The sequence below is a fragment of the candidate division WOR-3 bacterium genome (genome assembly GCA_016867815.1).
GTDB lineage: Bacteria > Hydrothermota > Tepidihabitantia > Tepidihabitantales > Tepidihabitantaceae > UBA2258.
Genome location: VGIR01000014.1, coordinates 1 through 45548 on the forward strand (window position 1 = coordinate 1; position 45548 = coordinate 45548).

Here is a 45548-nt window from a genome sequence, read left to right on the forward strand (position 1 = left end):
GAAGCGCTGGCGCCCTGGCGAGATGCGCTGGCGCTGGTGTGTAGCTGGGCTGCTACATGCCGAGCAGCACTTCCGGTGCGTAGATGGCTACCGGCACATCCCCGCATTGCTGAGTGCACTGGAACGGCCCGCGTCACCGAAAGAAATTGACGCAACAGAGAGAGTTGCCTAAAGTGATGTGGGAGCCGCTAGGAATTTCAACTAACCGAGGGACATGCTCCTAGCCTACCTTGGCTCGACCATTACTCTTCTCACCATATATACACGGGTGCAGTCTCTACGGTTCGGGCCTCGGGCAGCAAGCGGGACCTACCGTGCTCTTTCGCTTTGGAGGAGTGTAACCTATTGGGCCGCCGACTTGCGGGCGTTCTGGCGCTTCGAGGCCCGAGAACCACCCGTCGTCTTCGCATACGCCTCACAGGCCATGCTGGTTATCACGGGCGTGTCTGTTTTCGTGTTCTTCGTACCGCTGGTGCAGATGGATGCAACCCTCGGCGGCTTGGGTCTAGGCACAAGAGGCGTCGGGTGGCTGGCGGCTATCGGTTCGGTAGGCTTGGTCCTGTCGTCAATGGGCTATGGGTTCTTCGGTCATCGCATTCGCAAGCACCTGGTGGTCCTGGCATCCTTCCTGGTCTTGGGGTTGACAGTGATGGTCCTGGCAAGCGTCAGGTCCTTCGCGTTTGCCGTGCCACTGGCGGTGCTGGCTGGCGCCGCGATCGCACCACTGTACATCGGCATTGACACACTGCTCCACGAATCGGTAACTGAGGCCGTACGCGGCCGTGTCTTCTCAAACCGAGAGTGGACATTGAACGCCTTCGCCATCGTCGTCGCGGCTGTCGCCAGTCTGCTCTCATCTGCGTTTCCGGCCCGCCATATGCTGCCCGTTGCTGGCCTGCTTGTGTCCGCCGTCAGTATGGCCGGCTTCGTATTATGTCGGGGCCGTCGTATTGGATGACATTCGCGTGCAGCTTCAGTCGAACTGTGTGTCCAGCTTTCTAGGTGTGCCGGGGCGTCGTTGCGGTTGGGGAACTGCGGTCCAAACGGAGCACTATTCCCGCCTGCCCTTATGGCAGTCGGCATCGAGACCTTGTCTGGTGAGATACGTGCCTGTGTTGCAGCGGTTGTTAGTTGTACGACTTGACGGACATGCTCCGCAACACGAAGGCCACATCGGTCCTAGCCTCCCATAGCGAAGTGGATATCTTTGGTATCAGCGTCAGCCCGTGGGAGTACTGGATGAGCGTGGTCACGGTCATTCTAGCTGTGGAGGGTCTGGCCGCGTCCCTTTGGCAGGTGTTTGTGAATCCGGGGGGTAGCCCTTCGACCGCCGGCTATCGCGGAGTCCAGGTCTGGAACGTGCCCTTTGCAAGAAATCGGAACTTCACAGGCCGGCTGGCCCTGCTAAGACGACTCCGAGAGGAACTTATGTCGCCCCAAGCCATCGCGCTTGCTCCGACCGTTGCTTTGCACGGGCTCGGCGGTGTCGGCAAGACGATGCTGGCCGTGGAGTACTGCTACCGGCACAGCACAGACTACCAAGTCATCTGGTGGTTGCGGGCAGAGGACACAGCAACGCTGTGCTCTGACTACGCGCTCTTGTCGTCCCAACTTAAACTCAGACAAGCACAGAGCCAGGACGACGCTATCTGCGAAGTTCGGAACTGGCTTGATACGCATTCAGGGTGGCTTCTTGTACTTGACGACGCGCCCAAGCCGAGCTTGATAACTTGGCTACTCCCGCAGCTCGGCAAGGGGCACATTATCATAACCTCCAGGTACTCAGACTGGGCCGGATGCGCCCGCGCAATGCTGGTTGACGTCATGGAACTACCTGACGCCGCCGAGTTCCTGTTAACAGGCACCAAGGACAAGGATAGGTCTACGGTGGAGGCTCTAGCGCAAACGCTGGGATGTCTTCCCCTAGCGCTAGCACAGGCAAGGGCGTACATAAGCGCCACCGGAATGTCGTTCCGTGACTACCAGCAGCTCTTCATTGAGCGCCAACCAGAGATGATGGGATTAGGCAAGCCCGAGGATTACCGCTCGACCATTGCCGCAACCTGGAACATCTCGATTGTACAAGCTGCTCGGGATGCGCCCGCGGCCGAGAAGATATTGAGTGTCTGCTCGTTCCTGGGAGCAGAACCGATCCCATACGCCGTAATCGACGCTGTGCAGCCGGACCGCGTCGCCCGCAATAGCGGCATTGCGGCGTTGCGCAAGTACTCGCTCGTTGACGTGACTGACTCCGCCTTGGTGGTGCACCGCTTGGTGCAGGCTGCCGCAAGAAGCAAACTGTCTGGCGAGGACGCGTTCGCAACAGGCGAATCCGCACTCGCCGCCGTTGACTCGGCCCTGCCCACGCCGACCGAGCCATCGGAATGGGCGGAATTCGCACAGTTCCTACCCCACGTGAAGGCGGTCCTCGCTATCGCTGCGCGGAGTGTGGACGCGCGTCTGGCACGGGCACGCGCACTCAACGAGACGGGGTTGTACCTGCGGGCGATGGCTCAGCAGCGAGAGGCGCTGCCCCTGTTGGAGTCGGCAGTAGCTGAGTACACATCGGTCCTCGGTGACGAGCATCCCAGCGTGGCTACTGCTATCAACAACCTAGCGCTAGTAACTGGGGACCTAGGAATGATCGAAACCGCGACGTCGCTTCATCAGCGAGCGTTGGCAATAAGGCGCCGAGCCCTCCCGCCCGACCAGCCCGACATCGCGCAGTCTCTGAACAACCTCGCCCTACTGAGCGTCTCCAAAGGGCAGGATAAGGGTGTCGAAGAATCGGCGTGCCAGGCGCTGCAGATGGCTGAGAAGGCGCTTGGACCTGACCACCCGGCCGTCGCCATTTACCTCAACAACCTTGCCTCATACTACCAGGATGTAGGAAGACTGCGTGATGCGGAGCCACTCTACGAGCGTGCCCTGGCCATCGGGGAGAAGACTCTAGGCAAGGACCACCCTGCCGTTGCGACCCGGCTCAACAACCTCGCAGACCTCTACATGATGATGGGAAGGAAGCGCGACGCTATGTCATTGTGCAGCCGTGCTCTCGCCATAATGGAGTCCAAGCTGGGTGGGAACCACCCACGAACAATCGCCATCAGGAACAACCTCGCGAAGCTCCGGGCCTAGCCACTGCCTGAGCGAGGGGAGATTACCAGGGCGCAGTACAAGGCGGGCTTGAAGGCGCTGGAGCGGGTGAAGGAGAGCGTGGAGTTCGACCACCCTCCATCAACGATGAACGATGAACGAGGAACGATGAACGACGCGGGAGGGCGGAGAGGGCTTCGGCGAATACGATTGGTGGATGTTTAGTAAGATAGACGAGTCGCTGGACGAGGTGCGCATTCCATACTACAACCCGGAGGAGAACCGGATCGCATGGTTCCTGCCCGATTTCGTCTTCTGGCTCGCGAAGGGCAGGCAGTACCACATCGTCTTCGTGGACCCCAAGGGCATGGCCCACACCAGGACCTACCAGAAGCTGGATGGCTACCGACACCTGTTCGAGGTGAAGGACCAGCCCCGGCGCATCGCGCATGAGGGCGTTACGGCGACCGTGCAGGCGTTCTGCTACAATCGCGACGCCGCGCAGTCGGACGAACTCCACCGGCGGTTCTGGGTCGGCAGCGTCCCCGAGCTGCTGCAGAAGGTCTGCACCTAGTCCGCAGAATCCGACAGGAACAGCCGTTCCATCTGACGGCGACGGCAAGGCGCGACGGAACCGGTCGGGTGCTGACTGCTGTGAACGCGGCCCTAGGTCTACGCCCCGGCGGATTTGCCGAGTTGGATGAGGATGATGGCGACGATGGCGAGGGCGATGCCGAGCCAACTGCGGACACCGACTTTTTCTTTCCACAAGACCACGCCTGCCACGGCCAGCAGGCCGACTTCACCAGCGGCTATCACCGGGTAGACAACCAGCCCGGGCAGGGCGGTGAGCGCCAGTACCAGGAAAAGGTAGTTGCCGAAGTTCGCTGCACCGAGCAGAGCACCCCACTTGAGGGTCTCGGTTTCAAATCGGGACCGGCGCACGTAGTAGAGCAGCGTGGTGACGAAGAAGGCGGCAACGAAGATGACGGTCTGGAACGGCACGGTCTCGTTTGACGGCAGTTCTTTGCGGAAGACCAACGCCGGGATCATTACGAGGCCGTCGGTGAGAAAGAGGAGGATGAGCCAACGGAGGGAAGAGGGAGGCGGGACTCGGGAGTCGGGAGTGGAGGTCGAAGGGATCGAGTGTTCAAACCCATCGTTGTCATCCGGGCTTGGGACACGATCCGAAATCGCCGAGCCGATTTCGGTCATGTCCCCGCCCGTGGGGCGAGACTCCTGCGTCGGGGGTGCGCAACGCACCGTAGGAACGAGCGGGGTAGCGCTGCGCGTCACGTCGTACAGCACGAGCGCGAGGGCGAGGAGGGCCACGAAGCTGCCTGCTATCTCGAGCATAGACGGGTTCTCGTGCCAGATGAGCACGGATGCGAAGATCGGGATGACGACCGCGGTGCGCATCGCTACGACCGAGAGGGCGAGGCCGGCCGTCTGTATCGCGCGGGCCCAGATGAGGAGCCCGGCAACGAAGAGGACGCCGGTGCCTGCGGCGAGGAGCATGGAGGGTGTGGAGATGTGGGTCTGGCCGAGCGCGACCGAGGCGAAGAAGCCGATGATTGCCGCGACCGCGTAGTTGGTACGGACTAGAGGCAGCCGCTCGAGCGAGCGGGCGTCGGCGTGCTTGAGGACGAGGCCCAGACCTACCGCGGACGTGACTTTGAGCAGGAGGTAGAGCACGGCCAAGTATCCGCGCCGGGGCGGACGCGTCAAGCGCGGGACGTCTGGCCAGAACTGGAGGCGGAGATCTACCACCAAGACACAAAGACACCAAGACGTACGGACTTCGGACATCTGTGTAATCTGCGGAACTGCGGATGAAGTCGGCTGACATTGGCGTCCCTGGTGGCCGGATTCCGGGCGGCTTGCATGCCAGCCGGGTTAGGGTATATTGGGCGCGTGATTTCGGACAACGTGCTCAAGCAGGCGACGCGTTTTCATGGCCATCTCGGGCCGTGGCTGGTCCTGGGGCTGAAGGCCGGAACGTACGCGCGGCGAAAACTGGCCGCCTCGCCGTTCGAGCTGAGGGCGCGGGTCTTCTGCCCGGCGGGCACACCCTACACTTGTTTCGTAGACGGAATCCAGTTCAGTTCGGGCTGCACCATGGGCAAGGGGAACATCAGCCATCATCGTGCCGCCGGGTGCCGGGTCGAGTTCACGCGGGCCGAAGACGGACTCCACCACAAAGACACAAAGTCACAGGGAGGGTCGGAGCGCACGCTGCGACTGGCAGTGCGTCCCGAGGTCTGGGAGGAACTCCATTCTCGGCCGTGCAAGGGGATGGCAGGCGCGGCGCGGCTGGGGCGCGAGTTCGCCCGCCGTCGACTGGCGGAGCTTCTCACCGAGTGAGTCGCGATCCTCTGCCAACGGCCACTTCGCCCTCTCCGTCTAACTAGCCGTATGCGCTGGTTGAAGAACCTGGTCCGGGAGTGGGCTCCGGTCATACTCGCCGTGTTGCTCATCCGTTCGTTCGTGGTCGAGGCTTTCATGGTGCCGACCGGCTCGATGCTCAACACAATTTTCATCGGCGACATGATGCTCGTGAACAAGTTCGTCTATGGCGCGAAGCTGCCTTTCACCGACAAGACCGTCATCCCGGTCTCGAGCCCGAAGCGCGGCGAGATCGTGATCTTCCGCTTTCCGCTGGACCCGGACGTTCCCGAGGGCGCCAGTCGAATCTTCCCCGCCAAGCTCCCGCTCCTCCCCTTGTTCTGGAGCAAGACCAAGGGCTTCTTCCAGTGGTACACCCCGCTGGCGCTGATCAAGCGCTGCGTGGCCGTGGCCGGGGATACGGTTGAGTACCGGGACAAGCAACTCTATGTGAACGGCAGGTTGCAGGTCGAGCCGTACGTGATCCACAGCGACGGACGGATGCTGCCCGGATTCGAACCGGCGCCGAGCCAGGCCGAGTTCCAGAAGGCCTGGGAAGAGAAGCGGTTCTTTCGCACCGGGTACTCACCGTACGTGCGCGACCGGTTTGGCCCGATTGTGGTGCCGCCGGGGACGATCTTCGTGATGGGTGACAACCGCGACAACTCTGAGGACGCGCGGTTCTTCGGGCTGCTGGAGCTGCGCCACGTCCGCGGCAAGCCGCTGGTCACCTACATGTCAACGTCCGCGGCCGGGTATCCCATCAACATCCCGAAGATGGTGCTCTCGCCCTGGGCGATCCGGTTCAATCGCATCGGCCACTTGGTCCGCTAGTCCCGGTTCCGGACTCAGATCGGGATTCACCGCCTGGACGTAGGCGAGGAAGAGATGAAATCGGATGGACTGAAACCGGAAAGCCCAGACCAGGAAATCGGAGCCGGAACTCACCCGCTACGTGGTGTGCTTTGTGCCTTCACACCTTTGTGGAAGGTGTCTGCTCCCATCCCCGGCCGCCTCGTTTGACCTGCGACTCTGCCCCTCGTATACTCACCTCCTGTGCTGACAATTGACAAAGGTGCGCGCCTGTGAAGGGCGGCTGGGGCTGGCTGCGCAACGTGGGACGCGAATGGGCGCCGGTCATCATCGCCGTCCTGCTCATCCGTTCGTTCGTGGTCGAGGCCTTCATGGTGCCGACGGGCTCGATGCTCAAGACCATACTCATCGGCGACTTCATGCTCGTGAACAAGTTCGTCTACGGAGTAAAGCTGCCGTTCACCGACAGGACCGTCATACCGGTTTCGAACCCGAAGCGCGGTGACATCATTGTGTTCCGGTTCCCGGTCGACACCGAAGACCCGCAACCGGCGGCACGCTACACGAGGCTCTTTCCCCGCTGGCTGCCGCTGCTGCCGGTTTTCTGGGACAATCAGTCGCGTTTCTTCGCGTGGTACGTCCCACGCAACTTCATCAAGCGCTGCATCGCCGTTGCCGGCGACACGGTTGAGTACCGGGAGAAACAGCTCTATGTCAACGGCCGGCAGCAGAACGAGCCCTACGTGATGCACGCGGATTCGCGGATGCTGCCCGGGTTTGAGCCGGCTCCCGAGCGAGCCGAATTCCAGAAGGCCTGGGAGGGACGGCGGTTCTACCAGTCCGAATACTCGCCGTACGTGCGCGACCAGTTTGGTCCGGTAGTGGTCCCGGCCGGACACGTCTTCGCGATGGGCGACAACCGCGACAACTCCGAGGATGGCCGGTTCTGGGGACCGCTCGCCATCCGCAATCTGCGCGGGAAGCCGCTGGTGCTCTATTTCTCGTCCGACGCGGCACCGAACATTGCCCGGATCATCATCTCTCCCTGGGCCGTCCGTTTCAGCCGGATCGGCCGCATCGTCAGGTAGCAACCCCCGACCGGGGTCTCGTCGCCGGTTGACACTCCGGCGGTTCTGGGCTAGATTCGGTCAAATGAGCGCGAATCTCAAGCGGACTTCTTTCGTGCTTGTCGCGGCGTTGTTGCTGTCCGGCTGCAGCCAACGCCCGGGCAAGCTGGAGCCCTGGGTCTGGCCCGGCGCGAACCGCTGCAACACGCGTTCCTTCGATCAGGACGTGACCGAGCCCGTGCCAAAGTGGCGATACGTCGAGGCGTGGGAGGCGGAGTGGTTCGATGTGCCCGCGACCGAGCCGATTCCTGTCAGCGCTCACGCCGAGCATCGCCCGCTGGTGTTTGACCTCGACCGCGACGGCCGCCTGGAGATCGTGACCTCCCCGCTTTCCCACCCGCCCGCCGCCCTGCTTAACTGGGAGGGAGCGCCGTTCTCCGGTCGGACCCGTGGCGGATTGGACTGGGACCAGGTACAATCAGACGCGGCGCGAATCCTCGCCGACGACAGCGCCGGCTGGGTGCTTCTGCCGGAGTCAAGCCTCTCCCGACCCGGCTCCAGTCCGATGGCGCTGCGGCTCAATCAGCGGACGGTCACATTGGAGGTTGTGCTCGAGCCGAGGCGGCCCTATCCCAGCCGCATGCTGGAATGCCGCGACGCAACCGACGGCCGGCTCGTGTGGCGGTATGAGTTCGGGGCTCGTCCGGATCTGATGGCAGTCGCGGACCTGGATGCGGACGGCAGGGAGGAGCTGCTGGTCACTACCTACGGTGATGGGAACGGCGCGGCCGCGAACGGGACCCGCGACTCCGATTCGTGCTACTGCGTCGCCCTGCGTGACAACGGCACGCTGCTCTGGCAGCGGGGGTTCGGAGCGCATCCGTTCATCGGCTGCCTGGCCGGCATTGCGGATCTGGATGGAGATGGGAAGCAGGACGTCTTCGTCAACATCTACTCGTGGCAGAACGACTTCGGAGGGCTGGCGGTCCTGGACGGCGCAACCGGGTGGATCAAGTCGGAGTCGCCGAGCCCGGATTCGTCTCGTTTGTCACACGTTTCCGCCGGCTGCGCTGACGTCGACGGCGACGGTCAGCAGGAACTGGCGGTTGCGATCAGCGGCAGGAAAGCGGAGGCGCGGCTCTACCGGCTGACCCAGGGCAGGCTCGAGCTGACAGCGCGCGTTGCCCTCGGTGAAGCCCGCGATACGGACGAGGTCAGTGAGTGCCGGCTGCATGCCATCTGCGACCTGGACGGCGATGGAAAGAGGGAGTTGGTCTTGTCCCGGTGCCGTAAGCGGATGATATGCCGGGACCCGAAGTTCTATCCCTCGACCTTTGATTCGTGCGGCCTGCTCGTGTTGGACTCCGACCTGCGTACAAGACAGGAGATCGGGTTGCCGGTGCGCTGCCAGGACGTGACGCTCGGGGACGTGATTCCGGGCGGGAACATCGAGATGCTGGTGGTTACCGACCGGCTGCTTCTCTACTCGGCCGCAGCCGACTAGCAGCGAGAGCCGTTCGCTAGGGCGTAACTTGCGAGCGGTGGGTCACCGGTAGGGTGATCGAGCTGCCTCGGTTCCGGCTCACGCCGCTCAGGAGCTTCCTGGGGCCGGAAGTGGAGGCTGCAGTCCCTTCCTGTGCCTCCCGCGGCCAGCTGTTAAGGGGCCAGCTTGATGAGAACGCGTCCCGTGCGGACCAGGAACTCGAGGCCGTCTGCCATTTCCCGCAACGCGGCAGCGTCAGCTCGAGCAAGGACCGGGTCAGTGCCGAGTTCGCCGCGTGCTTCCCTGACGCGGAAAACCATCGGCTGGCCAAAATCGGGACGAGCCGCGACCTGGCCGAGCGCACCGACGTACTGCACGGTGTGGGCTCCGGTCGCGCCGGCGTACGCCAGTTCGCGCGGGTCGAGGAGGATGGCGCCTCGGTCGTCGCAGAGTTTCGGAAACAGCGCCGGCTTGAGTCCCGTGTCACCGCCGTCGATCACGAGGCAGGCATAATGGCGGAGTGATTGCTGCGCTGCCGGGGAGAGGCCGGCGGCGGCCGCGTTCTCCGGCTGCGGGCCGACAACGGGTTGCGGGGCCAGGGCACTTTCTATGCCCCCTTCGCCGTAGAGGTCGCACTCCATCTCGATTTCCACCGTCCCGCCGAGCGAGTCGTACCGGGCCGGGCCGCGCTGCCGCGCACCCTTGACCACGGCCTCGACCCGCAGGCGCACGGAGTCGTGTCCGGCCACCAGTTCCTGGACCCGGGTGTCTGAGTCGACCCGCACACCCTTGACGATTTCAAGCAGGTTGCGCTGGGCGACGACGGTAGCCGCCCGCAGGGCCATCTGCCAAGCCAGGTCGCGGCTGGAATTGCCCGGGTCGACCACGCCGGCGCCGCGCGCCCACACCGTCTTGCCCGACCAGTCAATAGCGCCGCCGGGAACGAGTTCCTGGACCTGCCCCGGGGCGACAACCGGGCCAAGCGGCGACGGCGGCACGAACGGGGTTTCGGCGGCGGGAGGAGCTGCCGGCGGCGTCACGCTGACCGGGATCACGGTTGTGCTCGTGGCGCAGCCGAACAGCACCGTCAAGGCGAGACAGATGCCCAGCGTTCTCAGGTCAGAGTGGTCGGCTGGCTGGTTCATGCTGCGGCTGCGCTATTCCCTTGCCTTCCTGATGAGAGGGTCCAGCGCCATGGTGAGTGCGCCGGACAATGCCTCGTCGGCGCCCGAGAAGCTCGATCCGCTTCCCTCGGCGTAGTACAGCGCTGCGCCGGTATCAGTCGAGATGATCTTGACGAAGAGCCGCGCGTCGCGCTGCTCCGGGCTGGCTTTGAAGAAGTCGTCATGTCTTATCTCGACCACCCTGACGGTCATGACCGCCTCGGCGTTCATATGCCGGCCGAGCTTCCAGGCCGAGTGCGAGTCTATGAAACGGGGGCCGCCGGACCACTGCTCGTGCAGAATCCGTGCGACCTCGGAGCGGTCGATGAGCGAGAAGTTGCCCGGCTTCATCAGCAGGAGCCCGGCGCGGTCGTACAGGGATGGGAACTCGGCGTCACGGAACCACGGGGGCAGAATGGCGATCCGCCATTTGCGGTCAAGCTCGAAATCCGGCGAAATGCTGTAGGGTTGGTTCGCTTCCTGCATCTGCTGCAGCGTCCCGGAATTGAAACAGCCCGCGGCCGCTGCGGCCATTAGGAACAGAGCGCCCGGTGCCAGGAACCTGACTATCATCAGACTTGCTCCCTTCGTTGTGGTCAATGTGAGATTATCGAGGCATGGACTCCAGTGTCAAACCGCGACGTGGTGGGGGCGCGCAAGAGAGCCGTTGCAGAGAGAGTCTCTCTACTCCCTTCTCTTCCTGCGGCCGGACCGGAGCTGGATCCCGATGCCGACCAGGCCGAGTATCAGCCAGCAGGCCATCATCACGCCGTAGTTGGCCGGCGGATTGCGGGAACCGGTGTTGACAAGATGCCAGCCGAGCAGCCGGAATGCGCCGAGCACGATTCCCCAGGCACCGGCAAGCGCCGAGAGGATGGAAATCAGTGATCTTTCAAGGACCAGAGTCAGAACGCCGCCGGCGACAGCGGCGAGTACGCGGGCGATCATCGGATAGTGCCAGCCGGTGGCGGCGACTACCACGCCCGCGATCAGCGCCCCGGCACCTACACCCAGCAGGAACACGCCGAACTTGTACAGCACCGCCGCGAGGATCGCGCCGAGGATGCCCAGGACGATGCCTAGGATGATTGTCAGAGCCTGGCTCGCGCCGGGTATGAGCCCCGCGATCAGCAAGCCGAGCGCGAGTCCGACTCCGAAGCCGGCCAACCCGAGCGTGAAGCGCAGCAGCCGGTAGCCGAAGAAGCAGACCAAGAACCCCGCAGTCAGCAGCAGTATTGGCGGGACGGATGAGAGTAGGTTCACTTGCACCCCATCTTCTGTGTTAAGCTTCCGTTCTAACCCGTCGCCGCCGCGCCAGCCAACCGGACACCAGCGCGGCAAGAAACGCAAAGACCAACGGGTCAGTGACGAATCGGAACCGGTTGTTCTCACCGACTTCGAAGGCGTTGGCGAGGAGCGTCACCCACGCGACATTGAACCAGAGCAGGAACAGGGATGGAGGTTGAGGGAGGAAGGGGGAAGGGCGGAGGAGCAGAGCCAGGCCGGCCGCGAGCACCAGGGCATAGGCGAGGATGAGGAACCAGCCGGTGTTGAGGAATCCCTGCAGGTAGTACTGCGCGGGCCGGGTCAGGCGGAGGCTGCGGTCCGTGTGGTAGAAGAAGCGGCCGTCGAGGATACTGGCGAGACGGGCAAGCCCTTTGATACGGGTTGCGTTGTTGTCGAGGAAGAGATATGCGTTTGCAGGCAGGTAATAGATAAGATACGACTCGGCCAGCCCACGGAGGTAGGCGACCGGCTGCACGGTGAGGATCCGACGAGCATCGCGGCCGTATTGCCGCGAGACGGCGACGAAAAGAGCGTTGTTGAAGTTCGCGACGCCGGACGGCTTCATCTCCTGGTCGAGTACCGGCACTCCGGTCCTCCCCGGCTTTGGGAGCGCGCCGTAGTACTTGTCCGGTTCGCTGAACGGCGGGAGCAGCGAAACCGCAGAGATCGTGCCGTTGTCGTACAGCGTTCTGCGTTCAGGTATGGTGAGCATGCTGTTGGTCATCTTCGAGAAGTTGATGCCGAACCAGGTGCTGCCGGTGAACTCGCCGACCTGGACGAGGTTCTTGCCGTACCAGAGCACAACTAGCAACAGGGGCACTGCGGCTGCGAGCACCACCTTGCGCCAGTCCTTGCGGCGGAAGAGCACAAGCGTCAGCACAAGCCCAAGCAACCAGACGAGATGGAAGAGACTCCAGGTCATGGCCAGCAACCCGGCGGCGGCGAACAGCAGCACGGCGTCGAGAGACCTGCCACGGCGGACGAACCGCTGCCAGAAGAGCGCAGTCAGCAGCAGCAGGACGGTAGCGGGATAGGTGGAGAAGAGCCAGTTCTCGTAGAGCACGCAGGCCGGGCTGACAACGTAGATGCCGGTCAGGATGGCGCTCGGCGTATCCGGCACGCCGAGTCCCCTGAGCAGGAGGAACATAGCTGCCGTGAAGATCAGGCCGGCAAGCAGGTAGCCGAAGGTGAAGGCAACGGTCTCGTGTCCGGCAAAGAGGTTGAGAACAGCGCCAAGAAAGGCGTTGAAGGCCGGCGGCTGGCTGTGAAGATACCAGAGGCTCTGGGCCAGGTTCGACCGGAGCAGAGCCGGGTCAACGAACTGCCAGAACCAGGGCAAGGAAGACGCGTCAAACCGCACTCCGGCGAGGTGGTACCCGAGACGCGAGACCAGCACAAGACCGATGACTGCCAGGAGTGGCTTCGGGAATGACCGCCTGCCGTCCGGCGGCGCGGGCATAGGGTGCGGTCGGCAGCTCTTCACCGCGCTGAGCTTATCTGTACTGATGAGCCAAGTCAAGTCAGTATCAGTTCGCAGCTGAAACGCGCGCGCAGTCTCCGCGTCTAATCGCTGTAAAGGTACTATTTCAGGAGGTACTTATATGGCGAGAAATGTTATAGCCTGGGATCCTTTCCGAGAAGTCAGTACGATGCGCGAGGATATGGAACGGATTTTCGACTCGATGCTTAACCGCTACCCGCGCGAACGCGTACAGGCGGTGTGGGCGCCGTTTGTTGATGTTGAGGAAACCAACGATGCGATGATCATCCGCGCCGAACTGCCCGGCATGAAGCGGGAGGAGATCAAAGTCACCGTGGCAGAAGACACGGTCACCATCAGCGGCGAACGGAAGTACGAAAGCGAGCAGAAGGACCGGACCTTCCATCGCGTGGAGCGTGCCTACGGGTCTTTCCAGAGGACGATAGCGCTGCCGGTGAGCGTGCAGGGCGACCGGGCCGAGGCCAGCTACAAGGCCGGCGTGCTCGAGTTGATGCTGCCCAAGGCAGAGAGGGTGAAGGCACGCGAGATTACTGTCGAGAGTAAGGACTAGGCTGACTTCTTCTACGCACCGATGGCCCGCTCTCCGCGGGCCATCGGTCTCTTTGTGGCTTGACCGAGTCCCTGATTGCTGCTTAAATGGTGTCCAAGCAGGAATCCCAGCATGATGTGCCCAGCTTGCGGTTCGCGCAATCCCCGCACAGTGCGGGTCTGTGGCACTTGCGGGACGGTGATGTCGGAAGTGCCAAGGACCCGCTTCAGGTACGAGCAGGAAGCTCTGGACAAGAGACAGACCACTGCCTACGGCAGAACCAGGGCCCTGAGCATTCTGGTCCTGATACTCGGCTTGATGTCACTCACGCCGACGACTTTCGTTACCGGCATACCGGCAATAATCCTGGCCACTGTCGCGCTGAAGAAGCGCCGGCCCGGACGGGGGATGGCCTACACCGGACTGGTTGCCGGCGCCTTCGGTACACTGGTGTTGACGTTCGTCATGCTGCTGCCGATGATAGCCTGGCAGCGCGAGCGGCACCGGGTCGCGTTGGTGAAGCAGAACATGCTGGCCTACCAGGACGCGATGAGGAGTTTTGCGGCTGAGAATTATGGGCGCTACCCGAAATCGGCTCTGTCGTGGGAGAAGGAAGACGAAGAGGGTATGGTGCTGCACTTCAAGAACGACATCGGGTACCTCTCCAGCATTCCGTTCAATCCCTACACGCGCGAGCAGTATCGTAAGGGCAAGGACTTCTTCTACCTGCCTGAGGAACTGGCCGAGACCGAGCTGAATTCAATAGCCGACCGGAGGGAGGCGCGGTGTCCGTACGTGGGGCTCTCCGCACCGGGCGGAGTGCGGGGCACCATCATCATCACGGGTTGGTCTCCACCCGAGTCCGAGGGATCGCCGGTTGAGTATGCCATCGTCGGCTTCGGTCGGAACACCGCTGAACCGCTGCGTCGGGGTCGCGACTTCTTTGTCCTGCACAACTGAAGCCCAGTAAGGCCAACACCGCGGCCGCTGCGGATTGACAATCCGACTCAACCACCTATTCTTTGCAGCTACTCGAAAGGAGCAGATTCCGTGAGAACCCTGACACTAGTCGCGATCTTCGTGGTCCTCGCCGGGGCCTTCTGCGCGGGCAACAGTGACCAGCGAACGTCCCCGATGACATCCACCAAGTGGCCCAAGGAGGCGTTGAGTCCGCTGAGCGAGGATGAGTTGGTGCAATTCGTCAAAGCTCTCCCGGCGCTCAGCGGCGCTTTGAAGGCCGGAAAGTGGGAAACCAAGCCTCAGAGAGAAGGCACAAGCCCACTGTCAACTCTGACTGACCTTGTCGAAGGTATGAAGGTGGCCGGCATCAACGAGTCGCTCAAGCCGTTCGGCGGTTGGGCAAGGATCAGGCCGACCTTGTACAAGGTGTTTGCCGCAACAGCTGCACTGGTCATTGACCGAGCGTCTCCGGAGTTTGTTGAGGGAATGAAGCAGGATACCACCGCGGGCGGCAGAAGGAGTCTGCAGGACTTCGAGTTCTTCAAGTCCGCCTGCACGCAGGTGCCGGAAGCGAACAAGCAACTCGTCACCAGATTCCAGGAGCAACTGCAGCCGCTTGGATCACTCGGAAACTGAACGCCCAGCTCACAATTGTAGCAAGGTGGCCGTTCCCTGCTCGAGTTTGTCTCTCCCGCGTCGCGGACGGATCTGCGCAGGGTGTTGTGAATGGTGTCTTATAATTTATAGATATCGCGTCGGCGACTTCCTGCTGCAACCTAGTTGGTTGGCCTGAAGTCTATCTAGTTGCTGAAGTAAGCCGAAAGGAACCCGAGTAGATGGAAGAACTGAAAGACGACATAAAGAGAGTACACGAGGAGATCGAGCGAGAGAGCCTATTCGTCCAGGCAATAACCGGGGAGGTTGGGAAGGTCATAGTCGGTCAGAAGTACCTGGTTGATCGGCTGATGGTCGGACTGCTGGCCAACGGGCACATTCTCATCGAGGGTGTGCCGGGTCTGGCCAAAACCTACGCCGTGAAGACTCTGGCGCGCGCGATTGCTACAACATTCCACCGGATTCAGTTCACGCCCGATCTGCTTCCGGCCGACATCGTCGGGACCCAGATCTACAACCAGCGCACTGGTGAGTTTGCCGCCCGCAAGGGACCGGTCTTCGCCGACCTTGTCCTGGCCGACGAAATCAACCGCGCCCCGCCCAAGGTGCAGAGCGCTCTGCTGGAGGCGATGCAGGAACGGCAGGTAACCATCGGCGACGACACGTTCAAGATGTCCGACCTGTTCCTGGTGCTGGCAACTCAGAACCCGATTGAGCTGGAAGGCACCTACCCGCTGCCCGAGGCCCAGACCGACCGGTTCCTGCTCAAACTGCGGGTCGGCTATCCGAGCAAGGAGGAGGAGAAGCAGATCGTCGACCGGATGACCACGGGCGTCGAGCCGAACGCGTCACCGGTGGTCGAACCGGCCGCGATCATCCGCGCGCGGGCGCTCTGTACGCGCATCTACGTGGACGAGAAGCTGAAGGACTACATCCTGAACATCGTCTTCGCGTCCCGGCAGCCCAAGGAACACAACCTGGCTGACCTGGCGCCGCTGCTACGGTACGGCGCTTCGCCCCGTGCCTCCATCTACCTGTTGACCGCGGCGCGGGCGATGGCTTTCCTGCGCCGGCGCGGGTTCGTGATACCGGAAGACATCAAGGAACTGGCGCCGGACGTTCTCCGGCATCGTCTGATACTGAGCTACGAAGCCGAGGCCGAGGAACTGACCACTGACGACGTCGTGAGGCGCGTGCTCGAAGGCGTCGAAGTTCCGTGAGTCCGGGCCCGAAGAAAACACCAAGCCCTACCGGTCGAACGACGAAGCGACCGGATAGTGCTGGTCGTTCGCGCATTCGGCAGATAGAGATCCGCACGCGACGGCTGGTCAACACCCTGTTCTCGGGCGACTACAAGTCATCGTTCAAGGGCCGGGGCATCGAATTCCTCGACGTGCGCGAGTACCTGCCCGGCGATGACGTGCGCACGATTGACTGGAAGGTGACGGCGAGGTTCGGGCGACCTTACGTGAAGAAGTATGCTGAGGAGCGCGAGCTGGTCGTTATCCTGTTGGTGGACGCATCCGGCTCGGATCGGTTCGGCACCAAGCGGCTGTTCAAGCTCGAGCAGGCGGCGCAGGTCGCGGCCACGCTCGCATTCTCCGCCATCCGCAACAACGACAAGGTCGGGCTGGTATTCTTCACCGACCACATCGAAAAGTACGTGCCGCCGAAAAAGGGCCGGGTCCACGTGCTCCGGCTGATTCGCGATATCCTCTACTTCGAACCGGAGCACCGCGGCACGGACGCGGGGCAGGCGCTCGAGTTCCTGATGCACGTCCTGAAACGCCGGGCGATTATCTTTCTCATCTCCGACCTCATGGGCGACTCATACCGACCGGAGGTGATTCGTCAGCCGCTGGGTATCGTTGCGCGCAAGCACGACCTTGTCGTAGTCTCCGTGAGCGACCCGGCGGAGAAGGAGCTGCCTCGACTGGGCCTCGTCGAGATGGAGGACGCCGAGACCGGGGAACTCGCGACCGTGGACACTTCCGATCCGGTCCTGCGGAAGCGTTTTGCGGCATCCCAGTCCGCGCGGCAGGAGGCAACGGAGAGGCTGCTACGGCAAATCGGTGTCGACCACATCCCGGTTTCCACCGCGGAGGACTTCTCCAAGAAGCTCCACCAGTTCTTCCAGAAGCGCGCACGGAGATACAGGTAGAAGAAATCAGAATGCGTAGACGGAATCGGAGTTCCACCACCGATACACACAGGCACAGAGTCCAGGCCGGGTTCTGGGCTCTCGGTGTCCTGGTGTCTTTGTGGGCAATTCCTGGGACGATTATTGCGCAGCCCGCCCCTGACTCAGGGGTAGCGTCGGACACGATCGTACGCGACACCGGGCCTGCGTACCGTATCGTCTCCGGCGGGCCGGTGTCGGTGAGCGCGAAGCTGTTGCCAAGGCCCAAGCGGGACCTAACCGTGGGTGATCAGTTCAAGCTGGAGCTGACGGTCAGGCACCACCGCAGCGCGAAGGTCGGAGAGCCTTTCGCTCCGAGCCTCGATCCGTTCATGATTCTTGACCGGAAGAGCATCACCCGCTATGCCGGCGACACGATGGTCGACATCCACATGCTGACGATGGCAGCGTTCGCAACCGGCGAACCGAAGGTGCCGCCATTCATCGTACCTTACCCGGCAGAAGGCGAGATACGCGCTGCCGCCTCGGAGTCGATACCGGTGAAGATCGCAAGCGTGATGCCCAAGGACATGAAGGACATTAACGACTTGAAGCCCCAGATACAGTTTCCGAACTTCCTGCCAATATGGATCATACTCGGGATTCTCGCCGCGGCAGGGCTGGGCTATCTCGGCTGGCGGCTCTATCGCCGCTATCGCCGGATAAGGCTCTATGGAGCACCGCTGCCCGACCCGTGGGACGAGGCACTGGCGGCACTCGACCGTGTGCCGGCCGAGGACTGGCTTGCGTCAGGCCACTTCAAGCGCTACTACTACACGGTATCGGAGGTTCTCAAGCGCTACCTGACCCGCCGTTTCGGATTCCCGGCCCTCGACCAGACGACCACCGAAATTACTCGGGCGATGAAGGCCGCAAAGACCCCGGAGCGTGAAGGCTTCGGCGAGTTCTTCCGGCGGGCAGACATGGTGAAGTACGCTAAGTTCGTGCCGCCAGCGGCTGAGGCAGCCGCAGTGGTTTCCACCGCGCGGGAACTCGTGAGGGCGACGACGCCGAAGCCAGAAGCAGGCACTGGGGTCCAAGCGGCCAGGGGTTCAGGGGTTCAGGCCGGAACCCCGGAACCCCCGAACCCCGGAACCCATCTATGAGATTCGCCCACCCCTGGTTCTTTCTCCTGCTGGCCTTGGTACCAGCGTACGTCTGGTGGCAGATAGTGAAGCGCCGGGCCGCGGTTGTGTACAGCGACCTTTCATTCCTGCGCGGAGCGAGTGCCCGCGGGCGCTACGGGAGGATAGTGGTCCATGCCCTGTACGCGCTGGCCATGACATTCATGATCGTTGCCTTGGCGCGGCCCCAGCGTGGTCGTCAATTCCAGGAGGTCGAAACCCGGGGCATCGACATCATGATGTGTCTCGATATCTCCGGCTCGATGCAGGCCGAAGACTTTTCCCCGAAGAACCGGTTGAACGTCGCCAAAGAGCGGGCCAAGGAGTTCATCGACAGGCGGAAGGGTGACCGCATCGGCCTGGTGATCTTCTCCGCCGCGAGCCTGACTCAGTGTCCGCTGACGATGGACCGACAGATAATCAACGGCCTCATTGACCGGCTCGACTTCGGCATGCTCGAAGACGGGACTGCGGTCGGCCTCGGTCTGGCCAGTGCAGTCGCCCGACTCAAAGACTCAAAAGCAAAGGACCGCGTCATCGTCCTGCTCACCGACGGCGTGAACAACACCGGCGACATCGACCCGATAACCGCTGCCCAGACCGCGGCGAGCTTCGGCATCAAGGTCTACACCATCGGCGTAGGCAGCAAAGGGCTGGTGCCCTACCCGGTGAACGACCGGATGTTCGGCCGCCGCTACGTGCAGGTGCAAATAGACCTTGACACCGAGACCCTGCAGAAGATCGCGGACATGACCGGCGGCAAGAGCTTCCTCGCGACCGACGCGCAGGCGCTCGGGCAGATCTACGATGAGATTGACCGGATGGAGCCGACCACGTTCAAGGTCAAGCAGTACACCGTCTACAACGAGCTGGCCGGGCTCTGGTTGTTGCTGTCGGTGATCGCGATGGGGGCCGGCGCGGCGCTGGCAACCACCTTGTTCAGGAGATTGCCATGATCAAGTGGGCAGAGCCGATCTACCTATGGTTGCTGCTCGTCGTACCAGTCGGGCTGGCGTTGATGATGTTCCGCGGACTGAACCGACGGCGCGCCCTATCACGGGCGATTGACCCGGAACTGATAGACCGGCTTACGCCTTCCCTCTCCGCGGGCCTGACCACGCTAAAAGGGCTGCTCCTGCTTGGCGCGCTCGCGTTCCTGCTGCTGGCCGCGGCCCGGCCCAAATGGGGTGAGAAGCTCCAGATGTACAAGGGAAAGGGGATCGACGTTGTCATTGCCCTGGACGCCTCGAAGTCGATGCTGGCCGAGGACGTGAAACCCTCGCGACTCGTCCGGGCCAAGACCGAACTCGCCTCCCTGCTTGACGGCCTGGCCGGCAATGCGATCGGCATCGTTGCCTTCGCCGGCGAAGCCTACGTGATGTGCCCGCTGACCGCCGACGCGGACGCGGCCAAGCTCTTTCTCGACATCATCGGCCCGGACATGATGCCGGTACCCGGGACTGACTTCAGCAAGGCGATTGACGTAGCGCTTTCGCTCTTCAGCCCCAAGGAAATGAACTACAAGGCGCTGGTGCTGGTGACTGACGGAGAGGACCTGAGTAGGAGCACGGCGCAGGCAATTCAGCGCGCGGCTGACGCGCACGTGCGCGTTTTCCCGGTTGCCTTTGCCACCACCGAGGGTTCACCGATACCTGATTACGACGCGCAGGGTAACCTGAGTTCCTACAAGAAGGACAAAGACGGGCAGGTGGTGATGTCCCGGATGGACGAGCGCGAGCTGATTGTGATGGCGCAGGCGACCGGCGGCAGGTTCATGCGGGTCGAGGGATTCTCCGGCGAGCGCCTGCTGGGCGAACTGGACAGGATGCGCAAGAAGGACATCGGCAGCGGCCAGTACACCGATTACGTTGAGCGGTACCAGTTGTTCCTCGTCGTCGCGCTGGCGCTCTTCCTGGCCGGATTGGGGATGAGCAACCGCAAAGGAGCTTGGTTCATAGTCAGACGAAGGCAGAAGTCAGAAGCCAGAAGTCAGAATGCAGAACTCGAGATGCAAAATGAAGCAGCATAGGCCTCGGCTCCTTGTCGTCGGCACATTGTCCTTGGCACTTGCCGCGCATGCGGCTGATGTCGGCGGCCTGATGCGGCAGGGAAACGGGCTGTACGCTCGCGGAAAGTACGATGAGGCGCTTTCTCGGTACCAGATGGCGGAGGTGCTCGAACCGGACGCAACCGCGATTCACTTCAACCTCGGCAATGCGCTGTTCCGGCTCGGCCGCTACGAGGAGGCGGCGCGCGAGTTGGAGCTGGTGATGATCGACAAGAAACCAGCACGTCGGGCCAACGCGATGTATAATATCGGCAACGTGGCTTTCAAAGCAGGCCAACTCGATCCCGCAATCAAGGCGTTTGCCGGCGCGCTCGTCATCAACCCAAATGACAAGCAGGCTAAGCAGAACCTCGAGTTCTGCCTGAAGAAGAAGCAGGAACAGCAGAGTCAGCCGGATAGCTCGAAGCAGAACCAGCAGCAACAGCAGCAACAACAGCAACGACAGCAACAACAGCCCCAACCTCAGCAGGGCATGGACAAGAGCCAAGCCGAGCGTATCGTCCAGGCGGTCGAGGACAAAGAGAAGGAAGAGCAGAAGAAACAGCGCCAGGCCGGCGGGAAGAGACAGGTGGAGCAAGACTGGTGACCCGACGCCTGCTGGTGCTATTGGTCTTCTGCGTGCCGCTTCTCAGCGCGGCTGAGTTGAGCCTCTCGGCAGACGTCGACCGAACCACAGTCGGCCTGGGTGAGCAGTTTCAGCTCACGGTCACGGTCGAGGGTACGAACATCGGCGGTGCGCCCCGGCCGCAGGTACCGTCGATGGATGAGTTTGATGTCCTAGGCAGCACCTCGTCCCAATCCACGAGCATCTCGTTCATCAACGGCCGGATGACCCAGCAGAACACCATCAGCTTCATCTACTTTCTTTCTCCGAAGCGTATCGGCAACCTGACTGTCCCGCCCTTCAAACTCTCCTTCAAGGGCACTGTCTACGAGACTCAACCCATCGCCATAGCAGTTACCAAAGAGAGCCAGTCTCCGCTCCCAAACCGGCAGCAGCAACAGCAGTCCCCGTTTGGTCTTCCCGCTCGTCCCCAGACCCGAAGTTCAGGTCGGGGCAGCGTGCTTCTCACCGCGTCGGCCGACAGGACGTCTGTGTATCAGGGCGAGCAGGTGACGGTCGCCTTTGTGCTGTACACCCAGGCCCAGGTTGCCGATCTCGGCATCAAAGCCATGCCCGGCTTCACCGGCTGCTGGGCCGAGAAGCTCTTCGATGCCAAGGAATTGAATTGGCGCAATGCGACCTACGGTGGGCAGAGGTACAGCGCCGCGACCGTGAAGCAGGTCGCACTCTTTCCTACGCAGTCAGGCGAGGTGAAGATCCACAAGATGACGGTTTCCGGACAGATCATAGTAGGCGGCGGATTCTTCTTCGATTCGGCTGAGCCTTTTGAGGCGTCGTCGGACCCAATCACCATAAGCGTCAAACCCCTGCCCGAAGCCGGCAAGCCGCAGGACTTCGGCGGCGGCGTCGGCGATTTTGAGGTCACGGCCGCTCTCAGCGGAGACAGCTCGGTTGGCGGCGAGCCGCTCACCCTGACGGTCAAGGTCGTCGGCACCGGCAACATCGGTCTCGTGGGCGAGCCGAAGCTCACGCCGATTTCAGGTGTCAAGGTACTCAGCCCGGAAACAAAGCAGACCACGCGCACTGCCGACGGCCGGGTCGCAGGAGAACGTACGTTCAGCTACCCGCTGATTCCGACCGCGGACGGGAAGTTCGTGATTCCCGAAATCACGACGGGTTTCTTCGACCCGAAGGTCGGCGCCTACTATACGCAGACAACCCCGCGCCTTGAGTTCGTGGCGAGCGGCGCGACCGGCAAGACGCCTTTGCCGGAAAGCGAGTCTGGCGTCAAGACGCTGGGTGCTGACATCCTCCATATCAAATCGTCCTACAGACAGTCGTCGCCTTCCCTGAGCTTGCTAGGATGGTTCTTCTACCCGGCAGGCCTTATCGTTCTCGGGACTGGCGTCTGGATGGGCCGTCACCGCCGCAGGCTCGAACAGGATCGCGGCTATGCGCGACGCAGCCGCTCCAGCCGGCTGGTCAAGAAGGGTCTGGCCGAGGCCACGAAGCTGCTCGCGCAGGGGAACGAACGCGAATTCCATACCGCGCTCAACCGGGCAGTCGTGCGCTACGTCGGTGACCGCTACAACATGGAGTCCACCGGGATGACCGGTGACCAGCTCCAAGCGGAACTCGCCCGCCGGAACGTGGACCCGGCAACCGTCGCAAGCTTGCTTGACTTGATTGCCTCCTGCGACGCAGCCCGGTTCTCACCGGGAATGACTCGGTGCTCGCCGCAGGAGACGCTGGAGAAGGCGCGGATAGTGCTGGAGAAGCTTTGAGAAGGAAAGTGGTCAAGTGGCCAAGTAGTCCAGTGGCCAGGTGCCTGGGTATTCTTGCCCTTGCGTCCTGCATCTTGCAGGGTGCAGTCGCTTCCCCGGCTGACCTTTTCAGCCGCGGAAATCAGGCCTATGAATCCGGTGACTATGCCGTCGCCGTCACGTTGTACGACAGCGCGGCAGCGGGAGTGTCTAGCGCGGAGCTGTTCTACAATCGGGGTAACGCCAGGTTCAAACTCGGAGAAGTCGGGCGGGCCATCGCCGACTACAACCGTGCGTATGTGCTCAAACCGCACGACAAGGACATCAGTCACAACCTCGCCTTTGCCCGTCAGTACCGGCCCGACAAGTCCTTGACCCTCGAGAATCCGCTCTTGCGGATGCTGACCGGCCTTCTACGCCTGCTCGACGCGGCGACTGCACGCGTACTGTCCGGCCTCTTCTTCTTCCTTGCCCTTGCTGCGCTCGCCCTGCTCTTGATTCGCGGCCAGCGCCTGTTCGGCTGGACTGCTATCGGGCTCAGCGTCCTCTTTCTCTACTGCTTCATCTCCGCCACAAGCTGGGGCGCGGTTACGAACCCGGCGCACGCGGTCGTGGTCCAGCCAGAGCTCACCCTGCGCAGCGGCCCGGGTCCGGAATACAAGGAGATCGCCGTTGTCCACGACGGGCTCGAGGTGATGCTGCGCGAGCGGCGACCCGGGTATGTCCTCATCCAGATTCCGGGCGGTGACGGCGGATGGGTTGAATCCGCCTCGGTCGAACTGGTCTTCGCCCGCTAGCGCGCCCGAATTCTGGACTCCAGTCGACAGCTGAAGCAAGGAGCGGAGCCGTCGGCTCCTGATTCAGGACAGAGCCGAGTGGGCTTTCTTGAGCAGCTCGGGGATTGCGAGCTGCTGCGGGCATTTGGCGACGCACTGCCCGCATTGCTTGCAGGCGGAGGCGCGGTTGGCGGCATCCATCCAAGTCCGATACTCGAGCCGAGCCTGGTCTGAACCTGGGAACATGCACCAGTCATTGTAGAGCGAGAAGTTGCGCGGGATGGCCACGCCCGACGGACAGGGCATGCAGTATCCGCAGGCCGTGCAGGGGATGCCGCGCAGCTTCCGATATGCGCGCTGCACCTGCTTCACCAACGCGAGCTCGTCCTCTGAAAGCAGGCCGATGCCGCTCCGGCTCGCGTAACGGATGTTGTCCTTCACCTGCTCCATCGTGCTCATGCCGGAGAGCACAATTGAGACCTCGGGCTGGTGCCAGAGCCAGCGCAGCGCCCATTCGGCCGACGTGCGTTTGATGGGTGAGGAGTCCCAGAGGGCTTTTATGCTCGGGGCGATGCGACCGGCTAGATCTCCGCCGCGCAGCGGCTCCATGGCGATGACACCAAGTCCTCTCTTCGCGGCGTAGCGCAGGCCGGTCAGACCTGCCTGGTGATGGGTATCAACGACATTGTACTGTATCTGACAGGTGGTCCAATCGTAGGCGTCGACTATCGGCTTGAACGCCGTCGGGCCGTCGTGGAAAGAGAACCCGGCGCGTCGGATGCGGCCCTCGCGCACTGCTTTGTCGATGAAGTCGAGTACGCCAAGCTGCCGCACCCGCTCGAACGACTTGGCGTTGAGCGCGTGAAGGAAGTAGAAGTCCAGGTAGTCGGTGCGCAGCCGGCGCAGTTGCGTGGATAGAAGCCGCCTGAAGTCCGCGGGCCTCTTGGCCAGCCAGACCGGTAGCTTGGTGGTGACCATCACCTTGTCGCGTGGGAGACCGGCCAGCGCCTTGCCAAGCACCGACTCGCTCCATCCCATGTGGTAGCCGTACGCCGAGTCGAAGTAGCTCACGCCGTGTTCGTAGGCGTAGTGCATCATCCGGACAGCTTCAGGGATGTCCACAGCGCAGCGCCGCTTCGAGTTCTTGCGGCCTGACAGCATTGGCAGGCGCATGCAGCCATAACCGAGGGCCGGCACTTTGATGCCGCTTGCACCAAGAGAACGGTACTTCATGGGGAAGGGATTCTACCAACCAGGTCCGGTTCCTTCAAACTTCGCCCGTCGCCCCCGCGCCAGCTTGATCCTCGCCCAGAAGGGACGTGTCTCCAATCGTATGTGAACGTACGGCAGGGCCGTTGGCCGAAGTTGCTTCAGGCTGACCCTCATGCTGCGGTCACTCTCAGCCGCGGTCCACGCGCAAGGCGATACGGCATGGCGATCTGGTTCATTGGCGAGAAGGTCTCCGGACGAGGGAGGCATGCAGAGGTGAGCGGTACCTCGCCGGTTCGGGTTGTGTATCCAACATGGGCTACAAGCTACCAATGGACTCCGGGTCCATTGAGCGAGGTCGCCTCCTCCTGAGTCTCATCCAAGGCTCCGACCGCCGCGCGTTTGTCGCAGCAGCGGAAGGCTGAAGGTGTGTTGCATCCCATAAGGCAGCTATTGACAACGGCCAAGTGTCATCTAGAATTATGGCAGTTCGGCTCGCGTATCGGGTGGTACGCGGGTTAGTGCTTCGCCGGGGGGCTTCATGGGCTTCCCGGTTGGAGCGGATGCTCTTTAGACTTGACATGCGCGCCCGCGGGGCGCAGATTGGGGATGGGTGTGACCAATTCTTTGCGCCGCGGCTTGGCAACTGAGGGCTGAGCCATGGCAACAAATAGATCGACCGACATCGGTTTGGCCGATACTCAGACACGGCCGGGTGAAACGACGACGACCATCTGGAGGCCCCGGCGTATCGGTCCGCGTTTCCGCTGGCTTGATCACGACACAATCAAACTGGTTGACGGCGCGTTGGCAGGCCGGGAATTCGGTCTCACCACCGAGATCCAGCGTACCACGGCAGAGCTCGTCCTGACTGAAGGAAAGGGGCGCGTCGGGGAGATTTCCATCGAGCGCAACCCACCCGGCAAGGGCGTCATCCTCTCTGACATAGGAGTGCGCGAGCAGCTGCGCGGCAACGGACTTGCCGCGATTATGACCTGGTGTGCTTTCCGCGAGATGGTGCTGGCGCAGGAGACTTCGACTTTCCGCATGCGGATGGCGTCGTCCAAGCCCAGCGAGTCAAGCACCGACGTGCAGAACGTCGGCATCGGTGTCATCGCTGCCCGCCTCGGATTCGAGACGGAGATGGACCTCGAGCAGGCTCTCGATCCCCGCAACGTCACCGGCGTGGACATCATCGAGAAGCAGCTCAACACGCCTCCCGGGATTCGGATAATGCTGAGATCGGAACCGCAGGTGCTGATCGCCTTCGCGCTCAACGCTGATACGCTGAAACCGCTGAGCGAAGACAGCATGTACGTTGAGATCAGGAAGGACCGGGCATTGATGCGTGACTGGGCGCTTGCAGGTCGGCTGATCATCAGCAACGCCAATCACTGTCTGCGTCGCGCCAAGGCCGAGCGGTTCGCCGATGTTCTGGCCACCGATGCGGAAGAGGCCCGGTTGTTCCGAGCCCGCGTTCGCGGCTTCTAGCCGGACCGGGCAGGCCCTTCCGTCGCAAGCGGTCTGCCGGTTGCCGGCATACTAGTAGCATCTTGAGGCCATGAGCCTCGCGTCAGCCCAGTCGTTAGCGCGGCTGGGCTGACTTGATGTATACGCAAGGGAGGTAATGTGAGATTGCTCGTCCGCTGGGTGACTGCAGCGCTGGCCCTCTTCCTCGCGGCCTGGATCGTACCGGGAATCGAGGTTGCTGCCAACGCCTGGTGGGTCTATGCGCTGATGGCCGTGATTCTAGGCCTGGTCAATGCGCTCGTCCGGCCGATCCTGAAGCTGCTATCCTGCGGGCTGATCATCCTGACGCTCGGTCTGTTCACGCTGGTCATCAACGCTCTTACCCTGTGGCTTTCGTCGTCCATCGCCGTCCACTGGTTTCACGTCGGCTTCTACGTTCGCGGGTTCTGGGCTGCGTTCCTGGGCGCGCTCATCGTCAGCCTCTCCACAATCATCATGTCGGCGTTGTTCAGGGACAAGGAGAAGTAGCTTATCCGGTTGATGGTTGTCTGACCCGCGGTATTCTCTCTCCAGCATGAAAGGCAGCCGTCCTTGCGTGTGTGTTGTCGGCAGCTTCGTGATGGACCTCATGTTCATGGTTAGGCACCGGCCCGGTCCGGGAGAAACGATGCTGGCCGACGGCTTCGGCATGTTCCTTGGCGGCAAGGGATTCAACCAGGCCGTGGCAGCCAGGCGGCTGGGTGCTGATGTCTGCATTGTTGGGCGGGTTGGCAGCGACCAGTTCGGCGACATGTTTGTGGCCAAGCTGGAGCAGGAAGGGATCTGCTCTGTTGGCGTGACCCGCGACGCTGAGGTAGGAACCGCAATTGCCACGCCGGTTGTGGATGAGCACGGTCAGAACAGTATCATCGCCGCGCCGCGGGCGAACATGCGGGTGAGACCGGAGGATGTGCTCGCCGTAGAGGAGCAGATAGCTTCGGCCGACATTCTAATGCTTCAGTTCGAGATACCACTGGCCGTGTCGCGGCGTGCCGCTGAGATCGCGAGCGAGCACAGGACGCTGGTGATGCTGGACCCGGCGCCGGTCGAGCACGGCTTCGAGCGGTTTGCCGCGCCGACAGACTACATCGTACCGAACGAGATAGAAGCTCACATGCTGACCGGCAGGATGACGCCGGAGGAAGCCGCAGCAGTCCTGCTGCCGGAGACCCGGCGGGGCGTGGTCATATCTCTCGGCGAGCAGGGCGCGATGGCGGTTGACCGCGCCGCGCTGGACCGGTTCCCGGCGCACAAGGTGCAAGTGGTCGATACTACCGGTGCGGGCGATGCTTTCCGGGCCGGTCTGTCCGTACGGATCGCCGAGGGCGCAAGCCTTGAAGAATCCGTTCGGTTCGCCAACGCCTGCGGCGCACTTGCCTGCACGGTCATGGGCGCCGAACCATCCATGCCAAGGCGGAGCGCAGTTGAGCTTCTTCTGGCCCAAGAGTGAGAGGAGTGCGAAATGGGACTATTCCTGGATAGTGCGCGGATTGAGGAAGTGCAGAAGGCTGTGGAGCTTGGGTTTCTAGCCGGTGTGACGACGAACCCGACCATCATCGCGAAGGCGAATGGGCAGCCGAAGGACATCATCCGTGAGATATGTGCGATTTCTCCCGGGCCCGTGTTCTACCAGATCACCACGAAGACGCCCGCCGAACGGGAACGCGAGGGACGCGAGTTCTATCTGGTCAATCCGGAGAAGGTGGTTCTCAAGATACCCGCGACGACCGAGAACATGACCCTCATGGCGAGACTCTCAATGGAGATTCCGTGCGCCGCGACTGCTGTCTATAGTGGTCACCAGACAATCGTGGCCTGCGATGCGGGTGCTCGTTATGTGATTCCGTACGTGAACCGCGCGACGCGGCTGCTCGGCGACGGATGCCGGCTGGTAGCTGAGATGGCGTCCGTCGTGAAGGCATCCGGCAGGGTTGTCGAGATACTGGCCGCCAGTATAAAGTCGGCCGAGGAGGCCACGCAGGCAGTACTTGCGGGCGCGAACCACCTGACACTGCCACTGGATATCCTGCTGAGTCTGGGCAATCACCCGCTCTCGGAAGCGGCTATCGAGGAATTCGGTCGGTCGGCGAAGACGGGCTGCTAGATTCGGCGTCGCCGGCCGCGGCCGTATCCGCGCTGCGGTGAAGCGCGGCCAGTTGAGGGTGCTTGTAGGGCGACCTCTCCGACAGCTTTCGCGTGGCCTTGAAGAAGATGACCCAGAAGAGCACCGCCATGGTAATCAGGCTCAGGGCCATAAGCGGTGCCTTGTCCAGCGAGAAGACGATGAAGTCGTATAGCCCGTGGGCCGCGACTGCCAGGCCGAAGCCAAGCGCAGACAGCCAGTTGCCCATTCGGTCGTTACGGGCGAACTTGGCTTCCCCGAGGAAATAGCCCATAAGCACGCCATCGAACGCGTGGCTGGGCATGGCCAGCAGCGCGCGCATCACGCCGGTTCCGGCGCCCTTTGAGAAGACGTAGAGAAGGTTCTCCACCGTCGCGAAACCCAGTGCGGCCATCACCGAGTACATGATTCCGTCATAGGGCTCGTCGAATTCCGGTCGATGGTAGGCGTAGAACCGGACGACGAGGAACTTCGCGCCCTCCTCGACCAGGCCGACAATCAACATCGCGCCAAGAAAAGCCTGCAGCAGGCTGGGCGTGCTGGAGCGCCAGCCGGTCAGCTTCTGGAGCGCCAGCGAGGTGACCACGGCGGGTAGAAGCGAGGCGGCGCCGAGCCCGAAAGTCACAAGCATGACACCGATGGGTTCTTTTCGGTACTTGTCGCGCAGGTAGAAGAAGAGGAACAGCGCGAAGGCCGGTGCGACGGCGATGACGAGGAGACCGATCACAGGCCAGAGCCCGAGGTTCGAAGCTCACATGACGGATCGCCCGCGCGAACGTGGTAGACTGGCGGTCGGGAGTCGGGAATGGCTAGACGATGGGTTCGAACAGGTACTCGGACCGACCAGCCGGGGGGCGCTCGCGTAGTAGCGTCATCTGGAACGATATCGGCCCGGCTTGGGCAAGTTCAAACCGGAGACGGCCGTTGCGCAACTGGTACTCGCCTTCGTCGAGAAGATAGGGCTTCGTTCTGGGCGGAACTGCCTCGGCCGATGGGTGAACGCGACCGGGGCGAACGAAAGCAGCATAGAGCCGCGATCGCGGCACAGGCCCGTCTTCCCGAACGATTATCGGCCACCGGTTCTCGAGAAAGAGCGGGGCGCTGTTGAAGCTGAGGGCGATGCAGTCCTGGCTGCGGCCGAGCAGGACGCGGCCGAGTTGCGGCCGGGAACGGGAATAGGCCTGGACAGTTGCACTGCCGTGAAGCGGAGCAAGCTCATGGAGTCGAACCGCACGCGGGGTCTGACTCCGTGCGGAGCGCCGGGCGGGAAAGAGGTGGCGCAGCCCTTCCAGGATCTCATCGAGGTCCAGGTGCTTGGTGATCAGGTTGGCCAGGGCGGCCCGGCTGCGGGGCAGGGCTATCTCGAGCCGGCTGCGCTTGACCATGCGCGCTAGCTCCGTGTGGGTGAAGTTATCGAGCAGGCCGCGAGCCGGTTCCAGTCTGATGCCCTTCATGGACTGAGTATACGAGGTCGGGAGCACCGGTCAAGCCACGCGGGTTGCCGGCGCCACAGAGTATCCTGTGGATGGCACGCAGGGTTCAGCCGAGTCGGACCCCCTGCTGTGTTGGTCCGTGCCGAGGGGAGTTCGATGAGGCCGACATTGCCGGCCGGTATCGCCGCCGTGCTGCCTAGTTCAGGGTAGTCCCGGCAGAGCTGTGTGCTGTCGAGCTTCGCTGGATCGACCGGGATGCGCTAATGACCAGCGCCCCGGCCGCGAAGGCCGGGGCGCTTCCAAAGGAGGTCGATGGTTCCTCGTATATGCCGCGCAAATGCCATGTTGTCGAACCGGTCGGGATCCATCTGTCGGCCAGTTCAAGTCTTCTGGCTGCTGGCAGGGTGTCCTCCATTGCTGGCGAAACACACTGCCAAATCAGGATAGAACCCCCATCTGGTTTTGTCAAGCAAGGCAGGCGCTGACTTTACTCTTTGAATGTGAAGGACTTGCGCTACTGAGCAAGCGCAGGCGCAGAACCGCCTACCCCGGCTCCCGGCCTAGGTAATTGAAAGAATGTGGTTTAGCAGCTCAGACCCCCTTTCGCCCCTGTCTCCTGCCGTGCCGGAACCACGAGCGCATGGTGCACAACGCCATAATACATTGAAAATATGATATTTAGAACGTCCCTAGGTTCCTTCCTCCCTCTCCAGAGCCGATGCAGGGCGAGTCTTTTCCGAGGCGGAAGTCCCCATTCTCCCGGTCTTTGAACCGCGGATCTTGCAGGACACTGCTACTGTCCTCTGCGACCCGATCAAAGTTGACCTCGTTACCGAAGAGGCAGTTCCGTCGTACTACGAGTTCGCCTTCGGGCTGGTCCGTCACGATGCCGCGCTTGTTGAACGCGATGATGCAGTCGGCAATCACCGTGCTTGAGTCGTCCCGGGCAGCATGGATTCCAACTTCGCCGTTGTCGACAACCGTGCAGTGCGTGATCCTCGCGTAGGCATATCCGGCAAATGAGCTCAGGTAGATGCCCCGGTCACCATTTCCGACGATGAGACAGTGGTCGATGAACTGCCGTCCGTCTCGGACCCATATCCCGTGGGAATCCGCACCACGTATCGTCAGTCTGGAAACCCGGTTGCTGTCGGTGCGGAGTTCGATCCCGGCGTACCCGTCCACGGCATCAACGATGGTTGTCAGCGGGTCTGCTCCGAGCAGCGTGATGCTTCGCCGTCCCGGGAACTTCACGACTTCACGATACTCCCCCGGCATCACGAATACGGTGTCGCCGTCCTGGGCCGAGTCGAGGGCCGAGGAAATCGTCAGGAAGCCGGTGCCGCCGTCCTGGGCGACGACCAGCCGTCCGACCGGCGCGACCTTCACCTGCGGCGGGATCACGGGGCGTGACGCGCACCCGACAACTGCCAGAGAAGCGAGCAGGCAATGGAAGAAGTCTCTCATCCGCAAGTCATTATGCGAGAATGGTCTCGGCTGTCAATGCGGAAGGGCCCGGCTGCGCCGAAGGCGGCGGCTGTGCAGCCCGGCCTTGTTCCTCGTCGCAGGCCGCAAGGACGCAACCGGCAGCCGATGAGCCGCATACATGACCGGTGTGATTCCATTTGCCAACCCGGTCGCTCGTGGATTCCGCTATTGCCAAAACTGCATGAAATCGCTAGAATTGGGTCGTGAAGGCGGCCCAGTATTGCGTCGTTGCCTTCCCGAAACTGGACAGCGAGGCGCAGATCCAGGACCTGAGAGAGCAGTTTCCGGCCTGGTACTACCGCGTCAGGCCGTATGTCTCTCTTGTCCTGCCATTTACACCCATCACCCTGGAAGAGATGCAGAACGTTTCCGAGCATGTCGGCCGGGTTCGACGCAACCTCCATCCGCTCGCTATCTCTTTTACCCACTGCATTGAGCGAGGCGAGTCACTGTTCTTCGTAGTCGAAGACGGTCGCGACGAACTCGTCCAGCTTCACCGGGACATGATTGGTTCCGAGCCGCTGTCCCTGCTTGCTGACGCGCCGGTCTACGAGCCGCAAGTATGGCTCGGTCGCGTGACCGATGCAAGGCAGCGTGCCTATGCCCTGGCCGAAGCCAACCGCCTCGGCCGCTCCCTCGGGGTAGTGGATGCGGTCACCCTGCTCAGAATCGAGTCGGATGAAGAGCACAGGCTCGTCGCCACGTATCCTTTCGGCGTCGGTCGTGTCGACTACTACGACCGGTTCGCGACCTGACCGAGCGGTCCGGTCCGGCTTGTCGGCCTGAAGACGGAGTTCCGAAACGGCAGCCGGTCAGCTGCAAACGGACCGGCCTCGTGCCATGCCGGAGAGGGACGCTCTACGTTCTTTATCCTGAAGCCGCGCCGGGGCATCTACCGCCGCACGTGGACGATGATGCTGGCTGATGTCCCGTTGGGTTCCTTGTCGTAGGCGAAGGCGAGGAGTTCGTAGACCCGCGAGGTATCGGAAAGGCACTCGACAGCGACCTTGTAGGTATCTGTCTCAGTCGTCCTGACCATACCCAGCATTTCCGGGCCCGCGAAGAAGACGACAAAGTCCACCCCCCGGTCATCCGTAGCGACGGCGGTCAGCGTGTATACGCCCGGATCCACAGTATCGCCATCGCGGGGGTAGACCCAGCCTATCTGCGGCGGTACCGTGTCCGGCGCTGCGTTGGTGTCGCACGACGCCGGAAGGATGGCGAGCGACGCCAGCGCCGCAGCCAGCAAGTACCTCACGGAGCTACCATTGCCACATCGATGTAGGGACTATACTCCCTGCCGTAGAGCACGCCCGGCACATCCTCGTGTACGTTGATGGCCGCATCGTAGTCGCTCGCGTCTCCGGCTGCGACCAGAGAAGTAATGACCAACCGGGCGACCACCACGCCCCGTTTCACGTCGAACGTATCCACGATTCCATGGGCAGCGTATACCGCGCGGCTGTAGCGTACTTCTATCTGATGACCATCGATCTCGACCGGAGAAAGCGAAATGTTGTATACCATGATGCGTGTGCTCGGTCCGCGAAGGCGGCAGCTCAGGCCGGCGAACAGGAGCAGCCAGGCCGCCGCGCCGAACACGAGAAGCCTCACTCGTGCTACCTGCTTGTCCCGGCCCGGCCCGTGTTCCGCAGGTCGCGGTGGAACTTGGGCCAGGGCGAGTTGGCAAGCGGACTCCGGCCCTTGAGCGCGTAGAGGTAGCCGTCGCTACTGGTGAAGTAGACCCTTCCATCCGAGCCGATAGTCGGCGACGACCTGATGGCGCCGTCAGTCTCGAACTGCCACCTGGCCGAACCATCGGGTTTCAAGGCGTAGACGCTGTAGTCGGCCGAACCGAAATAGATCGTCCCGTCAGACGCGATGGCTGGAGACGCACTGACGCTGCCGCCGGTCGGATAGCGCCACTTGCTCGAACCATCCGGGTTCAGGGCATAGAGGCAGCTGTCGTCCGAGCCGAAGTAGATAGTGCCGTCCGCTGCGACTACTGCCGAGCCCTGGATGGCTCCGCCCGTCGGGAACCGCCACTTAAGGGTGCCGCTTGGTTCCAGGGCGTAGAGATAGCCGTCGTCCGAGCCGCAATAGACGGTTCCATCAGCTCCGAACGAGGGGGAGGAACGGACCGTGCTTCCGGTCTTGTGGCCCCATTTGACCTGGCCATTCGGTTTCACCGCATAGATATTGTCGTCATCCGACCCGACGTAGATTGTGCTGTCAGCGGCAACGGCTGGAGAGGAACGGGCAGCCTTGTTGGCGAGGGTTCTCCAGCCCAGATCTCCGGCTGAGCTGAGGGAGTAGAACCAGTGGTCCAGCGAACTGAAATAGACGGTGCCGTCGGCGCCGATAGCCGGGGAAGCATGAATGGAGCCGCCGGTTGAGTAGCTCCACCTGGACGTGCCGTCGGGGTTGATGGCGTAGAGGACGTCGTCGTAGGAGCCGATGTAGATGGTGCCGTCGGGCGCGATGGCCGGGGAGGACCGGATGAAACTGCCGGTCGGGTAGCGCCACCGCAGGGCACCGCTGGTGTCGACCGAGTACAGGGCACTGTCTATCGAGCCGACGTAGATGTTGCCGTCCGGACCGAACGCCGGAGACGAATAGAACGAGCCTCCCTCTACGGCCGTCAGCTTGTAGCGCCACAAACCCATGGTGTCCGGCGGCCAGATCCTGATGAAGTGAGGCTCAGACCACGAGGACGTTGCGTTGCCCGTGTCCTTGGCCTGCGCCGTTACCGCGTAGGTGTCAGGGACGGGCCAGAAGTGATTCATCGACACCGACTCGCCCGGGGCGACGAACGAGCTCCAGTCGGAAGTGTCGCCATCGCCCCACGCGAAGCGGATCGCCACGTTCATGCTCTCGGGGTGGAAGGCAACGGTAGAGAAAGCGTACTCGATACCCTGGTCACCCTTGGCCGGTCCATCCGGCTTTGTCGGCACGCCAGGGGCCGGCCGGTCCACCATAACCTGAACCGAAAGTGCGGCGGACCAGTCGGAGGTCCTCAGTCCCTGGTCCCTGGCCTGGGCGCGGACTCCAAAGGTTCCCGGAACGGACCAGGCGTGAGTGAACGCGACCGACTCCCCGTCTGCCACGAGGTCCGACCAGGTTGAGAGGGTCGAATCGCCCCAGTCAAAGCGCAGGGCCACGCTGTCGCCATCGGGGTCAGTCGCGATTGTCGTGAAGGTGTAGGTCGTGTCCGTGAAACAGGAGTCTCGGCCGACCGGTACGGTCGGAATGTCTGCCGGATGGTTCTTGCCGCACGAAAACATCGCAACCAGGACCAGAACAGCAGACGGAACAAGGAAAGAGCTGGCGCTACTTCGGTTCAATTCTACCTCCCGTGACGCTCCGGTGGCGTCGATTGCGCTGTCGTAGCCGTCTGTAGTCTAAGATTGGATTTCAGCTCTGTCAATGCTGCGGTCCGGCCCGGAGACATGGACAAGCTGCTTCAGGCGACACGGATGTTGATGGCCCTGGGCAGGGCGGTCAGGCGGAAGCGGCTGAAAGGCTGTGGTTCGAGCAGGTCTCCGTCGAGTTGAACCGGGACCGGCTGGCGGAACTCGAGTTCCAGTTCCGGCGTGCGAAGCATCGTCACTTCCTTCAGCGTGACGTGAGTGCCGGCGACGAACCGGGGAAGCTTCCGCATGATCGACAACCGTCCCATGCCGTCACCGATGCAGACCTCGATCAGTCCGTCGTCGGGCAGCGCTTCCGGGGCCACCTTCATGCCGCCTCCGTAGAATCTGCCGTTGGCGGCGGCGATGAGAAGCACCGACTGCTCGCGGGCGAAGTCCTGCGCCTTGATGCGGGCCACCGGACACTCGTAGCTTCGTATGGCGTCGAGCACGGCGAACAGGTAGAGGGGAAGCCCGCGCAGGAATTTGTACCGGCGCGCCGCTCCCGCAACTGACGCATCGAAGCCGAAGCCGGCGGCGTTGATGAAGCAGAGTTGTCGCATCCCGGCTTCGCCCATCATCTCGACCCGCATCATGTCGACCGGGCGCGCCTTCCCTTCCTTCGCGATTCGGCAGGCCGAGACTACGTCGGCGGGAATCCCCAAGGTCTTGAGGAAGTCATTGCCGGACCCGACCGGGACGACGGCCAAGACAGGAAGGGGGCGAGGATTCAAGGAATCGAGGGGTCCAGTGGCGGACACCAGACCGGAGGCGACTTCGCGCACGGTCCCGTCGCCGCCGACAGCGATGACGAGCTCCGCGTCGCTCGCCTCTCTTGCCAGCTCGATTGCGTGACCGGGTTCGGCGGTCGTCAGGAATGCGATCTCAGGAAAGAGGCGTTTCAGTTCCTCGGCCGCGCGGGCACGCAGCTTCTCGCCCGGTGCACGGCCCGCGGCCGGGTTGACGATGGCAACGATGCGCGCCACGTGTCAATCCTGCCAGCAGGCCTCGATAAGTCAAGAAGAGCACGGCCGAGGACGGCGAATCCGAAGTCCGAATTGGGCATTTCCTATTCGAGCTTCAATCGTCATTCGGAATTCGAGCTTCGTCATTCCTCCAGAACGCCTTGACGTTCTGGAGGACTGGCCTATCATAGACGCAGGCGAAGCGCCATGTTTGAGACAAGCCTCGGCAGAATCAAGGAACTGGCCGAACAGAAGAAGCGCGAGAACTCGGATTTCCGCGACCACCTGAAGTCCTGCGATATCGAGGAAGAAGAGATAGATGCCATCGTTCATCGCCTCGATGCCTACGTATCGTCCAAGATAGACTGCCGGCAGTGCGCGAACTGCTGCCGCGAGCTTCAGGCGGCGCTGGGCCGCGAGGACGTAGCCAGGCTCGCCAAGGCTGAGGGCATCACCCGCGAGCAGTTCGAGCACAAGTACCTCGACAAGACCGACGAGCCGGACCGGCTTCTCATCAGGCAGAAGCCCTGCCCGTTCCTTGCCGGCAAGCTCTGCCGGTACTACCAGCTCCGGCCCGAGTCCTGTGCGGAGTTCCCTTTCCTGCACAAGCCGGACTTCACCACCCGCTCCATGATGGCGCTCTGGAACCTGCCGTACTGCCCGATCGTCTACAACGTCTACGAACTCCTCAAGTCCGAGATCGCGGAACTAGAGATGCTCCGGCGCGACGCGAAGGAGGAAGACCTTGAGTGAGGTGATGCGTGCCCTGTTCGTCCTGTTTGTCCTGACTGCCGGTTCGGCAAGCGCCGGCTGGGATCCCACCGTCCGCCTGACCACGAGCGACAGCGCGACTCACAACTCGATGACTCCTGCCCGGAGCATCGCGGCCGGCCCGCCCGGCTGCATTCACGTCGTCTTCTACGACCATCGTACTGACAAAGACCAGATATACTACAAGCGTTCCGAAGATTCCGGCGCGACTTGGTCTGCCGACACAATGCTATCGAACGGCGTCGGGTTCAAGGCTGAGCCCGCGGTTGCGGCCTCAGGCGGATGTGTCCATGCCGTCTGGGAGGACCGGGACAGTGGTGTCTACAACGCAGGGGTCAGCTACCGGCGCTCGACCGACGCGGGCCTGACCTGGCTGGCGGAGACGCTGCTCGCCTCGGAGGCGTACAACTGCCGGAACCCGTCGGTCTCGGCGCAGGATTCCTTTGTCCATGTCGCCTGGGCCGACGACAGCGCCGGCCGCGAGCTCTACTATCGGCGCTCGACCGACTACGGCGCTACCTGGAGCGACAAAGTCAGGCTTACCAACGACATCCAGGAGTCGTGGCACCCTTCGCTCGCGCTGCACGACAGCTTCGTGCACCTGGCGTGGCGCGACTGGCGCGACCACTCGTTTGAGGTCTACTACAAGCGCTCAGCTGACTACGGGGTGACGTGGGGCAGTGATGAGAGGCTGTCCGGCGACCTGGCGAACGGCTCGTACAACCCCTGCATCGCCGCCGATTCCGGCCTCGTCCACGTGGTCTGGTCGGATACGCGGCACATGCCGTTCGAGATCTACTGCAGGAGTTCGACCGACGAGGGAGCGACGTGGGACGACGAAATCCGTCTGTCCGATGACACGACCGGCTCTTACAACACGACGGTCACGGCCCGCGGCGCGACCGTGCACCTGATGTGGGAGGCGCTGTATGGCACGTCGTTCATCATGTACAAGTCCTCGACGGACGGCGGAAAGACGTGGTCAGCCGACACCGCGCTAACGGTGACGCCGGACTACTGGTCAGTCTCGCCCTGCGCGGCAATGGACGGAAGCGACGTGCATCTTGTCTGGACCGACTTCCGCGACTCCGAATACGGCGAGATCTACTACAAGCGGAAGCCCGCCGGTGGCGCAGGAATCGATGAAGGCCGCAAGCCGCAGGCCTCAAGCCGCAAGCTGGGGGCAACGATTCTGCTCGGAGCGTCTAGCGTAGAGCGTCTTGCGTCAAGCGTCGTCTTCGACGCGATGGGCAGGCGGGTGCTGAACCCGCGGTCAGGGGTCTACTTCGTACGTTCCGCTTCCGGCGTGATGCGTAGTGCGTCAGGCATAGAGCGTATGTCCAAGGTCGTTGTGACGAGGTAGGGAGGAAACGTGAGATTGGTGATTGTGTTCGCAGGTCTTGTTGCGGCCGCGTTCGCCCAGTGGTCCGAACCGGTGACGCTGGCCACCGGCTTGCAGCCATACGGGGCCGGGCCGGAGCTGGTGTCGCATGTCGGCGACAGTATCTGGGTCTTCTGGATGGGACAGGTCACGCCGGCTGCGCTGTATGGTCGTTGCTTTGAGGCGGATTCGTGGCGCCAGGTGGAGACGCTCGCGCAGAGCACGAACGGTCTCTACTGGCCGGCCGGTGTTGTCGACGACTCCGGCCGCATGCTCGTCGCGTTCTACGACGGCAGCTACCCGGTGCAGCACCTTCAGGAGCAGGATACGTGGGGCATCTACACGGCGACATTGGCTGGCGGCGGCTGGTCTGTGCCCAGTCTTGCCGTAGGTACTATGACGGGCGGGTTCCCGACCTACGTACGGCTGGGCAAGGCTCAGGATGGCTCGGTTGGTCTACTCTGGGACGAGAGCGCTGGCGGCATGAGCGCGACCGAGTCGGTGATGGTCAGCCGCATGAGGAATGGCGGGTGGACGCCGCGTTGCTGCATAGCCCCCGGCCAATACCCGGACGTCTACTGCCACTGCGGCTCGTTGGCTCCGGGCGACAGCACCGATTTACTCGTCGCCTTCTCGCGCCGGACAACCGGTGTATCAGAGGTCGAGGTCTGGGGCCTGAATGACACCCTGACCGGAACGCCGGCGGAGTTTGCTGGCGCACTACCGAAGATTGCGCGCGGGCCGGCGACAAGATTCCTTGTCATCACACGCGGGGACACGTTGCTCGGCGCAGAGAATCACGGCGCGGGCTGGAGCCAACCGGTCGTGATTGCCACTGGAATTGGCTTCGGAGGAGCATCATTGTGCGCTGACCCGCTCGGCTGGGGCTGGGTATGCTGGCCGAACAACGCCCAGCAGTCGGTGCTGGCAAGCTACAATCGTGGAGCCGGCTGGTCTCGTCCGGAGACGGTGGCAACATCCGGCGCTCTTGGTTCTCCGCGGATCACATCGGACGGGCTCGGCAATCTGCACTGCGTCTGGTTCGACCACACCGGCGGCGGCTCGGGCGAACTGCAGCACGCACGGCGGCTCGGCAGACCAGGCGTCGAGGAGACGCCGAGCGCCGAAGTCCGAACGACGAAGGTGACGACCATCATCCGAGGCGTGCTGTTCCTGCCGGAAGCCCCAAGCCACAAGCCCCAAGCCGCAAGCTTGCTGGACATCGGAGGTCGAAGGGTCATGGATCTCGCTCCGGGCGCGAATGATGTGCACAGCCTTGCACCCGGCGTCTACTTTCTGCGTTCGTCCGACGGCGGCCAGTACCGCCGACTGGTCTTGATCCGCTAGCCTGACTCGACGAGTTGCAGTTGCCGGATTCTCGGGCCTACGGGCCGGGCTCGGCGTGTTCTGACAGGGACTCGGGATGGACTACGCCATCGCGCCCTACGGCAAGCTGGGCATGACCCACCGTATCTCGCTATCCTCCGCGGCCCGTCCGCTTCGGACGAAGTGTCCGAGGAGTAGCGCCGCCGGCGCTTGACACTCTGGTCTATTCGAGTCAAACTACACTGTGCCGGACAGCAAGCCTTGTCCGCAGACAGGAGCAAGAGTGAAGATTGAAGTAGAAAGAGAAACCGACGGACGGTGGCTCGCGGAGGTCGTCGACCTGCCGGGCGTCATGGCTTACGGCGCCACCCGGGCTGAGGCGGTCGCCGGCGTTCAGGCGCTGGCGCTGCGAGTCATGGCTGACCGGATAGAGCACGGCGAGGAAATCCCGGCTCTCCGGGAAGTCTTCGCTGTTCCCGCATGAACAACTGGCCCTCCACCAGGGCCAGCCGAGTACTGGCCGCACTGCTGCGAACCGGGTGGGTCATCAAGCGACAGGCGGGGACTTCCCATCGCGTACTCAGCCGACCGGGGTGGCCAGACTTCGTGTTCGCGTTCCATGACCACGTTGAGATCGGACCACGCATGCTTGCTCGTATCGCCAAGCGCACCGGGCTCGCGCCTGACGACCTGTAGGTCACACGCGGAAGCGCCGGCGACGCCCTAGTCAATCGGCAATCGACATCCGCTTTCGGCTCACGGCCTGCCGCTCCGAATAGCTTCGTCCGCACCTGTCTGAAAGCCGTAAGCTGTCAGCCGTCCCGCTCCGATCCGCCAATCGTCAATCTGCAATCTACAATGTCGTGGGCTGTCGGCCCGCCTCATTGACAGGTTTCTGATTCATGAGAATAGAGGAGATGTCCCACTTTTGCCCCCTAGCTTGCTTGACTCGGGAAGAGTCAGGACTAAGCTGACCAAGGTCTTATTATGAGCGGCGAGACTACTTCACCAGACAAGCTGCAGCGACTGCGCGAGCGCGTGAAGTCGGCTTCGACTCCGGCTGAGCGGGTCGAGGCGACTCTGTCGCTGGCCGAGGAAATCTGGCTCAAGGACCCGGTTGTGGCTCGGCCGCTGCTGGAACAGGTTGTGGCTGATGCCGAAGCCGCAGGTCGAATCAGTGACAAAGGTAGGTCCGCGTACATGCTCGGCGAACTTGCGCGGCGCGCGGGCGATCTCGATGCCGCGTCGCGCCATGCCGAGACGGTGTTCACGGTGGCGGATGCAACCGGCGACCGTCGAATTCGCGCATCCGGACTCAATCTTGTCGGGAGCATGCACGGGCAGCGGGGCGAGCATCAGTCCGCGGTTGAGTGCTTCGAGGAGTACCTGGAAGTCTCCCGGCAAATCGGGTTCGGGAAGGGCGAGCGGTCGGCGCTGAACCAACTCGCGTGTGCTCATGCGCTACGGGGCGATCTAGGCAAGGCTCTGGTGCGCTACCAACAATGTCTGGAAGTCAACACCAAAGCTGGGGACTCGCACGGCCGGGCAACGAGTCTGTACAACATCGGCTGGACCCTCGCCGCGATGGGCCGTTGGCCCGAGGCGACCGAGAACTTCTACCGGGCGATGGCGCTGTGCGAAGAGCACGGGTTCTCTGACCCGCTTGCTGCCACCCGGATATCTCTCGGCGAACTTTCGATGAAGCGGTCCGAGTACGACGACGCAGCCTTCATGTTCCGCTCAGTGATCGAAGCAGAGCGGCAACACCGGCGAGCCGGAGACGTGTACCGCGAAGCTCTCACCAATCTGGGCTGGACTCACTTCCGTAAAGGTGACCTTGCTCGGGCAGAGGACGTCCTGAGCGTAGCCGCTCGGTTGTGCGAAGCGGCGAGGGACCGCCGCGTGCTCGCGGCTGTCTGTTGCCGCCGGGCCGAACTCGCGTTGGCTCGGGGCTGGCTCGATGCGGCCGGTGATCAACTGGTTCAAGCTGAGCGTCACGCGGCCGATCTGAATCTGCCAACGCAACAGGGCGAGACACTCCGCGTTCAGGCGCTTCTTACCTCGGCCCGTGGCGACCCGGCCCAAGCCATTGACTTCTTCAGTCGGTCCGAAGCCGTGCTGGGGCCGCTCGGGGATACGTTCGAGCTCGCCCTCGCACGGCTGCAGCATGGCCGGGAACTCATCGAAGTGAGTCGGTCGGAAGAGGCCCGACCCCTGCTTCAGGCCGCGGCTCAGACGTTCCGCCGACTCGCCGTTGTAGCCGAGGCAGAAGAGGCAACCATGCTGCTCTACCGGCTTGAGTTGAGCATCGACCGCAATGCCGCTCTGCTTGAGGGGTTGCTTAGCACCACCGCGCTCGGCCACGCGCCCGAGCAGTTCGTCGAGCAGGTCCTCGCGATGCTCTGCGACAGTCTGCAGTTCAAACAGGGCGCGGTACTGTTTGGCGGAAGGCCGGTTGCTCTGCGGGGCAATCCCGACTTGTCTATGTTGACCGGCCGAGAGGCCCCCTCGCAGACCGACTTGACTCTGCTCTTCCCGGTCAGACAAGAAGGCCACGACGTTGGTCTTGTCTGGCTCCAGCGGGGAAAGCCGCTTGCGACGCGCGTTGGGTCCGACGTGCTGGAGGTCGTGACTCGCACGCTGGCGCCCGCGCTTGCGGGGCTGGGAGAGATCCGGGCAATCGAAGCCGATAGCGAACCGCAGATTCCAGGGCTGCGGTTCCGAGGCGTGGTGGGACGCAACCGCGAAGTGCGCGACCTGCTCGGCATCGTGGCGCGTTTGGCCGACGCACCGGTTCCGGTGCTGATACGCGGCGAGAGCGGCTCGGGCAAGGAACTCATCGCCCGAGCCCTGCACGAGTCGAGCACGCGAGCAGATAGCCCGTTTGTCACGGTCAACTGCGCAGCAGTTCCGGAAGCCCTGCTCGAGGCCGAGTTCTTCGGCGTCGAGCAGGGCGCGGCGACTGGAGTCGCGGCGCGGCCCGGCAAGTTCGAACTGGCTGAAAGCGGCACCATCTTCCTCGATGAGATTGGCGACATGAGCCCGGCCCTGCAGGCAAAGCTGTTGCGGGTTATCGATGAGAAGACGGTCACGCGCGTCGGCGGCACAAGGAAGACGCCGATAGAGGCCAGAGTCGTTGCGGCGACGAACATGGACCTTGACCTGCGCGAGCGCGAGGGGTTGTTCCGACGCGACCTGCTCTATCGCCTCAATACGGTTCAGCTTGTCCTGCCGCCGCTGCGTCGTCGGCAAGAGGACATTCCCGTTCTGACCAGGTACTTCATCGCCCGCGCAGCTCAGGAATACGACCGACGGATCCACGGCGCAAGCGACGATGTCCTGTCTTTGTTTGCCCGTTTCGACTGGCCCGGCAACATCAGGCAACTCCAGCACGTTGTCGAACGGGCAGTGTTACTTGCCGATGGTGACATGCTCCAGGTCGCGGACCTTCCGCTTGACCTGAGGCAGCGTGACGCCGTTCCAGACGCGCAGTCGCGAGAGAGCTTGCGCAGCCGCGTGCGTGCCAAGTCGGATGAAGCAGAAAGGGTCCTGCTTGTCGAAGCCTTGAGGCAGGCAAAGGGGAACACCTTGGAGGCCATCAAGCTCACGGGCTTCAGCCGCAGGCACTTCTTTCGTCTGCTCCGCAAACACAACCTGAACCGCAACAGCGACTGACGTCAGCGGCGGGTAGTCCTGACTCGCTAGTAGACTAGGCAAGACAGTCCTTCGATCTTGAGGAGTGCCAAGAGACGGCACTAAATGGGCATTCATGGCACTCCCGTCGCAGTCCATTGAAGGCAAATCACTTGCCTGCATCTCGGGTCGTCCTACGTTGGGCGCATAATGGCACCCGTGCCTTCCTCTCTCTAAGTCCAGGACAAAGCAACTAGCTAGTCAGCCGTAGCTTACGCTGCGTGCCCCTAGCCGGCATGTTTCGTGTCTAGGTGTCAGCGTGATGTCGATACAAACCAGAGATTTCGGCGATGTGGCCGCGAGGGCGCGAGAACTCGGTTGCCAAGTTCCGGTCGGAATCGCTCTGCTTCCCGGTAACTTCGCCACGGCGGCCCACGCCCGTGGATTCTGCTATCACGCGGCCGTGCCGCTTATGCGTTCGGCTTGGCAGAACGTCGGTCTGGAAGACGAAGGCCCCGGCGCGCGGGACACGTCCGGCGAAAACGGGGACTGTACCGCAGCACATCCGATGGGCTGCTCCGAGGGACTGTCCCCTTTTTCGCGGCCCCAGGCCGAGCGGCCGGATCACGTCACAAGCGAGAGCACCAAAGCCGAGTCACGTATGAGTGATTCGGGGTTGGCGACCAGCTCCGGAATCCGGACCCCAATCCCTAGCCCCCAACCCCCAGCCCCTTTTCCCTGCGATGTCCCCCTCGTCGTCTTCTTCGGCGCCAGTCTGCTCGGCGACCAGCCATGGCGCGTAACAGTCGCGCTCGGGTTGGTTTCGTCGGTGTTCGCGTCTCAGGCTCGCCGCACAGGCGAGAGGGCTGTTAGACTTGACGTCGTGGTCGAGCGGTAGCGTGGCCGCGGCTGCGCCTGCATCGAGTACAGGGGCGATGCGTTCGGGGTCGTCCCGCTGGTCAGAGATGTACGGCGAGTCTGGACCGGCTGTGAGCCGAGTGTCCCGAGATCACGCGTGCATAGCGATCAGATTGAGGTATTCTGTCTAGGAGGTCGAAATGAAGTGTAGCCTGCTGGTCCTGCTCTCTGTCGACACGTTACCCGCCGGGTTCGGACTGCGGGGAGTCGGTTTCACGCGCCCCTCCGATCTTGTGGGACCAAAGATGAGGAGGAACGAATGAGCGCCACTCTGCTTCTTCTGCTTTCTGTCATCACGTCACGTGGCTTCGGGCCGAACGTGCGCATAGACCACCAGTTCCTGCCAAATCACGGTTGCCACTGGTGCGAGATTACCATTGGCCCGGGCGCGCCTTCGAGTCAACCGCTATACGTCGTGTTCGAGGATGACTCGACGAGGGGCCCCACGATTATTCGCACTGACATCATGTTCCAGAAATCCACCGATGCCGGCAGGACTTGGCTGCCCACCGATGTGTTGATACGACGCGGTGCCCCCTGCGGAGAGAGCCCAGACATCACGACCGACTCGGACGGCAACGTCTATATCGTGTATGAAAACGTGTATCGCGACACTGCCGGCGCGTACGACCATCAGGTTCTGTGCACGCGCTCGAGTGACGGCGGCGCCACATGGTCTTCGCCGGCCAGGATTGACGATGATTCTGTCAGATATGTCGGCATGACTAGCATTGCCGCGGATTCGGCCGGCGACCTCTTCTGCGCCTGGACCGACTGGCGGACGGGGTATAGCCACATCTGGTCGTCGGTTTCAACCGATCGGGGAGTGACGTGGAGCCGGAACGTACGGGTGGATGATGACACGACCGACTATGACTGTGCCCACGCAGAGGTCTTTGTCCAACCGGGAACGAACCACTACCTCGTGGCTGCGCAAGTCCCGCGCGAGTTCGAGGAGGTTCCATACGTCAGAATGTGCGCTTTTCTGTATCGCTCGACCGACCGCGGCCTGACCTTCGGGCCCGGGGTCCAGCTCGACACGTTCAACAGGTACGCAGGACATCCCCATGTCGTCGCTGACCGGGACCACATCATCTGCGATTACTTCGGGAATGGCCGGGAAGTCCGTGACACGATTATCGCCGAGGCCCGCACATTCTACACGCAGGCCGATTCCTGGGGCAGTCCCGTAGCGGTTACTAATCTCGACTTTCTTCATGAATTGTACTACAGCGGAACACTTGCCATCTCCGGCGACGGCCGCGTTCACACCGCGCTGATGGTCTCCGACACAGCACATGGCTACAACATATGTTACGCGTCTTCGTCGAACCACGGCGTCACCTGGTCCAACCTCGAGGTCGTCAACGACGATACAGCCAGACTCGGACGCTGGTACCCGGAGATCGTCGCCGACTCGGCCGGGCACGTCTACGTGGTCTGGACGGCCGACGGTAAGATCTGGTTCTCGACCAACAGCCCTCTGCCTGGCATCGCCGCGGAAATGTCTAACGCCGAACTGCGGGCGGCGAACAACAGCCCGACCGTCGTCCGCAACGTCCTGTTCCTGCCGAAAATGGGGACTGTACCTTCAGGGACTGTACCCATTTCCGGGCCTTGGCTAATCGACATCGGCGGTCGGAAGGTGATGGACCTGCAGCCGGGCGAGAATGACGTGCGGGCGCTGGCCCCGGGCGTCTACTTCATGCGTCAGGCGTCCAGCGTGGAGCATCAAGCGTCGAACGTCAGCAAGGTTGTCGTCACGCGATAGCTGTTTGACACAGGCGCGGAGCAAGTTAGGCTGAAGGCAGTGGTGAGGTAGAACCGTACGTTCGGGGGGGGCGGGGTTTCCCGCCCCTCCGAGATTGGAGTTCTTGTGAGGAGACTACTGCTCATCATGATTCCCGCAGCGCTTTTCGCGCAGGTTGAGGTGGATACGGTCGTGCGTCTGCCCGGTAGATTGATGCAAGGGTACTTTGTCCCTGAACTCAACCGGCTTTACGCAGTTA

At 62.4% G+C, this 45548-nt stretch carries 44 protein-coding genes; 31 read left to right on the forward strand and 13 right to left on the reverse strand.

What is annotated here, in order from left to right; translation table 11 throughout:
- The first annotated feature begins 268 nt into the window (after positions 1-268).
- From FJY68_03560 to FJY68_03570, 3 genes are all read left to right on the forward strand, one after another.
- Entirely contained in the window at positions 269-958 is a 690-nt protein-coding gene (locus FJY68_03560; GenBank protein MBM3330912.1) for an MFS transporter, read from the forward strand.
- Positions 959-1149: 191 nt separating this feature from the next.
- On the forward strand, positions 1150-3138 hold the full coding sequence (locus FJY68_03565; protein MBM3330913.1) for a tetratricopeptide repeat protein: 1989 nt from the start codon (positions 1150-1152) through the stop codon (positions 3136-3138).
- A gap of 175 nt (positions 3139-3313) precedes the next feature.
- Positions 3314-3670: a hypothetical protein gene (locus FJY68_03570; protein MBM3330914.1), complete on the forward strand. Its 357-nt coding sequence runs from the start codon at positions 3314-3316 to the stop codon at positions 3668-3670.
- Between the two features lie 98 nt (positions 3671-3768).
- Here FJY68_03570 and FJY68_03575 read toward each other — a convergent pair whose 3' ends face one another.
- Complete coding sequence (locus FJY68_03575; protein ID MBM3330915.1) at positions 3769-4791, reverse strand: hypothetical protein; 1023 nt, start codon at positions 4789-4791, stop codon at positions 3769-3771.
- Between the two features lie 189 nt (positions 4792-4980).
- Between FJY68_03575 and FJY68_03580 the strand changes: the two genes are divergently transcribed.
- The 4 genes from FJY68_03580 (at position 4981) to FJY68_03595 (ending at position 8865) form a co-directional block, all read left to right on the forward strand.
- A complete protein-coding gene (locus FJY68_03580; GenBank protein MBM3330916.1) occupies positions 4981-5460 on the forward strand; it encodes a hypothetical protein in 480 nt (159 codons plus the stop codon).
- A gap of 51 nt (positions 5461-5511) precedes the next feature.
- Positions 5512-6315, forward strand: a complete 804-nt coding sequence (lepB, locus tag FJY68_03585) for a signal peptidase I (protein MBM3330917.1) — start codon at positions 5512-5514, stop codon at positions 6313-6315.
- Positions 6316-6566: 251 nt separating this feature from the next.
- Positions 6567-7382, forward strand: coding sequence for a signal peptidase I (lepB, locus tag FJY68_03590; GenBank protein MBM3330918.1), 816 nt, complete (start codon positions 6567-6569; stop codon positions 7380-7382).
- A 64-nt stretch (positions 7383-7446) separates the two neighbouring features.
- Complete coding sequence (locus FJY68_03595) at positions 7447-8865, forward strand: VCBS repeat-containing protein (protein ID MBM3330919.1); 1419 nt, start codon at positions 7447-7449, stop codon at positions 8863-8865.
- A 152-nt stretch (positions 8866-9017) separates the two neighbouring features.
- Here the strand turns inward: FJY68_03595 and FJY68_03600 are convergent, their stop codons facing one another.
- The 4 genes from FJY68_03600 to FJY68_03615 all read right to left on the reverse strand — a co-directional run bounded on the left by FJY68_03600 (position 9018) and on the right by FJY68_03615 (position 12777).
- On the reverse strand, positions 9018-9989 hold the full coding sequence (locus tag FJY68_03600) for a hypothetical protein (GenBank protein MBM3330920.1): 972 nt from the start codon (positions 9987-9989) through the stop codon (positions 9018-9020).
- Positions 9990-10001: 12 nt separating this feature from the next.
- Complete coding sequence (locus tag FJY68_03605; protein ID MBM3330921.1) at positions 10002-10607, reverse strand: hypothetical protein; 606 nt, start codon at positions 10605-10607, stop codon at positions 10002-10004.
- A gap of 84 nt (positions 10608-10691) precedes the next feature.
- Positions 10692-11399, reverse strand: coding sequence for a TMEM198/TM7SF3 family protein (locus FJY68_03610; protein MBM3330922.1), 708 nt, complete (start codon positions 11397-11399; stop codon positions 10692-10694).
- Positions 11290-12777, reverse strand: a complete 1488-nt coding sequence (locus tag FJY68_03615; protein MBM3330923.1) for a hypothetical protein — start codon at positions 12775-12777, stop codon at positions 11290-11292. The genes FJY68_03610 and FJY68_03615 overlap by 110 nt, the downstream gene beginning before the upstream one ends.
- A 118-nt stretch (positions 12778-12895) precedes the next feature.
- On the opposite strand from FJY68_03615, the gene FJY68_03620 reads away from it, so the two are divergent.
- The 11 genes from FJY68_03620 (at position 12896) to FJY68_03670 (ending at position 23395) form a co-directional block, all read left to right on the forward strand.
- A complete protein-coding gene (locus FJY68_03620; GenBank protein MBM3330924.1) occupies positions 12896-13345 on the forward strand; it encodes an Hsp20/alpha crystallin family protein in 450 nt (149 codons plus the stop codon).
- Between the two features lie 111 nt (positions 13346-13456).
- Positions 13457-14284, forward strand: a complete 828-nt coding sequence (locus FJY68_03625) for a hypothetical protein (protein MBM3330925.1) — start codon at positions 13457-13459, stop codon at positions 14282-14284.
- Between the two features lie 90 nt (positions 14285-14374).
- Positions 14375-14920: a hypothetical protein gene (locus FJY68_03630; protein MBM3330926.1), complete on the forward strand. Its 546-nt coding sequence runs from the start codon at positions 14375-14377 to the stop codon at positions 14918-14920.
- Positions 14921-15129: 209 nt separating this feature from the next.
- Positions 15130-16119, forward strand: coding sequence for a MoxR family ATPase (locus FJY68_03635; protein ID MBM3330927.1), 990 nt, complete (start codon positions 15130-15132; stop codon positions 16117-16119).
- The gene (locus FJY68_03640) at positions 16116-17060 is read left to right on the forward strand and encodes a DUF58 domain-containing protein (GenBank protein ID MBM3330928.1); all 945 of its coding nucleotides are present in this window, start codon (positions 16116-16118) and stop codon (positions 17058-17060) included. The genes FJY68_03635 and FJY68_03640 overlap by 4 nt, the downstream gene beginning before the upstream one ends.
- 11 nt (positions 17061-17071) lie before the next feature.
- Positions 17072-18184 carry a hypothetical protein gene (locus tag FJY68_03645; protein ID MBM3330929.1) on the forward strand — a complete coding sequence of 371 codons (1113 nt, stop codon included), beginning with the start codon at positions 17072-17074 and terminating at the stop codon, positions 18182-18184.
- Positions 18181-19158, forward strand: a complete 978-nt coding sequence (locus FJY68_03650) for a VWA domain-containing protein (protein ID MBM3330930.1) — start codon at positions 18181-18183, stop codon at positions 19156-19158. The genes FJY68_03645 and FJY68_03650 overlap by 4 nt, the downstream gene beginning before the upstream one ends.
- Positions 19155-20231 (forward strand): VWA domain-containing protein, encoded by a 1077-nt coding sequence (locus FJY68_03655; protein MBM3330931.1) that lies wholly within the window; start codon positions 19155-19157, stop codon positions 20229-20231. Before FJY68_03650 ends, FJY68_03655 begins: the two co-directional genes overlap by 4 nt.
- Positions 20197-20856, forward strand: coding sequence for a tetratricopeptide repeat protein (locus tag FJY68_03660; GenBank protein ID MBM3330932.1), 660 nt, complete (start codon positions 20197-20199; stop codon positions 20854-20856). Before FJY68_03655 ends, FJY68_03660 begins: the two co-directional genes overlap by 35 nt.
- A complete protein-coding gene (locus tag FJY68_03665; protein MBM3330933.1) occupies positions 20850-22619 on the forward strand; it encodes a protein BatD in 1770 nt (589 codons plus the stop codon). The genes FJY68_03660 and FJY68_03665 overlap by 7 nt, the downstream gene beginning before the upstream one ends.
- Complete coding sequence (locus FJY68_03670; GenBank protein ID MBM3330934.1) at positions 22529-23395, forward strand: tetratricopeptide repeat protein; 867 nt, start codon at positions 22529-22531, stop codon at positions 23393-23395. Before FJY68_03665 ends, FJY68_03670 begins: the two co-directional genes overlap by 91 nt.
- Before the next feature lie 63 nt (positions 23396-23458).
- Here the strand turns inward: FJY68_03670 and FJY68_03675 are convergent, their stop codons facing one another.
- The gene (locus FJY68_03675; protein MBM3330935.1) at positions 23459-24607 is read right to left on the reverse strand and encodes an aldo/keto reductase; all 1149 of its coding nucleotides are present in this window, start codon (positions 24605-24607) and stop codon (positions 23459-23461) included.
- 636 nt (positions 24608-25243) lie between these two features.
- Between FJY68_03675 and FJY68_03680 the strand changes: the two genes are divergently transcribed.
- The 4 genes from FJY68_03680 to FJY68_03695 all read left to right on the forward strand — a co-directional run bounded on the left by FJY68_03680 (position 25244) and on the right by FJY68_03695 (position 28196).
- Entirely contained in the window at positions 25244-26074 is an 831-nt protein-coding gene (locus FJY68_03680) for a hypothetical protein (protein ID MBM3330936.1), read from the forward strand.
- 138 nt (positions 26075-26212) lie between these two features.
- Positions 26213-26581, forward strand: a complete 369-nt coding sequence (locus FJY68_03685; protein MBM3330937.1) for a phage holin family protein — start codon at positions 26213-26215, stop codon at positions 26579-26581.
- Between the two features lie 46 nt (positions 26582-26627).
- A complete protein-coding gene (locus FJY68_03690) occupies positions 26628-27542 on the forward strand; it encodes a ribokinase (protein ID MBM3330938.1) in 915 nt (304 codons plus the stop codon).
- Between the two features lie 12 nt (positions 27543-27554).
- Entirely contained in the window at positions 27555-28196 is a 642-nt protein-coding gene (locus FJY68_03695) for a transaldolase (protein MBM3330939.1), read from the forward strand.
- Here the strand turns inward: FJY68_03695 and FJY68_03700 are convergent.
- From FJY68_03700 to FJY68_03710, 3 genes are all read right to left on the reverse strand, one after another.
- Complete coding sequence (locus FJY68_03700) at positions 28156-28941, reverse strand: PrsW family intramembrane metalloprotease (GenBank protein ID MBM3330940.1); 786 nt, start codon at positions 28939-28941, stop codon at positions 28156-28158. The genes FJY68_03695 and FJY68_03700 overlap by 41 nt on opposite strands.
- Before the next feature lie 82 nt (positions 28942-29023).
- The gene (locus tag FJY68_03705) at positions 29024-29668 is read right to left on the reverse strand and encodes a hypothetical protein (protein MBM3330941.1); all 645 of its coding nucleotides are present in this window, start codon (positions 29666-29668) and stop codon (positions 29024-29026) included.
- 657 nt (positions 29669-30325) lie between these two features.
- Positions 30326-31114: a hypothetical protein gene (locus FJY68_03710; GenBank protein MBM3330942.1), complete on the reverse strand. Its 789-nt coding sequence runs from the start codon at positions 31112-31114 to the stop codon at positions 30326-30328.
- A gap of 224 nt (positions 31115-31338) precedes the next feature.
- On the opposite strand from FJY68_03710, the gene FJY68_03715 reads away from it, so the two are divergent.
- Positions 31339-31890 carry a 2'-5' RNA ligase family protein gene (locus tag FJY68_03715; GenBank protein MBM3330943.1) on the forward strand — a complete coding sequence of 184 codons (552 nt, stop codon included), beginning with the start codon at positions 31339-31341 and terminating at the stop codon, positions 31888-31890.
- 137 nt (positions 31891-32027) lie between these two features.
- On the opposite strand, the gene FJY68_03720 is transcribed toward FJY68_03715, so the two are convergent.
- The 4 genes from FJY68_03720 to FJY68_03735 form a co-directional block, all read right to left on the reverse strand.
- Entirely contained in the window at positions 32028-32393 is a 366-nt protein-coding gene (locus FJY68_03720; GenBank protein MBM3330944.1) for a hypothetical protein, read from the reverse strand.
- Positions 32390-32749, reverse strand: coding sequence for a hypothetical protein (locus tag FJY68_03725; protein MBM3330945.1), 360 nt, complete (start codon positions 32747-32749; stop codon positions 32390-32392). The genes FJY68_03720 and FJY68_03725 overlap by 4 nt, the downstream gene beginning before the upstream one ends.
- A 5-nt stretch (positions 32750-32754) precedes the next feature.
- A complete protein-coding gene (locus tag FJY68_03730; GenBank protein ID MBM3330946.1) occupies positions 32755-34479 on the reverse strand; it encodes a PQQ-like beta-propeller repeat protein in 1725 nt (574 codons plus the stop codon).
- Between the two features lie 119 nt (positions 34480-34598).
- Positions 34599-35531, reverse strand: coding sequence for a diacylglycerol kinase family lipid kinase (locus FJY68_03735; GenBank protein MBM3330947.1), 933 nt, complete (start codon positions 35529-35531; stop codon positions 34599-34601).
- Positions 35532-35717: 186 nt separating this feature from the next.
- Between FJY68_03735 and FJY68_03740 the strand changes: the two genes are divergently transcribed.
- The 8 genes from FJY68_03740 to FJY68_03775 all read left to right on the forward strand — a co-directional run bounded on the left by FJY68_03740 (position 35718) and on the right by FJY68_03775 (position 45310).
- Positions 35718-36263: a YkgJ family cysteine cluster protein gene (locus FJY68_03740; GenBank protein MBM3330948.1), complete on the forward strand. Its 546-nt coding sequence runs from the start codon at positions 35718-35720 to the stop codon at positions 36261-36263.
- Complete coding sequence (locus FJY68_03745) at positions 36256-37644, forward strand: exo-alpha-sialidase (protein MBM3330949.1); 1389 nt, start codon at positions 36256-36258, stop codon at positions 37642-37644. Before FJY68_03740 ends, FJY68_03745 begins: the two co-directional genes overlap by 8 nt.
- A 9-nt stretch (positions 37645-37653) precedes the next feature.
- Positions 37654-39009, forward strand: coding sequence for a hypothetical protein (locus FJY68_03750; protein MBM3330950.1), 1356 nt, complete (start codon positions 37654-37656; stop codon positions 39007-39009).
- Between the two features lie 262 nt (positions 39010-39271).
- A complete protein-coding gene (locus FJY68_03755) occupies positions 39272-39472 on the forward strand; it encodes a type II toxin-antitoxin system HicB family antitoxin (GenBank protein MBM3330951.1) in 201 nt (66 codons plus the stop codon).
- On the forward strand, positions 39469-39684 hold the full coding sequence (locus FJY68_03760; protein ID MBM3330952.1) for a type II toxin-antitoxin system HicA family toxin: 216 nt from the start codon (positions 39469-39471) through the stop codon (positions 39682-39684). Before FJY68_03755 ends, FJY68_03760 begins: the two co-directional genes overlap by 4 nt.
- Before the next feature lie 291 nt (positions 39685-39975).
- Positions 39976-42663, forward strand: coding sequence for a tetratricopeptide repeat protein (locus tag FJY68_03765; protein MBM3330953.1), 2688 nt, complete (start codon positions 39976-39978; stop codon positions 42661-42663).
- A gap of 280 nt (positions 42664-42943) precedes the next feature.
- A complete protein-coding gene (locus FJY68_03770; GenBank protein MBM3330954.1) occupies positions 42944-43519 on the forward strand; it encodes a hypothetical protein in 576 nt (191 codons plus the stop codon).
- A 279-nt stretch (positions 43520-43798) separates the two neighbouring features.
- The gene (locus FJY68_03775) at positions 43799-45310 is read left to right on the forward strand and encodes a hypothetical protein (GenBank protein ID MBM3330955.1); all 1512 of its coding nucleotides are present in this window, start codon (positions 43799-43801) and stop codon (positions 45308-45310) included.
- Positions 45311-45548 lie beyond the last annotated feature (238 nt).

What these genes read in the sequence shown, in the direction of transcription:
- FJY68_03760 (MBM3330952.1), top strand. Translation starts at nt 39,469, where the DNA reads ATGAACAACTGGCCCTCCACCAGGGCCAGCCGAGTACTGGCCGCACTG.
- FJY68_03620 (MBM3330924.1), top strand. Translation starts at nt 12,896, where the DNA reads ATGGCGAGAAATGTTATAGCCTGGGATCCTTTCCGAGAAGTCAGTACG.
- FJY68_03625 (MBM3330925.1), top strand. Translation starts at nt 13,457, where the DNA reads ATGATGTGCCCAGCTTGCGGTTCGCGCAATCCCCGCACAGTGCGGGTC.
- FJY68_03660 (MBM3330932.1), top strand. Translation starts at nt 20,197, where the DNA reads ATGCAGAACTCGAGATGCAAAATGAAGCAGCATAGGCCTCGGCTCCTT.
- FJY68_03655 (MBM3330931.1), top strand. Translation starts at nt 19,155, where the DNA reads ATGATCAAGTGGGCAGAGCCGATCTACCTATGGTTGCTGCTCGTCGTA.
- FJY68_03680 (MBM3330936.1), top strand. Translation starts at nt 25,244, where the DNA reads ATGGCAACAAATAGATCGACCGACATCGGTTTGGCCGATACTCAGACA.
- FJY68_03710 (MBM3330942.1), bottom strand. Translation starts at nt 31,114, where the DNA reads ATGAGAGACTTCTTCCATTGCCTGCTCGCTTCTCTGGCAGTTGTCGGG.
- FJY68_03765 (MBM3330953.1), top strand. Translation starts at nt 39,976, where the DNA reads ATGAGCGGCGAGACTACTTCACCAGACAAGCTGCAGCGACTGCGCGAG.
- FJY68_03580 (MBM3330916.1), top strand. Translation starts at nt 4,981, where the DNA reads ATGCCAGCCGGGTTAGGGTATATTGGGCGCGTGATTTCGGACAACGTG.
- FJY68_03695 (MBM3330939.1), top strand. Translation starts at nt 27,555, where the DNA reads ATGGGACTATTCCTGGATAGTGCGCGGATTGAGGAAGTGCAGAAGGCT.
- FJY68_03705 (MBM3330941.1), bottom strand. Translation starts at nt 29,668, where the DNA reads ATGAAGGGCATCAGACTGGAACCGGCTCGCGGCCTGCTCGATAACTTC.
- FJY68_03570 (MBM3330914.1), top strand. Translation starts at nt 3,314, where the DNA reads ATGTTTAGTAAGATAGACGAGTCGCTGGACGAGGTGCGCATTCCATAC.
- FJY68_03650 (MBM3330930.1), top strand. Translation starts at nt 18,181, where the DNA reads ATGAGATTCGCCCACCCCTGGTTCTTTCTCCTGCTGGCCTTGGTACCA.
- FJY68_03740 (MBM3330948.1), top strand. Translation starts at nt 35,718, where the DNA reads ATGTTTGAGACAAGCCTCGGCAGAATCAAGGAACTGGCCGAACAGAAG.
- FJY68_03675 (MBM3330935.1), bottom strand. Translation starts at nt 24,607, where the DNA reads ATGAAGTACCGTTCTCTTGGTGCAAGCGGCATCAAAGTGCCGGCCCTC.
- FJY68_03775 (MBM3330955.1), top strand. Translation starts at nt 43,799, where the DNA reads ATGAGCGCCACTCTGCTTCTTCTGCTTTCTGTCATCACGTCACGTGGC.
- FJY68_03600 (MBM3330920.1), bottom strand. Translation starts at nt 9,989, where the DNA reads ATGAACCAGCCAGCCGACCACTCTGACCTGAGAACGCTGGGCATCTGT.
- FJY68_03690 (MBM3330938.1), top strand. Translation starts at nt 26,628, where the DNA reads ATGAAAGGCAGCCGTCCTTGCGTGTGTGTTGTCGGCAGCTTCGTGATG.
- FJY68_03645 (MBM3330929.1), top strand. Translation starts at nt 17,072, where the DNA reads ATGCGTAGACGGAATCGGAGTTCCACCACCGATACACACAGGCACAGA.
- FJY68_03770 (MBM3330954.1), top strand. Translation starts at nt 42,944, where the DNA reads ATGTCGATACAAACCAGAGATTTCGGCGATGTGGCCGCGAGGGCGCGA.
- lepB (MBM3330917.1), top strand. Translation starts at nt 5,512, where the DNA reads ATGCGCTGGTTGAAGAACCTGGTCCGGGAGTGGGCTCCGGTCATACTC.
- FJY68_03565 (MBM3330913.1), top strand. Translation starts at nt 1,150, where the DNA reads ATGCTCCGCAACACGAAGGCCACATCGGTCCTAGCCTCCCATAGCGAA.
- FJY68_03595 (MBM3330919.1), top strand. Translation starts at nt 7,447, where the DNA reads ATGAGCGCGAATCTCAAGCGGACTTCTTTCGTGCTTGTCGCGGCGTTG.